The sequence below is a fragment of the Agromyces excoecariae genome, from assembly GCF_051715505.1.
In the GTDB taxonomy this organism is placed as follows: Bacteria; Actinomycetota; Actinomycetes; order Actinomycetales; family Microbacteriaceae; genus Agromyces.
Genome location: NZ_JBPSLA010000001.1, coordinates 1 through 57671 on the forward strand (window position 1 = coordinate 1; position 57671 = coordinate 57671).

Annotated in this window: 49 protein-coding genes; 22 read left to right on the forward strand and 27 right to left on the reverse strand. The window is 72.7% G+C overall.

Translation table 11 applies throughout. From position 1 onward, the window contains the following. Positions 1-55 precede the first annotated feature (55 nt). The 4 genes from ACSJD1_RS00005 to tdh all read right to left on the reverse strand — a co-directional run bounded on the left by ACSJD1_RS00005 (position 56) and on the right by tdh (position 3971). A complete protein-coding gene (locus ACSJD1_RS00005; RefSeq protein ID WP_438853276.1) occupies positions 56-1132 on the reverse strand; it encodes a LacI family DNA-binding transcriptional regulator in 1077 nt (358 codons plus the stop codon). Between the two features lie 79 nt (positions 1133-1211). Then, positions 1212-1646, reverse strand: a complete 435-nt coding sequence (locus tag ACSJD1_RS00010; protein ID WP_438853277.1) for an SRPBCC domain-containing protein — start codon at positions 1644-1646, stop codon at positions 1212-1214. A gap of 85 nt (positions 1647-1731) precedes the next feature. Next, positions 1732-2925, reverse strand: a complete 1194-nt coding sequence (locus tag ACSJD1_RS00015) for a glycine C-acetyltransferase (RefSeq protein WP_438853278.1) — start codon at positions 2923-2925, stop codon at positions 1732-1734. Between the two features lie 2 nt (positions 2926-2927). Beyond that, the gene (gene tdh, locus ACSJD1_RS00020; protein ID WP_438853279.1) at positions 2928-3971 is read right to left on the reverse strand and encodes an L-threonine 3-dehydrogenase; all 1044 of its coding nucleotides are present in this window, start codon (positions 3969-3971) and stop codon (positions 2928-2930) included. A 294-nt stretch (positions 3972-4265) separates the two neighbouring features. Here tdh and ACSJD1_RS00025 point away from each other — a divergent pair, with 294 nt between their 5' ends. The 4 genes from ACSJD1_RS00025 (at position 4266) to ACSJD1_RS00040 (ending at position 10357) form a co-directional block, all read left to right on the forward strand. After that, positions 4266-5573, forward strand: a complete 1308-nt coding sequence (locus ACSJD1_RS00025) for an MFS transporter (RefSeq protein ID WP_438853280.1) — start codon at positions 4266-4268, stop codon at positions 5571-5573. 139 nt (positions 5574-5712) lie between these two features. Continuing rightward, positions 5713-6408 (forward strand): endonuclease NucS, encoded by a 696-nt coding sequence (nucS, locus tag ACSJD1_RS00030; RefSeq protein ID WP_438853281.1) that lies wholly within the window; start codon positions 5713-5715, stop codon positions 6406-6408. 89 nt (positions 6409-6497) lie between these two features. Then, positions 6498-7184 (forward strand): HAD hydrolase-like protein, encoded by a 687-nt coding sequence (locus ACSJD1_RS00035; protein WP_438853282.1) that lies wholly within the window; start codon positions 6498-6500, stop codon positions 7182-7184. 353 nt (positions 7185-7537) lie between these two features. Further along, a complete protein-coding gene (locus tag ACSJD1_RS00040) occupies positions 7538-10357 on the forward strand; it encodes an immune inhibitor A domain-containing protein (protein WP_438853283.1) in 2820 nt (939 codons plus the stop codon). Positions 10358-10467: 110 nt separating this feature from the next. On the opposite strand, the gene ACSJD1_RS00045 is transcribed toward ACSJD1_RS00040, so the two are convergent. Then, positions 10468-11190, reverse strand: a complete 723-nt coding sequence (locus ACSJD1_RS00045; RefSeq protein ID WP_438853284.1) for a TetR/AcrR family transcriptional regulator — start codon at positions 11188-11190, stop codon at positions 10468-10470. Positions 11191-11345: 155 nt separating this feature from the next. Between ACSJD1_RS00045 and ACSJD1_RS00050 the strand changes: the two genes are divergently transcribed. The 4 genes from ACSJD1_RS00050 to ACSJD1_RS00065 all read left to right on the forward strand — a co-directional run bounded on the left by ACSJD1_RS00050 (position 11346) and on the right by ACSJD1_RS00065 (position 16051). After that, positions 11346-12290 carry a carbohydrate kinase family protein gene (locus ACSJD1_RS00050; RefSeq protein ID WP_438853285.1) on the forward strand — a complete coding sequence of 315 codons (945 nt, stop codon included), beginning with the start codon at positions 11346-11348 and terminating at the stop codon, positions 12288-12290. A gap of 233 nt (positions 12291-12523) precedes the next feature. Continuing rightward, positions 12524-14263, forward strand: a complete 1740-nt coding sequence (locus tag ACSJD1_RS00055) for a hypothetical protein (protein WP_438853286.1) — start codon at positions 12524-12526, stop codon at positions 14261-14263. 46 nt (positions 14264-14309) lie between these two features. Then, complete coding sequence (locus tag ACSJD1_RS00060; protein ID WP_438853287.1) at positions 14310-14846, forward strand: hypothetical protein; 537 nt, start codon at positions 14310-14312, stop codon at positions 14844-14846. A 68-nt stretch (positions 14847-14914) separates the two neighbouring features. Continuing rightward, the gene (locus ACSJD1_RS00065) at positions 14915-16051 is read left to right on the forward strand and encodes a DUF998 domain-containing protein (RefSeq protein ID WP_438853288.1); all 1137 of its coding nucleotides are present in this window, start codon (positions 14915-14917) and stop codon (positions 16049-16051) included. On the opposite strand, the gene ACSJD1_RS00070 is transcribed toward ACSJD1_RS00065, so the two are convergent. Further along, positions 16039-16566, reverse strand: a complete 528-nt coding sequence (locus tag ACSJD1_RS00070) for a DedA family protein (RefSeq protein ID WP_438853289.1) — start codon at positions 16564-16566, stop codon at positions 16039-16041. The two genes, ACSJD1_RS00065 and ACSJD1_RS00070, sit on opposite strands and share 13 nt — an antisense overlap. 151 nt (positions 16567-16717) lie before the next feature. Between ACSJD1_RS00070 and ACSJD1_RS00075 the strand changes: the two genes are divergently transcribed. Next, a complete protein-coding gene (locus ACSJD1_RS00075; RefSeq protein WP_438853290.1) occupies positions 16718-18253 on the forward strand; it encodes a leucyl aminopeptidase in 1536 nt (511 codons plus the stop codon). Between the two features lie 21 nt (positions 18254-18274). Here ACSJD1_RS00075 and ACSJD1_RS00080 read toward each other — a convergent pair whose 3' ends face one another. Next, positions 18275-18742 (reverse strand): MarR family winged helix-turn-helix transcriptional regulator, encoded by a 468-nt coding sequence (locus tag ACSJD1_RS00080; RefSeq protein ID WP_438853291.1) that lies wholly within the window; start codon positions 18740-18742, stop codon positions 18275-18277. Between the two features lie 71 nt (positions 18743-18813). Between ACSJD1_RS00080 and ACSJD1_RS00085 the strand changes: the two genes are divergently transcribed. Continuing rightward, the gene (locus tag ACSJD1_RS00085) at positions 18814-20406 is read left to right on the forward strand and encodes a DHA2 family efflux MFS transporter permease subunit (protein WP_438853292.1); all 1593 of its coding nucleotides are present in this window, start codon (positions 18814-18816) and stop codon (positions 20404-20406) included. Between the two features lie 6 nt (positions 20407-20412). Here ACSJD1_RS00085 and ACSJD1_RS00090 read toward each other — a convergent pair whose 3' ends face one another. The 5 genes from ACSJD1_RS00090 to ACSJD1_RS00110 form a co-directional block, all read right to left on the reverse strand. Further along, a complete protein-coding gene (locus ACSJD1_RS00090) occupies positions 20413-21084 on the reverse strand; it encodes a DUF2461 domain-containing protein (protein WP_438853293.1) in 672 nt (223 codons plus the stop codon). 14 nt (positions 21085-21098) lie between these two features. Further along, entirely contained in the window at positions 21099-21635 is a 537-nt protein-coding gene (locus tag ACSJD1_RS00095; RefSeq protein ID WP_438853294.1) for a glutathione peroxidase, read from the reverse strand. Between the two features lie 133 nt (positions 21636-21768). Then, entirely contained in the window at positions 21769-24732 is a 2964-nt protein-coding gene (locus tag ACSJD1_RS00100) for a helix-turn-helix transcriptional regulator (RefSeq protein WP_438853295.1), read from the reverse strand. A 122-nt stretch (positions 24733-24854) separates the two neighbouring features. Next, on the reverse strand, positions 24855-25037 hold the full coding sequence (locus ACSJD1_RS00105; RefSeq protein WP_438853296.1) for a hypothetical protein: 183 nt from the start codon (positions 25035-25037) through the stop codon (positions 24855-24857). Positions 25038-25452: 415 nt separating this feature from the next. Beyond that, entirely contained in the window at positions 25453-26175 is a 723-nt protein-coding gene (locus tag ACSJD1_RS00110; RefSeq protein ID WP_438853297.1) for a pyridoxamine 5'-phosphate oxidase family protein, read from the reverse strand. A 76-nt stretch (positions 26176-26251) separates the two neighbouring features. Here ACSJD1_RS00110 and pdxR point away from each other — a divergent pair, with 76 nt between their 5' ends. Further along, positions 26252-27772 carry a MocR-like pyridoxine biosynthesis transcription factor PdxR gene (gene pdxR, locus ACSJD1_RS00115; RefSeq protein ID WP_438853298.1) on the forward strand — a complete coding sequence of 507 codons (1521 nt, stop codon included), beginning with the start codon at positions 26252-26254 and terminating at the stop codon, positions 27770-27772. Between the two features lie 76 nt (positions 27773-27848). Here the strand turns inward: pdxR and efeB are convergent, their stop codons facing one another. The 3 genes from efeB to efeU all read right to left on the reverse strand — a co-directional run bounded on the left by efeB (position 27849) and on the right by efeU (position 31367). Further along, positions 27849-29195 (reverse strand): iron uptake transporter deferrochelatase/peroxidase subunit, encoded by a 1347-nt coding sequence (gene efeB / locus ACSJD1_RS00120; RefSeq protein ID WP_438853299.1) that lies wholly within the window; start codon positions 29193-29195, stop codon positions 27849-27851. After that, complete coding sequence (efeO, locus tag ACSJD1_RS00125; RefSeq protein WP_438853300.1) at positions 29195-30397, reverse strand: iron uptake system protein EfeO; 1203 nt, start codon at positions 30395-30397, stop codon at positions 29195-29197. Before efeO ends, efeB begins: the two co-directional genes overlap by 1 nt. A gap of 61 nt (positions 30398-30458) precedes the next feature. Beyond that, positions 30459-31367, reverse strand: coding sequence for an iron uptake transporter permease EfeU (efeU, locus tag ACSJD1_RS00130; RefSeq protein WP_438853301.1), 909 nt, complete (start codon positions 31365-31367; stop codon positions 30459-30461). 135 nt (positions 31368-31502) lie between these two features. Here efeU and ACSJD1_RS00135 point away from each other — a divergent pair, with 135 nt between their 5' ends. Beyond that, a complete protein-coding gene (locus ACSJD1_RS00135; protein ID WP_438853302.1) occupies positions 31503-33641 on the forward strand; it encodes a S9 family peptidase in 2139 nt (712 codons plus the stop codon). Positions 33642-33738: 97 nt separating this feature from the next. Beyond that, positions 33739-35052 (forward strand): FAD-binding oxidoreductase, encoded by a 1314-nt coding sequence (locus ACSJD1_RS00140; RefSeq protein ID WP_438853303.1) that lies wholly within the window; start codon positions 33739-33741, stop codon positions 35050-35052. Here the strand turns inward: ACSJD1_RS00140 and ACSJD1_RS00145 are convergent. The 3 genes from ACSJD1_RS00145 to ACSJD1_RS00155 form a co-directional block, all read right to left on the reverse strand. After that, positions 35042-37756, reverse strand: coding sequence for a cation-translocating P-type ATPase (locus ACSJD1_RS00145; RefSeq protein ID WP_438853304.1), 2715 nt, complete (start codon positions 37754-37756; stop codon positions 35042-35044). The genes ACSJD1_RS00140 and ACSJD1_RS00145 overlap by 11 nt on opposite strands. A gap of 105 nt (positions 37757-37861) precedes the next feature. After that, the gene (locus tag ACSJD1_RS00150; protein WP_438853305.1) at positions 37862-38491 is read right to left on the reverse strand and encodes a DUF1349 domain-containing protein; all 630 of its coding nucleotides are present in this window, start codon (positions 38489-38491) and stop codon (positions 37862-37864) included. 26 nt (positions 38492-38517) lie between these two features. After that, positions 38518-39327, reverse strand: coding sequence for an oxidoreductase (locus ACSJD1_RS00155; protein WP_438853306.1), 810 nt, complete (start codon positions 39325-39327; stop codon positions 38518-38520). A gap of 139 nt (positions 39328-39466) precedes the next feature. Between ACSJD1_RS00155 and ACSJD1_RS00160 the strand changes: the two genes are divergently transcribed. Continuing rightward, positions 39467-40042, forward strand: coding sequence for a TetR family transcriptional regulator (locus ACSJD1_RS00160; protein ID WP_438853307.1), 576 nt, complete (start codon positions 39467-39469; stop codon positions 40040-40042). A 55-nt stretch (positions 40043-40097) separates the two neighbouring features. Here ACSJD1_RS00160 and ACSJD1_RS00165 read toward each other — a convergent pair whose 3' ends face one another. From ACSJD1_RS00165 to ACSJD1_RS00180, 4 genes are all read right to left on the reverse strand, one after another. Continuing rightward, positions 40098-40469, reverse strand: coding sequence for a DUF2834 domain-containing protein (locus tag ACSJD1_RS00165; RefSeq protein ID WP_438853308.1), 372 nt, complete (start codon positions 40467-40469; stop codon positions 40098-40100). Between the two features lie 30 nt (positions 40470-40499). Continuing rightward, on the reverse strand, positions 40500-41150 hold the full coding sequence (locus tag ACSJD1_RS00170; RefSeq protein ID WP_438853309.1) for a hypothetical protein: 651 nt from the start codon (positions 41148-41150) through the stop codon (positions 40500-40502). Positions 41151-41222: 72 nt separating this feature from the next. Beyond that, positions 41223-42152 carry an NAD(P)-dependent oxidoreductase gene (locus ACSJD1_RS00175; protein ID WP_438853310.1) on the reverse strand — a complete coding sequence of 310 codons (930 nt, stop codon included), beginning with the start codon at positions 42150-42152 and terminating at the stop codon, positions 41223-41225. A gap of 81 nt (positions 42153-42233) precedes the next feature. Continuing rightward, complete coding sequence (locus ACSJD1_RS00180; RefSeq protein ID WP_438853311.1) at positions 42234-43211, reverse strand: EamA family transporter; 978 nt, start codon at positions 43209-43211, stop codon at positions 42234-42236. An 87-nt stretch (positions 43212-43298) separates the two neighbouring features. Between ACSJD1_RS00180 and ACSJD1_RS00185 the strand changes: the two genes are divergently transcribed. Beyond that, complete coding sequence (locus ACSJD1_RS00185; protein WP_155051028.1) at positions 43299-43646, forward strand: hypothetical protein; 348 nt, start codon at positions 43299-43301, stop codon at positions 43644-43646. Between the two features lie 69 nt (positions 43647-43715). Here ACSJD1_RS00185 and ACSJD1_RS00190 read toward each other — a convergent pair whose 3' ends face one another. After that, positions 43716-45260, reverse strand: coding sequence for an FAD-dependent monooxygenase (locus tag ACSJD1_RS00190; protein ID WP_438853312.1), 1545 nt, complete (start codon positions 45258-45260; stop codon positions 43716-43718). 76 nt (positions 45261-45336) lie between these two features. On the opposite strand from ACSJD1_RS00190, the gene ACSJD1_RS00195 reads away from it, so the two are divergent. Next, positions 45337-45912 carry an RBBP9/YdeN family alpha/beta hydrolase gene (locus ACSJD1_RS00195; protein WP_438853313.1) on the forward strand — a complete coding sequence of 192 codons (576 nt, stop codon included), beginning with the start codon at positions 45337-45339 and terminating at the stop codon, positions 45910-45912. On the opposite strand, the gene ACSJD1_RS00200 is transcribed toward ACSJD1_RS00195, so the two are convergent. Then, the gene (locus tag ACSJD1_RS00200; protein ID WP_438853314.1) at positions 45875-46726 is read right to left on the reverse strand and encodes a DNA/RNA non-specific endonuclease; all 852 of its coding nucleotides are present in this window, start codon (positions 46724-46726) and stop codon (positions 45875-45877) included. The genes ACSJD1_RS00195 and ACSJD1_RS00200 overlap by 38 nt on opposite strands. A gap of 131 nt (positions 46727-46857) precedes the next feature. On the opposite strand from ACSJD1_RS00200, the gene ACSJD1_RS00205 reads away from it, so the two are divergent. The 4 genes from ACSJD1_RS00205 (at position 46858) to ACSJD1_RS00220 (ending at position 52199) form a co-directional block, all read left to right on the forward strand. Beyond that, the gene (locus tag ACSJD1_RS00205; RefSeq protein WP_438853315.1) at positions 46858-48453 is read left to right on the forward strand and encodes a molybdopterin-dependent oxidoreductase; all 1596 of its coding nucleotides are present in this window, start codon (positions 46858-46860) and stop codon (positions 48451-48453) included. An 80-nt stretch (positions 48454-48533) separates the two neighbouring features. Continuing rightward, a complete protein-coding gene (locus ACSJD1_RS00210; RefSeq protein ID WP_438853316.1) occupies positions 48534-48752 on the forward strand; it encodes a hypothetical protein in 219 nt (72 codons plus the stop codon). 143 nt (positions 48753-48895) lie between these two features. After that, on the forward strand, positions 48896-50959 hold the full coding sequence (locus ACSJD1_RS00215; protein WP_438853317.1) for a gluzincin family metallopeptidase: 2064 nt from the start codon (positions 48896-48898) through the stop codon (positions 50957-50959). Between the two features lie 7 nt (positions 50960-50966). Next, positions 50967-52199, forward strand: a complete 1233-nt coding sequence (locus ACSJD1_RS00220; protein ID WP_438853318.1) for a ComEC/Rec2 family competence protein — start codon at positions 50967-50969, stop codon at positions 52197-52199. A gap of 33 nt (positions 52200-52232) precedes the next feature. Here ACSJD1_RS00220 and ACSJD1_RS00225 read toward each other — a convergent pair whose 3' ends face one another. After that, positions 52233-53219 carry an acetylxylan esterase gene (locus ACSJD1_RS00225; protein ID WP_438853319.1) on the reverse strand — a complete coding sequence of 329 codons (987 nt, stop codon included), beginning with the start codon at positions 53217-53219 and terminating at the stop codon, positions 52233-52235. An 83-nt stretch (positions 53220-53302) separates the two neighbouring features. On the opposite strand from ACSJD1_RS00225, the gene ACSJD1_RS00230 reads away from it, so the two are divergent. Further along, complete coding sequence (locus ACSJD1_RS00230) at positions 53303-53743, forward strand: hypothetical protein (protein WP_438853320.1); 441 nt, start codon at positions 53303-53305, stop codon at positions 53741-53743. On the opposite strand, the gene ACSJD1_RS00235 is transcribed toward ACSJD1_RS00230, so the two are convergent. Then, on the reverse strand, positions 53664-56183 hold the full coding sequence (locus ACSJD1_RS00235; RefSeq protein WP_438853321.1) for an HAD-IC family P-type ATPase: 2520 nt from the start codon (positions 56181-56183) through the stop codon (positions 53664-53666). The genes ACSJD1_RS00230 and ACSJD1_RS00235 overlap by 80 nt on opposite strands. Positions 56184-56297: 114 nt before the next feature. Between ACSJD1_RS00235 and ACSJD1_RS00240 the strand changes: the two genes are divergently transcribed. After that, positions 56298-57170 (forward strand): carbohydrate kinase family protein, encoded by an 873-nt coding sequence (locus tag ACSJD1_RS00240; protein ID WP_438853322.1) that lies wholly within the window; start codon positions 56298-56300, stop codon positions 57168-57170. Positions 57171-57203: 33 nt separating this feature from the next. Here the strand turns inward: ACSJD1_RS00240 and ACSJD1_RS00245 are convergent, their stop codons facing one another. Continuing rightward, positions 57204-57629, reverse strand: coding sequence for a pyridoxamine 5'-phosphate oxidase family protein (locus tag ACSJD1_RS00245; protein ID WP_438853323.1), 426 nt, complete (start codon positions 57627-57629; stop codon positions 57204-57206). Between the last annotated feature and the right edge of the window lie 42 nt (positions 57630-57671).

A 57671-nucleotide genomic window follows, 5' to 3' on the forward strand; every position in this document is an offset into this window, starting at 1 on the left:
CGGCGGGGCGGGGCGGGCCCGGCCCGGCGCGCGCCGGACGGGAGCGCGGGCGGGGTCAGCCGCGCGGCGGCGCCGTCGTGTCGCCGACGTGCAGCGTGCTCGTGAAGTCGGTGCCGGATGCCGCCTCGCCCGAGAGCATGCGCACGACGGCCTCGCCCGCAGCGCGTCCCTTCGCGACCGACGGCTGCACGAGCGTCGTCAGGTCGTGCTGGAGACCGTCGACGCGGATGCCGTCGAACCCGATCACGCTGAGGTCGCGCGGCACGTCGAGGCCGAGCTCCTCGGCGGCCTGGATGACGCCGGCAGCGAGCAGGTCGGACTGCGCGATGATCGCGGTCGGCCGGGTCGCGGCATCCGCCAGCAGCGGCCGCGCCGCCTCGAGGCCCTCCTCGATCGAGCTCGCGCCGGCGACGCTCACCCGGATGCCGGGGAAGACGTCGCACGCTCCGCGCAACCGCTCGACGGCCGTGTCGACGGTCGCGCCGGACTCCATCTCGGCCGTGAGCTCGCCCCGTCGGCGGGTGGGCTCGAACGGCAGCGTCACGGTCGCGACATCCGTGTGCCCGAGGGCCTTCACGTGCTCGGCGCCGAGGCGCGTCGCCGCGCGGTTGTCGATCGTGATCTCGGGGATGTCGCCGCCCGGCGCCCCCTCGATGGCCACGAGCGGGATGCCGCGGCGCTGGAGCGCCTCGACCTGGCGGAAGAACTTCGGGCTGCACCCGATGAGCACGACGGCGTCGACGGGGGCCGTGTCGAGGCTGACGGGCGCGTCGGGGTCGCCCGAGTCGGTGAAGAGCAGGAGTCCGGCGCCGAGCGGGGCGATGCCCTCGGCCAGGCCGTCGAGCGTCTGGATCTTCACGGGGTCGAGGAAGGCGGCGCGCACGCGCTCCTCGAGGACGACGCCGACGATGCCCGAGCGGCCGCGTCGGAGCGACCGTGCTCGCGGGTCGGGGCCGGCGTAGCCGAGTTCGGATGCCGCGGCGAGGACGCGCTCCTTGGTGGCATCCGACACCGGGCCGGAGCCGCTGAAGGCGAGCGACGCGGTCGATGCGGAGACGCCCGCGAGCGCAGCGACGTCGGCGAGCGTCACGCGCGGGATGGCGCCGGTCGTGGCTGCGGGTTCGGGGCTCACCCTTCGATTGTACGGTCGAATCGATTCGAGAGGGCCTGGCGCCATCCACTCCGGCGGATACGCCTTCCGGGCGACGGGCTCACGCCCGCTCGGCGATCTCCTTCACCTTCGCCACGAGCGAGTCCCACATGCCCTTCGCGTGCGCCGCGGACTCGGGCGTCGCGTTGTTGTCCTGCGAGAGCGAGAGCACGATCGGGCCGTCGTCCGGGCCCTCGAGCGTCCAGGTGAGCGTGTGGTGATCGTCGGGCTCGAGCCCGCTCGTGCGTCGCGGACTGAAGTGCGTGTGCACGAGCCGGCGCGGCGGGTCGATCTCGAGCACGGTGCCGTGGTCCTCGTAGGGCCGCCCCTGCCAGTCCCCGCTCCAGCGCAGCGCGCCGCCGACCGTCCAGTCGGCGTCGAGCTCCGTGCCGAACATGTACTCGCGTGCCGCCTCGGGGTCGGTGACGACCGCCCACACCCGCTCGGCGGGCGCGTCGATCTCGACCGTCGAGGTCACGACCAGGTCTTCGAGCATGTCGTGCCTCCTGTCCTCATCGACTGCCGACGGTACGCTGCACGCCCCCGGTCCGCAGCCCCCTTGCGCGAGCCGCCCCGGCGGGTCACGCGGGCGCGCTCACGAGCACCGCGTCGCGCGCCTCGGCGAACGCGACGACGCAGCGGCGGATCTCGTCCTCCGAGTGCGCCGCCGACAGCTGCACGCGGATGCGCGCCTTCCCCTTCGGCACGACCGGGTACGAGAACGCGGTGACGTAGACGCCCCGCTCCTGCAGCGCATCGGCGATGCGCGACGTGAGGGCGGCGTCGCCGAACATGACCGGGACGATCGGGTGCTCGCCGGGGAGCAGCTCGAACCCGGCCTCCTCCATGAGCGATCGGAAGAGCGCGGCGTTCTCGGTGAGGCGGTGCCGGAGCTCGCCCGACTCGCTGACGAGCCGGAGCGCCTCGATCGTGCCCGCGACGATCGCCGGCGCCAGCGTGTTGGAGAAGAGGTACGGCCGGGCACGCTGGCGCAGCAGGTCGACGATCTCCTGCCGGGCCGCGACGTACCCGCCGGATGCCCCGCCGAGCGCCTTGCCGAAGGTGCCGGTCGTGATGTCGACGCGGCCCTCGACGCCGCAGTACTCGGGCGTGCCACGGCCGTGCTCGCCCACGAAGCCGACCGCGTGCGAGTCGTCGACGAAGACGAGCGCGTCGTACCGCTCGGCCAGGTCGCAGATCTCCCGGAGCGGCGCGATGTAGCCGTCCATCGAGAAGACGCCGTCGGTGACGATCACGCGGCGACGGGCGCTCGACGCCGCGACGAGTTGCGCCTCGAGGTCGGCCAGGTCGCGGTTCCGGTAGCGGAACCGCTGCGCCTTCGACAGCCGGATGCCGTCGATGATCGACGCGTGGTTGAGCTCGTCGGAGATGATCGCGTCGTCTGGTCCGAAGAGCACCTCGAAGACGCCGCCGTTGGCGTCGAAGCACGACGAGAACAGGATCGTGTCGTCGTAGCCGAGGAAGTCGGAGACCGCGCGCTCGAGCTCGAGGTGGAGCTCTTGGGTGCCGCAGATGAACCGCACGCTCGCGAGGCCGTAGCCCCATTCGTCGAGGCCGCGGTGCGCGGCGGCGACGATGCGCGGGTCGTCGGCGAGGCCGAGGTAGTTGTTCGCGCAGAAGTTCAGCACCGTGCGCCCGCCGACCTCGATCTCGGAGGACTGCGGGCCGTGGATGCCGCGCTCCCGCTTGGTCAGGCCCGCGGCCTCGATCTCGTCGAGCTCGGCGCGCAGCTGCTCCTTCACCGATCCGTACACGTTCAGACCTCCGTCCAGTCGAGGATGACCTTGCCCACGCCGCCCGAGGCGGCCGCGTCGAACGCGGCGCGCCACTCGGTCGCGGGGTACCGGTCGCTGATGATGGATGCCACGCGCCCGCGCAGCTCGGCGCTGGTCTGCAGCATGGCGCTCATCGAGTTCCAGGTCTCGAACATCTCGCGGCCGTAGATGCCCTTGAGCGTCAGCATGTGGGTGACGACCTTGCCCCAGTCGACCGCGAACGGCTCGCTCGGAAGTCCGAGCAGGGCGATCCGGCCACCGTGGTTCATGTTGTCGATCATCTCGGGCAGGGCCTTCGCCGATCCCGACATCTCGAAGCCGACGTCGAATCCCTCGCGCATGCCCAGGCGGCCCTGCACGTCGCGGATCCGTTCGCGCGACACGTCGACCGTGGCATCCGCGCCCATCTTCATCGCGAGCTCGAGGCGTGCGGGCGAGACGTCGGAGGCGACGATGAAGCGGGCGCCGACGTGGCGGGCCACGGCGATCGACATGAGTCCGATCGGTCCGCAGCCGGTGACGAGCACGTCCTCGCCGACGAGCGAGAACGCGAGCGCGGTGTGCACCGCGTTGCCGAACGGGTCGAAGATCGCCCCGACCTCGGGGTCGACGTCGTCGTGGTGCACCCAGACGTTCTCGCCGGGCAGCACGATGAACTCGGCGAACGCGCCGTCGCGGTGCAGGCCGACGCCCTTGGTGCGGATGCACATCTGGCGTCGGCCGGCCCGGCAGTTGCGGCACATGCCGCACACGATGTGCCCCTCGCCGGAGACGCGGTCGCCGACGGCGATGTCGTGGACGAGCTCGCCGACCTCGACGACTTCGCCGTAGAACTCGTGGCCGGGGATCAGCGGCGTTCGGATCTCGGAGGCGGCCCAGTCGTCCCACTGCTCGATGTGGAGGTCGGTGCCGCAGATGCCCGTGCGGAGCACCCGGATCTTGACGTCGGCCGGACCCGTCTCGGGCTCGGGGCGGTCGACGAGTTCGAGGCCCGCGCCGGGCGCGGACTTGAAGAGGGCCTTCATCGGCGATGTGTCCTGACTTCGTACGGGCGCCTGCGGGGTGTGCGGGTGCCGGGCTCGCCCGCCGAGGGTCACGGCGCGCGTCGAGGTGACCCGATCATCGTAACGACCGGGGCGGGCGGATGACGCGGGGCCGGCGCCGGGGTCGGGGCCGGGGCGGGGTCGACCCGTTCCCCGACCGTCCCCGGCATTGCGCGCGCCGACCCGCGACGGTATCCTCGAATCGATTCGACTCGAATCGATTCGAGCCCGGATTCCGATTCCGGGCGACAGGCCCACCCCGACGACGAGGCAGTAATGTCGCAGCACCGAGACCACGCGGACACCATGAGCGAGCACGACCAGCACGCACCCGGAACCGGCGACGCCGAGCAGCGCGCCGAGGCATCCGCCCGACCCCGGCGCGAGCTCGTCGCCTGGCGGAACGCGATCTTCGCGATCTTCTTCCTCTCCGGCTTCGGGCTGGCCAGCTGGGTCGCGCGCATCCCGGCCATCCGCGACGCGGTCGGGCTCAGCACCCAGGGCGTCGGGCTCGTCATCCTCATGGGCTCGATCGCGTCGATCGTCGGCCTCGTCGCCGCCCCGTGGCACATGGCGCGCTTCGGCGCGCGCCTCGGGATGATCGGGGTCCTGGCGACCGCCGCGGCCGGCCTCGTCTCGGTCGGCATCGGCGGCTCGGCCGTGCCGAGCGTCGCCCTCATCGTGCTCGGCCTCGCGCTCTTCGGCTTCGGCAACGGCGCGGTCGACGTGATGATGAACGTCGAGGGCGCCGAGGCCGAACGCGAACTCGGCAAGACCGTCATGCCGCTCATGCACGCGTTCTTCAGCTTCGGCACGGTCGCGGGGGCCGGGCTCGCGGCCGCGGCATCCGCCCTCGCCCTCCCCACCGCGATCCACCTCGGCGTCATCGCCGGCGTCATCGCCGTCGGCGTCGTCGTCGCGGTCCGGTTCGTCCCGCTGCGCGAGGAGCTCGGCGACGACACCCACGGCGACGCACCCCGTGAGCCCCTCGGCGTCCGCATCCGCCGCAGCCTCTCGGTGTGGACCGACGTGCGGCTCCTCCTCATCGGCGTGGTCATGCTCGGCATGTCGTTCGCCGAGGGCAGCGCCAACGACTGGATCGCCCTCGCGGTCGTCGACGGGCACGGCTTCGACGCGACGACGGGCGCCGCCGTGTTCACGGTGTTCACCATCGCCATCACCGCGGCGCGCGTCGTCGGCGGCCCGTTCATCGACCGCTTCGGTCGCGTGCTCATGCTGCAGGTCATGGCCGGCATCGGCGTCGTCGGCCTCTCGCTCTTCATCTTCGGCACCGAACCGTGGATGCTCGTCGTGGGCACCCTGCTCTGGGGCATCGGCTGCTCGCTCGCCTTCCCCGTCGGCATGTCGGCCGCGGCCGACGTCCCCGATCGAGCGGATGCCGCGGCCCGCGTCTCCGCGGTCGCGATGATCGGCTACTGCGCGTTCCTGGTCGGCCCGCCGCTCATCGGCTTCCTCGGCGAGCACTTCGGGATCCTGAACGGCATGCTCGTGCTGCTCGGCCTCATGGTGATGGCCGGCATCGCCGCACCCGCCGCCCGCGAGCGGAGCCGCCGGATCGGCTGACGCCGACGGGCCGGGCCGCGAGCAGGCGGTCAGCCCCGCGGCCGGTAGCGCAGCCCGACGGACGCGCGCCATGACGCCCCCGTCCGCCGTGGGCCGCGCCCGCGGCGGCCCACGCTCGCCTCCGACGTAGACTCGTCGGGTGCGTCTCGTCATCGCCCGCTGCTCCGTCGACTACGCCGGCCGGCTCTCGGCGCACCTGCCGCTCGCGACCCGCCTGCTCATGGTGAAGGGCGACGGGAGCCTGCTCGTGCACTCCGACGGCGGCAGCTACAAGCCGCTCAACTGGATGAGCCCGCCGTGCACGCTCGCCGCGACCGAACCCGACGACGACCAGCGCGCGGCGGGCGTCACCGAAGTCTGGAAGGTCACGCACGCGAAGACGGCCGACCAGCTCGTCGTGTCGATCCACGAGGTGCTGCACGACTCCGCGCACGATCTCGGCGTCGACCCGGGCCTCGTGAAGGACGGCGTCGAGTCGCACCTGCAGCGGCTGCTCGCCGAGCAGATCGAGCTCCTCGGCGAGGGCTACCGCCTGGTACGTCGCGAGTACATGACGGCGATCGGCCCGGTCGACATCCTGGCGACGGATGCCTCGGGCCGCTCGGTCGCGGTCGAGCTGAAGCGTCGCGGCGACATCGACGGGGTCGAGCAGCTCACGCGCTACCTCGAGCTCATGAACCGCGATCCGCTGCTCGCGCCGGTGGCGGGCGTGTTCGCGGCGCAGGAGATCAAGCCGCAGGCGCGCACGCTCGCGGAGGACCGCGGCATCCGATGCATCGTGCTCGACTACGACGCGATGCGGGGCGTGGAGGGCGGCCACGCGCGGTTGTTCTAGCGAGGCCCGGGCGTCCCGGCCTCCGCTCATTCAGCCCGCACACAGCATTCCCGAGTGTTCCTCGGATTTCGTGCGCCTAGTATGACGCGGTGACTTCCCTCCTCCCCGCCGCGACCGTCGCGCCCCCGCGCGAGTGGTCTGCCGTGCTGTTCGACCTCGACGGCACGATCATCGACTCAGCGAGCGAGATCATGGACTCCCTCGCGCACATGTTCACCGAGATGGGCGTGCCCGTGCCCGACCGCGAGACGCTGCGCTCCTACGTCGGGCCGCCCCTGCTCGACAGCCTCCGCATGACCGCCGGCTTCAGCGACGTCGACGCGTGGGAGGCCCTGAACGTCTACCGCGACCACTACGACGACCACCTCCTGCACTCCCCCGTCTTCCCCGGCGTGGAGGGCGTGCTGCAGGGCCTCCAGGCCGCCGGCCTGCCGATCGCGCTCGCCACCAGCAAGCCCGAGTCGATGGCCCGCCTGGTGCTCGCGCACACCGGCCTCGACCGCTACTTCACGGTCATCGCCGGCGCGAGCGACGACGAGGCCCGCAGCACCAAGGCCGACGTGGTCGCGGAGGCGCTGCGCCGGCTGCACGAGCTCGGCATCGACACGTCGGAGGCCGTGATGGTCGGCGACCGCGGATACGACACCCTCGGCGCGGCCGCGCACGACGTCCCGACGATCCTCGTCGAATGGGGCTACGGCTCCCCGGCCGAGGCGGGCGACGCCATCGCCGTCGTGCACTCGGCCGATCAGCTGCGCGCCCTGCTCATCGGCTGACCGACTCGGCACCGGGGAGCCGGCCTCGACCGCGGCGAGCGGCCCGCATCCGCTCGCCGCTGCTCCGACGTGCATGGGAATCCGCGCGGCAGGTGCTGGAGCGCGGCCGTGGGCCGCATTCCCATGCGCGGCCTCGGCGTGACGGATGCTTCGACCTCATCCGGATCCGCCGAAGCATCCGTCGCCGCGACCCCTTCAACGCGAGGAAACCTCGATAGCAACGATTCGGGTTCCACTCCTTCCGGAGCCTTCCCTCCGCCCCCGCTCGGGGGGCAGGATGCCGGGTACGTCCGCCCACCGGCGGACGACGTCGTGTCCCGCGATCACCGTCGCGGGCACTCGGAGGGAGAAGCATGTCAGGGAAGACCAACCGCGCGCGTCGTCGCGTGGTTGCGACGCTCCCCGTGCTCGCACTCGCGGCCGCCGGCTTGGCGACCGTGGGAACGAGCACGGCGACCGCCGCACCTGCACCGGTCATCGGTGCCGATGAGTACTACATGAACTACGCCGCACCGCGCGCCGAGGCCGCGTTCGAGACCGACGAAGCGCTCGACGCGACCGTCGACGGCGCCGGGGCGAAGACCGGCACCGTCAGCGGAGCGGTCGCCGAGCTGTCGGCCGGGCTCGACAAGAAGTACGCGCAGGGCAACCCGGCCGCGGCTCGCCAGCTGGCCAAGCTCGAGGCGAAGTCGATCAAGACCGGAAAGAGCCCGAAGGCGCTGAAGAAGGCGAAGTCGACGCAGGAGGCGAAGCTCCTGACGATCCTCGTCGAGTTCAACGACCAGGCGAACGACGACTTCAGCGACACGTGGGTGCCCGAGTACTGGGGCGCCTCGACCTGCAAGCCCGGCGACGCCGCGGTGAACGGCCCGCTGCACAACAACATCCCGAACCCGGCCGAGTACGAACTCGAGGACAACAACTCGATGTGGGTCGAGGACTTCTCCCCCGAGCACTTCGACACGATGCTCTACACCGACGAGGGCATCACCGAGCGCGTCCGCCCCGACCTCACCGGCCCCGACGGACAGCCGGGGATCGACATCTCGGGCTACACCATGAAGTCGATGTACGAGGAGATGTCGCGAGGCGCGTACACCGTGACCGGCGAGGCGACCCAGTGGGTCACCCTGCCGCACTCCGAGGGCTGGTACGGCGCCACGCGCTGCTTCAAGAACGACGAGGGCGAGTGGGAGGCCGGCGCCTACCAGGGCATGCAGGGCCACCCCGACAACCCGGCCGGCGCGAACCGCCTGCCGATCGACGCCGTGGCCGCCCTCGCCGAGGCGCAGCCCGACTTCCCCTGGGCCGACTACGACATCGAGGACCAGTCCGACCGCGACGGCGACGGGAACTACTACGAGCCCGACGGCGTGATCGACCACGTCGTGCTCGTCCACGCCGGTGAGGACAAGTCCGGCGGCGGCGGCGCCGAGTCGACCTACGCCATCTGGGCGCACTCGTCGGCGGTCGCCGGCGGCGCCGACATCCCCGGCACCGACCTCAAGCTGTCGAACTACATCGTGCAGCCCGAGGACTCGGGCGTCGGCGTGTTCGCGCACGAGTACGGCCACGACCTGGGCCTGCCCGACCTCTACGACGTCTCCGGCGCCGGAAGCTCCGACGTCGACTTCTGGGACCTCATGTCGTCGGGTTCGCACTCCGGCCCGATCTTCCAGTCGATGCCGACCCACATGGGCCTCTGGGACAAGTGGGTGCTCGGCTGGGCCGACCCGAAGGTCGTGAACCCCGGTGACGACACGCAGACCGTCAAGGTCGGCCAGACCTCGCGCCCCAAGAAGGGCACCCAGGACGGCATCAAGGTCAACCTCCCCGACAAGGTGATCACCCTCGCCGAGCCGCACAGCGGCGAGAACATGTGGTACACCGGCGCCGACCAGGACTGGGCCGACATCCGCATCTCGCGCACCATCGCGGACGTGCCCGCCGACGCCACCCTCTCGATGTGGAACAACTACGTCATCGAGGAGGACTGGGACTACGGCTTCGTCGAGGTCTCGACCGACGGCGGTTCGTCGTGGAGCGAGCTCAAGGTCTACGCGGCCGACGGCTCCGAGGCCTCCACGCCCGACGGCTACGCCGACCCGAACGGCCGCATGAACGACTTCGGTGCCCCGAACGGCGCGAAGAAGTACGGCCTCACGGGCGACTCGCACGGCTGGGTCGAGCAGCACGTCGACCTGTCGGCGTACGCCGGGCAGACCATCCAGGTCCGCCTGCGCCTCGCGACCGACGCGGCCTACCAGGACCGCGGCTGGTTCGTCGACGACTTCGCGCTGACGAGCGGTGGCACCACCGTGTGGAGCGACGACGTCGAGTCGGGCGAGAACGGCTGGACCGCCGAGCAGGGCAGCTTCGTCGACACCACCGGCCCCGGCTGGCGCATCGACACCGGCACCTCGGTCAAGGCGCAGTACTACCTGGTCGAGTGGCGGAACTTCGACGGCTTCGACGAAGGCCTGAAGTACGGCTACAACAGCGTCTACAGCGATGGCGCCTGGAAGGTCGAGAAGGTCGCCTATAACGCGCCCGGTGCCCTCGTCTGGTACCGCGACACGACGTACGGCAACTCGAACCAGATCGTCTCGAACGAGGCTGCGCTGCCGAGTTACGGCGCGAAGGGCGGCCTGCTCATCGTGGACAGCCACTTCGACCCGCTGCAGCGCACCGGGGCGGCGGCCGACGCCGACCCGACGACGCTCAACGTGATGCCCTCGCGTGCGCAGTCGTCGAACGCGGCGTTCGGTCTCACGAAGACGCACCCGTTCACCGAGTGCTTCACGCTCGCCGACCCGGAGACCGAGTACTGCACCGACATCCCCGCCCTGCCCGCGGTGAGCACCTTCACCGACGACCAGGGCTGGGTGCCCGGCTTCGCGGTCGGCCCGACCGGTTCGCTGTACTACCGCGACCGTGACGCCTCGGTGGTCGTCCCGTCGGTCGGCAACGCGAAGTACTCGACGCCGCTCTACCACCTCGACGGCACGCCGGCGACCGAGTACTACGGGTTCGTGCACCCCGCGCTCGGCACCTTCGGCTCGGGCGACCCGGCCGACGACGGCGTGGGCTACGGCACCGTCATCTCGGTGAAGAAGGCGCTGACGGGCAACACCGCGGCGCTGATCGAGGTGACCCCGCCCGCGGCGGGCTGATCCCGAGCGACCCGAACCGGCGAGGCGCCGGCCCCCTCGGGGGTCGGCGCCTCGTCGCGTCCGGACCGTGGTGGTCGGCGCCGGGTCGCAGGCGATCGCGGCCGGACGACTCAGCCGCGCGCGGACGAGACCGTGCCGAGTAGCCCGTCGAGGAGTCGCTCGACGCCCCACGCGAACCTGCCGGCCGGATCGTCGTCGAGCTCACGGGTCCGATCGCCCAGGGGGAACCGCTCGGCGTCGTCCCAGAGCGTGGCGGATGCCACGCCCGCGGACGCCTCGGGGGCCTCGACGCCCTCCGCGGACGCGCGCTCCGCCTCGGCGGCGTCGAACGCGACCGCGCCGAGCACGTGCACGCGCACGGCGTGCGTCGCGCGCCCCGCTGCGACCTCGTCGAGGCCGGCCTCGGAGAAGGCAGCGAGCAGGCGCTCGTCGAATCGGCGCGCGTTGGGTCCGTCGAGCGGCGTTGCGAGCAGCAGCCCGACCGCACCGGGCCGCTGGACGAGGATCGATCGCATCCCCTCGGCGAGCGCGAGCACCCGCGTCCGGGCGTAGGCGGGGTCGGCTCCCGCGGCGGCGCGAGGCGTCTCGTCCGTGGTCGGCGACGTCGCGGCATCCGCCTCGCCCGTGTCGAGTCGGCCGAGGACCTGCTCGACCATGCCCGCGAGCAGCGCGCCCTTGTTCGGGTAGTAGGTGTACATCGCCGTCGGCGTGAGCCCGAGCACGCCCGCGACGCCGCGGACGGAGACCGCCTCGAACCCCTTGGACTCGAGCAGCCCGAAGGCGGCGTCGAGGATCTCTGCGTGCGTGAGGCTGCGTCGGGGTCCGGGTCTCATGTGGCCTTCCGTAGGGGACTCGACACACCGTACAGTGTTGCGGCGACCCCAGCGCGCCCGGCGGGAAGCGTGGACGCGGACGCCGCCGCGTGGCACGCTGGGGACGCATCGCCGGTGACTGCGCGTCCCGGCCGTCGGACGGGGAGGTCGAGCGGATGACGCAGCCGGACGCCGCACGGATCACGGTCGTGGGCGACGCCCTGATCGACGAGTTGCGCGATCCCACGGGGTCCCGCGAGTTCGTCGGCGGCGCGGCCCTCAACGTCGCGGTCGGCCTCGCGCTGCTCGGGGAGCGCGTCACGCTCGTGGCGATGCTCGGCGACGACGAGCCGGCCGCGCGCATCCGCGCCTTCCTCGCCGACTACGGCGTGCAGCTCGTCGAGAGCCCGTCTCCGCTCGGCACCTCGCGGGCCGTCTCCGACCGGAGCGAGGGCGGCGAGCCGCGATACGTGTTCAACGACGCCGCCCGCAACCGGCGACTGTCCTTCGATGCGGCCACGCGCGAGGCGCTCGGCGACGCCGACCTCGTCGTCGTCAGCTGCTACCCGTTCGACGACGGAGAGCAGGTCGACGCACTGCTGGACGCCGTCGCCGACCCGGAGCGGCGGCTCGTCGTCGACGGCAACCCTCGCGCGGGGATGCTCCGCGACCGCGACGCGTTCCTCGCCGCGTTCGAGCGGGTCGCCGCCCGTTCGCTGCTCGTGAAGGCCGGCGACGAGGACGCGGAGCTCCTCGCGAGCGAGCCGCTCGACGCGTTCGTCGCGCGACTCCGCGCGAGCGACGGGGACGGCGGCGACGACGCCCGCGGCGGCCCGGCGGTGCTCGCCACCGCCGGACGGCACGGCGCCGACGTGCACCACGGCGAGCTCGAGGTCCACGCCGACATCGTCGACCTCCCCGGCCGGGTCGTCGACACCATGGGCGCCGGCGACGCGACGCTCGCCGCGATCGTGCACCACATCGCCGCGGACGGGATGCCGACCGGCTCGGAGGCCTGGCGCGAGGCGCTCGGGGAGGCGATGACCATCGCGGCGGCGACCGTGCGTCACGAGGGCGCGCTGCTGCGGACGGCCGCGGGTTCGCCCGAACTCGGGAGCTGACTGGCCGAACGGGGGTATTGCATCCGCCCCGGCACCGGGTCGTAGACTCGGCCCAACCGCTGATGGCCACATCGGCGCGGTGCGCACCCCCGATCGGCGCCCACCCCCGCGGACTCCGATCTCGGCACCACGTCACGCCGGAGGCGAGCCCCAGTTCCCCCGGCGCGCGCCACGAGACGCCCGTCGGACGCCACGCGCCGACCCGCGCGAACGGCGCGACGAGAGGAGTGGCCGTGCCCGATGCCGCCGGCGGCCATCCGGCCACCTCGCCGCTCGCGGTCCCCATCGTCGCCACCCCGACCGACGACCAGCTCGTCGCCTCGGCGCGCGCCGGCGACGGGTTCGCCGGCGCCCGGCTCTGGCACCGCCATGAGGCCGCCGCCTCCGCCGCCGCCGCCGCGACACCGGGTTCCGCCGACGTCGAATTCGTCGTCGAGGCCGCCGCCGCACGGTTCTCCGCCGCGATCCTCTCCGCCGATGCGCCGGTCGGCGCCATGCGCCCCCACGTGCTCGCCGCCGTGCGCGACGCTGCGGCTGCCGCCGACGGTCGCGGCGGGTCGGGCACCGGCCACGCTCCCGCACTCCTCGCCCCCGTCGACTGGTATCGGGCCGACCTCCCAGCGGGCCTCGACGACGGCGAGGCGATCGCGGTCGCCTTCACCTCGCTCGGTGCCGCCGCACAGGAGGCCGTCTGGCTCGCCGAGATCGACGGCCTCGCCATGGTCGACCTCGCGGCCGGACTCGGCCTCACCCCGACCGAGACCGAAGGGCTCCTCGCGACGGCCCACGAGGGCATCCGCAACTCCTGGATCCGCCAGGTCGCGGCCACCGTACCGGCGGGCAGCGACTGCGACGGCGTGCTCGCAGAGCTCGGCGCTCCGGGTACCGGTGGGCGCCGGGTCCCCGGTCGACTGCGTGCCCACGTCGATGCCTGCGACGGATGCCGCGCCGCGGCGCTCCCCGCCGCGATCCTCGCGCACCGCCTCGTCGGGCTCGTCCCGCTGCTCGTCCTCGGCGGCCGGTCAGGCATCGCGTTCCTCGAGGCGACGCGCGTCGGCTCGTCTGCCGAGGTGCTGGGCCCGATCCCGTCGATCCCGAGCGACCGCACGGCCTTCGCGGCGGTCGTCCTCGGCGCATCGGTCGGCGTGGGGGGTGTCGCGGCCAAGGCGTCGGCGGCGGCGCGGGCGACCGGCACGACGAACGCCGCGGCGAGCGGTGTCGGAGCCGCTGCCGTGAACCTCGCCCGGAGGATGGGTCGGATCCCCCGGGCAGCACTCATCGCGACGTCGGCGACGCTCGCCGCCGCCGCCACGGCGGCGGTGATCGTCGCAGCGGTCACTAGCGGCGTTCCGGGGCTGGGCCAGCTCGAGTCATCCGTCACCGCCGACGCCGGCTCGGCCGACCTCTCGGGCCCCGCACCGGGAGCCGTTCCCCCGGAGATCGTCTCGACCGAACTGCCCGCCGAGCCGGGTCCGACGCCCGACGGCGACGACGCCACCGCTCCCCCCACGACCGCCGCACCTGATGCGTCGGCACCGCCCGCGGGTGGGGAGTCACCGGGAACGACCGAACCCGGGGCGGACCCCGACGGCGCCCCTCGACCCGAACCCGGCAGTCCGCCGGCTCCGACCCCCGACGACGGTGCGAGCACGCCGATCGCCGGGCCGGCCGAGCCCGGCACCGAACTCTCGTTCACCGTCGGCGCCCCGGGCGACGCCGGATGGCGCCCGCTCACGGTCACCGGTTCGCCGGGCGCATCGTTCACGATCTTCGACGACGGCAGCGTGCTGGTCCAGGGCGTGCTCGACGCGACGGGCACGGCGAGCTTCGCCATCCGCGGGTCGATCCACGGCCTCACGATCGGGTCCTCCTCGACGTCGCTCGCCGCGGGCGACGCCTCGATCGGCACCCCCGGTGCGAAGTCCTCCGGCCCGGCGGCGCACTCCCAGCAGGGGCGCATCGCGACCGATTGAGCAACCGCTTCCTTCCCGTCACGTCCGTGGGCTAGGCTGACCGCTCATGCTCAGCATCGAACGGGGGACGAACGTGGGAGACCTGGACATCGAGACGACGGGCGCCGGGCCCGGAATCAGCCGGCGGACGGTCGCGAAGGCGGCCGCGTGGAGCGTCCCCGCGATCCTCGTCGCCGCGCCCGTGCCGGCGTACGCCGCGAGCGCGGGCACGTCGACGGCAGCCGTCGTCGGCAGCTGCGCCGGCTCGGGATCGACCGGCACCATCAGCGTGTCCCTCCCGGACCTGCCGCTGGGTTCGACCGTCGAGATCACGCTGTCGCACTCCGGGCAGGGCGGGTTCACGGCCACGCCGAACTTCGTTCCGACGAGCCAAGTCGGCAACACCTACACGATCACGGGTGGCGGCGCGACCTTCACGGGCCAGTTCGCCATCAACTTCAGCCTCAGCAACAACCAGCAGGGCACCGTCACGGCGACCGTCTCAGCGATCTCGGGCGTCGTCATCGACGGCGACACGACGGGCTTCGTGACGAAGCGGCGTGACGGCGGAAGCCAGAACTACAACCAGTGCTCGGCCGGCTGACGGTCCGCTGACCGCGGCGACGGCGGCGACACTTCCCTCTGCGCGCCCGGCGTCCCTAGCATGACGACATGACCGCGTCATCGCCCGCTGCGCCCGACACGGATCCGACGCCCGGCGCCGCCGTCGCCGTCGAGGCGCCCGTCGGGCGTCGCGTCGCCGTCGAGACCGAAGCGGTCGTCGGCGGACTCATCGCCGCGGCCGTGACGGGGCTGGTTGCCGCGGTGTACTTCGCGGGCGACGTCTGGCCGCTCTGGGGCGGCTGGTCGGTCGGCGCGATCGCCGCGATCGGCGTGCTCGCGAGCGGGATCCTGCTCGGTGCGATCGGGTACTGGCGCTCGCGCGGCCTCCCCGGGCAGGAGTGGCGCCATGGGCTGCGACCGTGGAAGTTCTCGGTCGACGTCGCGACGGTCTCGACGGTGCACGGCATCATCGGGGCGATCCTCACCGTCGTGACGTACACGATGCTGCAGCGCAGCTTCGAGGGGCTCGTGGTCGACGCCCTCACAGGAACCGGCGCGGTCGCGGCATCCGCCGGCCTCGCCGGGTACTGGATCTACCTGTCGGTGTCGTCGATCACGACGAACCGGCTCGCATCGCTCCTGGTCTTCTTCATGGCCTCCGCCACGCTCGCGAGCATGGCGACCGCGCAGGACCCGCAGTGGTGGGAGTACCACTTCAGCAAGCTCGGCACGGCGAACGACTTCTCGAGCGGCCTGTTCAACATCGCGCTCATCGTCGCCGGCGCCTTCGTCACGACCTTCGCGCTGTACGTGGATCGCGACCTCGGGACCCTCGTCCGGCAGGGCGTGCTGCGGCACGAGTGGGCGCCGCGATTCATCTCCGTCGCGTTCGTCATCATGGGCGTCCTGCTCGCGGGGGTCGGGGTGTTCCCCTTCGACGTGAACCTCGCGCTGCACAACACGTGCGCGATCGGCATGTCGCTGTCGTTCCTGACGCTGCTCCTCACGGCGCCGCTCACCCTCGCCGGCATGCCGGGCCGGTTCTTCTGGTTCTGCGGCGGCGGAGCCGTGCTGCTGCTCGGAGGTGCGATCCTGTTCGAGCCGGTCGGGTACTACAACCTGACCGCGTTCGAGCTGCTCGCCTTCGCGACGATCTTCGGCTGGATCTCGGTGTTCATCCGCTTCGTGAACGCGCTCGCGCGCCACGACAACGCCGCGTCGTACGACGGCGGCTACTCGGTCTGACCGGCCTCGTCGGGCAGGATCGGGTCGACCGCGTCGGCGTGCCGTGCGGAGATCGCGCGGGCCTTGCGCGTCGCGAACTCGATCAGCACGAGGAGGACGGCGACCGCGAGCACGCTGAGGATCGCCGCCACCGGGTCGCGCTGCGCCGCCTGGATGATCGCGTTCACCGTCGCGAGCCCGAGCACGCCGTAGAGGGTCGCCCACATGGCGCCCCCGACGAGGAGCGCGGGGATGTACTTCACGAGGGGCATGCGCAGCACGCCGGCCGCGAGGTTGACCGCGGTCTGGAATCCGACCGTGAGGAAGGACACCGCCACGACCGGGGCGCCGAACCGGTCGATCACGGCCTCCGCGCGGGCGAGCTGCGGAGCCATCCGCCCCCGCCGTTCGAGCAGCCGCTTGACGCCGGCACGCGAGCCTCGACCGAGTGCGTACGTGCCGCCGGCACGCAGGAGCACGATGACGAACAGGGCGCCGATCGCCGCCGGAAGGGGCCAGCCCTCGAAGATCTCCACCGCACCGCCTGTCGCCGTCGTCGACCGCCGGGGGCGGCGACGGCCGCCCGGACGTCGCGGTCGTGGGTACGCCCCGAGTCTATCGTCGCGGTCCCTTCCGGGCCGGGCCCGGCACCGATAACGTCGGTCCCGAACCGCTGGAGGGAACATCATGACTCGGAACCCGGTCAATCTCATCTCCGAGGCCTTCTCGCCCGTCCCGTCGCTCGAGGCGTACGACGCGGTGCGGGTCTCGGTCGTCGACGAGTTCGGCGGCGGCACCGGCGGCGCCGATCTCGACGCGATCGGCGTGCTGGTCTTCGACGAGGGACCGCTGCCGGAGGGCATCGGGCTCGACCGCGACGCGCTCGCCCGGGCCGGATTCGAGGCCAAGCCCGGCCAGGCGCTCATGCTGCCCCAGCCGGGGCGCAGCCTGATCATCGTCGTCGGCGGCGGTCCCGAGCCCGAAGCGACGGACGCCACGCTCCGCGATGCAGCGGCCGCGTTCGTGCGCGCCGTGAAGAAGGCGACCACGGTCGGCCTGCGCGTGCCCTCGATCGGCTCGACGGATGCCGCGGATGCCGCGCGTGCGCTCACCGAGGGCGTGCTGCTCGGCCGCTACCGCTACGACGCGCTCAAGGCCGAGGCCCGCGAGCCGGCGCTCGAACGCGTCGAGTTCCGCCTCGACGGCGTGGACCGGGCGGTCGCCTCAGCCGGGATCGCCGAGGGGGTCGTCACCGCTCGGGCCACGGCGATCGCGCGCGACCTGGCGAACACGCCGCCGAGCCATCTCACCGCGATCGACATGGCCGAGGCGGCCGAACTGCTCGGCGGTCGCTTCGGGTTCGACGTCGAGGTCTTCGACAAGGAGCAGCTCATCGAGCTCGGCTGCGGCGGCATCCTCGGCGTCAACGCGGCGAGTGCCGAGGAGCCGCGAATGGTCGTCCTGGACTTCATGCCCGAGGGCACGGCCACGGGGCACCTCGGCCTCGTCGGCAAGGGCATCATGTACGACTCGGGCGGCATCAGCCTGAAGCCGAGCGATCCCATGCACCTGCTGATGAAGATGGACATGGGGGGCGCGGCCGCCGTGCTCGGCGCGTTCACCGCACTCCGCGACCTCGGCGCGACCGCCCGGGTGACGGGCTGGCTGATGTGCACCGACAACATGCCGTCGGGTTCGGCATACAAGCTCGGCGACGTGCTCACGGCACGCGGCGGCACGACGGTCGAGGTGAAGAACACCGACGCCGAGGGGCGCCTCGTCATGATGGACGGCCTCGTGCTCGCGACCGAGGCGGGCGTCGACGCGATCGTCGACATCGCCACGCTCACGGGCAGCGCGCTCCGCGCGCTCGGCGAGACGCACTCGGTCGTGCTCGGCACGAGCCAGCCGCTCGTCGACCGGCTGGTCGACGCGGGCGACGCGACCGACGAGGCGACGTGGCAGTTCCCGCTCGTGCGCAAGTACCGCAAGCTGATGGACTCGGATGTCGCCGACATCGCGAACCTGGGCGGCGTGAACGCGGGCGCGACGACGGCGGCCCTCTTCCTGGCCGAGTTCGTCGGCGACGTCCCCTGGGCGCACCTCGACATCGCCGGCACGATGAACGCCGACAGCGACGACTCCTGGCGGTCCAAGGGCGCGACGGGCTACGGCACGCGGCTGCTCGTCGAGGTCGCGCGCGGGTTCGCCCCGGTGGAGTGACGTCGTCCCGCGCGCGACGACTCATTCCTCGAGTCGGTCTGCGTGCGCTTCCATCTCGGCGGTCATGCGTCGGAGGTAGCGCAGGATCACCGTTCGCTCGGTGTCGTCGAACTCGGCCTCCACGGCGCGGGCGAGCTCGCCGAGCGGAGCGAAGAAGTGGGTCGCGACCGCTCGGGCACGCGGGCTGTAGTGGAGCGTGACGGACCGGCGGTCGGCGGTTCCGCGCCGGCGTTCGAGGTGACCGGCGGATTCGAGTCGGTCGATGAGCGACGTCGTCGCCGCCGGGCTCACGCGGACCGCACGCCCGAGCCCCCCTGCCGTCAGCGGGGTACCCTCCTGCTCGGCGAGCATCACGGCGACGAGCGCCTCGAGTTCTCGCTCGGACAGCTGCTCCGAGCGTGCGAAGGCGCCGGCGATGCGTCGGTTCTGGGTCGCGAGCCGCTGGTGCAGGATCGAGAGCTCGTCGTATCCGCGTTGCGGGAGGGACATGGGCACCATCCTTGCAAGTCGCTCGCACGTATGCTTCGCTGGCAGCGAATTTACTTCGAAAGGTGAAACATATGAAGCGCGAACGATGGATCGGGCTCGTCGTGATCAGCGTCGCCGTGGCACTGATCATCGTCGACAGCACCATCGTGAACGTCGCGATCCCCGCGATCGTCGACGACATCGGGATCTCCTCCACCGAGGTGCAATGGGTCCAGGAGAGCTACACCCTCGTCTTCGCCGCGTTCCTCCTGCTGTTCGGCGCGCTCGCCGACCGTTACGGTCGCCGTCTCGTCCTGGTGCTCGGCATCGCCGTGTTCGCGGCGTCATCGATCGCCGCAGCCCTCGCCGACTCCGGCAGCGCGCTGATCCTCGCGCGACTCGTGCAGGGTCTCGGCGGCGCCGCCATCCTGCCGACCACGCTCTCGCTCATCAATGCGAACTTCCAGGGCCGCGAACGAGGCATCGCCTTCGCCGTCTGGGGCTCGACGATCGGCGGCATGGCGGCCGTGGGCCCGCTCCTCGGGGGCTGGCTCACCACCGAGTTCTCATGGCGATGGGCGTTCGGGATCAACATCCCGCTGGGCGTCGTCATCATCATCGGGGTCCTGCTCTTCGTGCCGGAGTCGCGCGCCGAGCACGACCGCCCCATCGACTGGGTGGGCGCGCTCATCTCGGTCGTGGCATCCGGATCGATCGTCTTCGGGCTGATCGAAGGACGTACCTACGGCTGGTGGAACGTCGATCAGCCGCCGACCATCGGCGACTGGACGTGGCCGTGGGAGCTCTCGCCCATCCCCGTCGCCTTCGCCGTCGGAATCCTGTTCGTGGCGATCTTCATCGCCCGGTCGAGGATCCGCCACCGAGCCGGCAAGCCCGTCCTCCTGACTCCCGACCTCTTCGGCATCCGCTCGTTCCGCAACGGCAACGTCGCGGCCGGCATCGTCTCCCTCGGCGAGTTCGGCATCATCCTCGCCCTGCCGCTCTGGCTGCAGAACGCGCTCGGCTACACCGCGCTGCAGACGGGATGGGTGCTCGTCGCCCTCGCCGGCGGATCGTTCCTCGCGAGCGGCCTCGCCAGCGCCCTGATCGCTCGGTTCTCCGCGCTCATCTCGGTGCGCGCGGGCATCATCGCCGAGATCCTCGGGCTCGTGCTCATCGGCCTGGTCATCTCGGTGGACACCCCGTGGTGGGCCATCTGCGGTGGTCTCTTCGTCTACGGATTCGGCGTCGGGCTGGCGACCGCGCAGCTGACGAACGTCGTGCTCCAGGACGTGCCCGTCGCACGCTCGGGCGAGGCAGCGGGAACCCAGAGCACCTCGAGGCAACTCGGCTCTGCCCTCGGCGTCGCGATCCTCGGGACGCTCCTGTTCACCTCGCTCGAGCTCGACCTGCAGTCGCGCCTCGACGGGGCGCCGGGCGCCGAACAGGTCGTCGCCGCCGTCGTCGACTCGGCCGGCGCCGCCATTCCGGGCATCGAGTCGCAGAGTGCCGCCGCAGCCGACGCCGCCCGCGCGTCGCTGAGCGCCGCGACCTCGTACGTGGCCTACGCCGCAGCCGGCTTCCTCGGGATCGGGCTGCTCGCGACGCTCGGTCTCGGCGCCGGCGGGCGTCGCACCTCCGCCGAGCCCGTGGATTCCCGGCCGACCTCGGCCGCAACCGAGTGAGGATCGTCAGACGGCGGGCTCGGCGTGCGCAGCGACCCAGTCGAGCAACGGCTCGACCGCGAGCCACACGCGATCGAGGTCGGCCATCGTCGCGCCCGGCGGAAGGGTGGCGAGTCCGGCGAAGTGCGTCAACCGCAGCAGGCGGATGCGCGGGTGGTCGCGATCGAACCCGCGCGGAGCGGTCTTGAGGAACGGCCCGGCGAGCTCGAGCCCGGACTCCTCGAGCGAGTGCACGATCTCGTCGAGCGCGGCGGCCGCCGGTCCGTCGGCAGCGATAGCCTCGCGGGCGCGCTGCAACTGGTCGCGCGAGGGTTCGTAGAGGCCGCCGCCGGCGTGCAGGCCCTCGACCGAGATCGAGACGTAGACGCCGCCCACGCGGCCCGCGGTCATCGCACCGTTGAGCTTGTACGGCGACTTGTCGGCGCTGAAGCGGACGTCGCGGTTGGGTCGGAACACCTTCGCACGGCCGTAGCGGGCCTCGGCGACGGTCGCGAGGCGTTCCAACGGCATCCGCACGAATCGCTCGTAGTCCGCCCGGTGCGCCTGCCACCAGTCGCGCGAGTTGTCGGCTTCGAGGGCGGCGTAGAACGCGAACGCCTCCGGCTCGAACAGGCGCTCGCCGGGCGCGAACCCGTCGCCGGGGCTCCGCGGCCCCGCCGCTGCGCGATCGGCGGTCACGATGAGTGCTCCGCTCAGTCGGCCGCAGCCCGTGCGGACCCGGCGTCGCGCGCGCCGCGACCGGCCTCGCCGGGCAGGGCCGCCTCGATCGCCGTGATGATCGACGGGTCGTCGGGCTCGACCGTCGGACGGAACCGGCGCACCTCGCCGTCGGGGAGGACGAGGAACTTCTCGAAGTTCCAGGTGACCCGGCCGGCCTTGCCGGAGGCATCCGCCGCCTGCTTCAGCTCACTGTAGAGCGGGGCCTCGTTGCGGCCGTTCACCTTCACGCGATCGAGGATCGGGAAGGTGATGCCCCACGTCGTCGAGCAGTACTCGCTGATCGCCTCGTTCGACGAGAGCTCCTGGAGGAACTGGTTGCTCGGGAACCCGAGGACGGTGAAGCCGCGGTCGCCGTAGGTGCGCTGCAGCTTCTCGAGCTGCTCGTACTGCGGGGAGAGGCCGCAGCGGGATGCGACGTTCACGACGAGCCTGACCTGCCCGGCCCAGTCGCCGAGGGTGCGGGTCTCGCCGGACATCGTGCGGAACGGGATCGTCTCGAGCTCGGTCATGCGTCGCTGCTCCTCGGGTCGGGGTGCGCCCACGCTACCGCGGTGCGCTGGGAGCCGGCTCGCAGTTCCGGGGCCCCGGCTCCGGTTGCGCGGCCCTCCTCCGCGCGCCGGTCGGACGTGATCGCGGGACGCCTCACCGGGTCGCGCGCGCGAGGTACACCGCCTCGGTGCGGCTCGACGCGCCGAGCTTGCGGAGGATCGCCGACACGTGCACGCTCGCCGTCTTGCCGCTGATGTAGAGCCGCTCGCCGATCTGCCGGTTGCTGAGGCCCTCGGCGATCAGGTCGAGCACCTGACGCTCGCGCGCCGTGAGTTCGGCGACCGCATCGGCCGGGTCGTCGGCTCCGGCGACACCGGTTGCACCCTGCTCGGTGTCGCGGTGCGTCGCGCCGTCGAGCGCGAGACCCGCCTGCATGGCGACGCGCGCGGTGCGCGTCTGGACGGCCGTCACGCCGCCCTCGACGGCGCCGTCGAACGCCTCCTGCAGCGCATCGCGCGCCGCCTGGCGTTCACCGCCCTCGAGGAGCGCCTCGCCGAGTCGCAGGAGGGCGTACGGGCGGAGGAACCGCGGCGCGGTGTCGGCCGTCGCACGCTCGACGGCGACCCGCCACGCGGCATCCGTCGGGGTGAGCTCGGCTTCGACGAACGCCCGCCAGAGCGGATGCGTCGGCCAGAACGAGAGCCGGTCGATGAGCGCCCGTACCTCGGGCTCGGCCGCGAGGATCTCGGCGGCCTCGGGCTCGGAGACCCGCGCCGGGTCGGCACGGACCGCGGCGATGACCCGCGCGAGCGCCCAGAGCAGCGGTTCGGCGTAGCCGGCCAGGGGCAGGACCCCTTCGCGCAGCACGCCCCGGCCATCGCGCCAGGCCTGCGAGACATCGCCGACGGCGAGGGCGATCTCGACGGCCACGCGCCCGACCGCGAGCCTGGTCTGCATCTCGACCTGCATGACCGGAACCATCGCAGGCCGGACCTGGCGGAACAGCTCGGCGGCGTGCTCGGCGTCGCCCCGCCAGACGAGCGCCCAGAGCTTCGCTCGCTCGAGGTAGGTGCGGACCGGGCCGGGCGGATCGAGCGCCAGCGCGCGCTCGATGAGCGCGTCCGCGCGCTCCCACTCCCCCAGGGCGAACAACGGGTCGACCGCGTTCGAGGCGAGGATCACGCCCGAGCTGCGTTCGACGCCCTGCGCCCTGGCACGTGCGAGGCCCTCCTCGGCGAGCCGGACCGCCTCGGGGAAGTCGCCGACCAGGTGGCGGAGGTCGGACGCGTTCACCCAGTAGCGCAGCAGCGCGGCGCCGTCGCCGTGGGCGAGCTCGCGCGCCCGCTCCATGTCGGCGAGTGCCCGTTCGACCTCGCCCCGCGAGGCTCGACTGACCGCGCTGATGTTCATCGCCACCGACGCGTAGCGGTCGAACTCGAGGGTGCTCGCGAGCTCGTAGGCGGCATCGGCCATCTCGACGGCCTCGTCGATGCGCGCCTCGATCATGAGGCGCCCGGCGAGCCCGGTCATGATCGTCGCCCGGAGGTCGTCGGAATCGTCGTCGGTGATCGCGGCGAGCGCCTCCTCGAGGATCTCGATCGAGCCGCCCCGCCCGACGTTGGCGAGGTACAGCGCCTTGTCGCGCAGCAGTCGCGCGTACTGCGGGTCGGTGCGGGGGCATTCGGCGAGCGCGAGCTTGACCATCGCGAGGCTGCGTTCGCCCTCCCCGGCGTGGCGCAGCTGCGACGCGGTCCGCCCCATGAGCTCGAGCTTGGTCATGCCGGCGATCTGCTCGGCGTCGGGCACCGTCTCCCACAGTTCGAGCGCGCGTTCGCCGAGTTGCGAGGACGTCGCATAGGCGACGGCCGCGCGTGCCTCGCGCATCGCCTGGATCGTCGCGGGGAACGCGCGAACCGGATCGCGCGCGCCGAGCCAGTGGTACGAGATCTCGGCCGCGAGTCGGCGCCCACCCGCTGCCGCCGCGGCCTGCGCCTCGTACGCCTCGGCGTATCGGGCGTGGAACCTCGCGCGTTCGCCCGGCAGCAGGTCGGCCAGTATCGCCTCGCGCACGAGCGCATGCCGGAACGCGTAGTCGTCGCCGTCGATGACGAGCACGCCGTAGTACACCGCTTCACGGGCCGCGGTCTCGAGCTCCTCATCGCTCCGGCGGTACACCGCCGCGAGCAGGGCGTGCGGCACGCGAACGCCGCCCGTGGAGAGCAGGCGCAGCAGTTCCTGCGCCTCGTCGGAGAGGCGCTCGTACCTGGCGAGCAGCAGGTCGCGCAGCGTCGTGGGCACGAACCCCTCGTCGCGGCACTCGTCGATGCCGACCAGCTCCTCCACGAAGAACGGCACGCCGTCGCTGCGACGGTACACGGCCTCGAGCACCCGATCGCTCGGCGCCTCGTCGTCGATCAGGGTGCCGACCAGGGCGCGCACCTCGGTCTCGTTCAAGCGTGCGAGTTCGCGCCGCTCGACCCAGCGGTCGCGCTCGGCCTCGGAGAGGAACCCGCGGAGCGGGTGGCCGCGGGTGACGTCGTCGGTGCGGTAGGTCAGCAGCATGAGGAGACGGCTGGAGCCGAGCGAGCGCAGCAGGAAGCGCAGCAGCGCGAGGGTCGCCGCATCGGCCCAGTGCAGGTCCTCGATCACGAGCACGATCGGCAGTTCCCGCGAGAGCGTCTCGAGCACCACCGCGACGGCTTCGTGCAGCTGACCGCTGCCGGCGCCGCCGGGCGTGACGACGATCTCGCCGGCGGTGAGCGCGTCGGATGCCGCGAGCTCGGGCAGCAGTGCGATGAGCGCCGCCCTGCCCGGGCCGACGGCCTCGAGCACGCGCTCCACGCCGACCTGCGCCACGAGTTGGCGGAGCGCGCCCTTCACGGGTGCGTAGGGTGCCGCGACGTCGCCGAGGTCGACGCACTGGCCGAGGATCAGACGCACGTCGGGGCCGAGGCCCGCGATGAACTCGGACACCAGCCGCGACTTGCCGATGCCGGCCTCGCCGCCGACGACGGCGGTCGCGGGCGTGCCCGCGCGCACGCCGTCGAGCAGGCTGTTGAGCCACTCGAGTTCGGCGTCGCGGGCGATCATCGTGGGGCTCGACGAAGAGCTGGTCACGTCCCCATCGTCCCACGCACCGACGACAGCGGCGCCGGCCCCCTCGGGCCGACGCCGCGCCGTGGTTCGTGCGGTTCCGTCTGCTGCGGCGGCCGCCTGCGCACCGCCGCGCGGGCTCGCGCTCACCGCGCGAACTGCGGCAGGTGGAAGCGACGGTGCGGTGCTCGGACGCGGCGGCCTCGCCCGGTGGCGGGCGCCTCGGCCTCGCGTTCGGCGGCGGCCTGCGCGTGCGCGATCCGCTGTTCCGCGCCGAGCAGGTTCACCTCGTGCACCTGGCGTGCGACGAATCCTGCTGAGTAGTCCATGGTCTCCTCCTGGTCTGGATGATGATCCGAGACTCCTCCCTGAGGTGCCGGCGGTTCATCGGGAGATGTCCCTATTTCCGTGGTGCGGGGCCCTGAGGTGGTCCTCAGGGCCCCGTGCGGTCGGATGCGGATGTCCGGGTCGATCCGACCTCAGTGCGACAGGGTGGGCATGCGGTGGTAGCCGTCCTTGCGGAACTGGATCACCGACGCGACCACGGCCCCCGCCGTGACGAGCCCGAGCACGATCATCGCTGCGAACATCACGCACCTCCTTCCGTTCTGGTTCTCGTTGATTCCTTGTGGCTTCCCCGGCCCGGCACGTGGTCCGGGCGATGACACGATGGTGCGCCCTGAGGTGGCGGGCGTTCATCGGGAGTTCGGCGTATCTCCTCCGGCCGACTCGCCCTGAGGCACCTCAGGCCGCCGGATCCGACGCCTCGTCGAGCGTGGCCCGGGGCGAGGAGCGAGTCGCCAGCGCGAGCACCGATTCCGGCACGGGCGTCCCCTCAGGGGTCAGCCCGGAGGCGATCGGCGCGCCCCAGCGCCGTTCGAGCGGCACCACGCCCGCCCAGGTCCGGTGGTCCTCCCCGTCGTCGGCCTCCTCCGACGGGCCGCCCGAGCGCTGCTTCATCACGACGTCGTCGAGCGCGAGTCGGAGCACCCGCGTCGCCGCGACCTCCTTGCGGCGCGTGCCGCGCACCTCGGCGGGCCGGCCCGGCATGAGCCGCTCGGAGAGCGCGAGCAGCGCGGCATCCGCTTCGTCGTCGGGGACCGGCTCGAGCACGCCCTGGACGGTCGCGCTGCGGTAGTTCATCGAGCTGTCGAACAGCGAGCGCGCGTAGACGAGGCCGTCGAGCGAGGTCACCGCGAAGGCGACGGGCGTGCGGGCGGATGCCGCGCGCAGCGCGAATCCGCCTCCGGTCGAGCCGTGCAGCACGAGGTGCTCGCCGACGCGAGCGTAGCCCATCGGGACGACGACCGGCAGGCCGCCGGCGACGACCGCGAGGTGCCCGACGAGCTCTGCGTCGAGGAGCTCGTGGAGGGCGAAGCGGTCGACCGTCTCCCGGTCGGGCAGCCGGCGGATGCGTCGGGCGGGGGCGGCGGGGCCGGCATTCGAGCTCGGAGCGGTGGTGGTCATGCGACCAGTGTGCGCGCGTCGCTGGTATGGTGAGCAGACCAGTTCTCGTACAACCGAGCAGTCCAGTAGGGAAGCCATGGACGGACCGCTGCTCACCATCGACCGCGATGACGACCGCCCGCTCGGCGCGCAGCTCGTCGACGGCCTGCGCCGCGGCATCCTCTCGGGGATGCTGCGGACGGGCGACCCGCTGCCGTCGACCCGGGCGCTCGCGGCGGAGCTCGGCGTCGCCCGCAGCTCGGTCGTCGCCGCGTACGACCAGCTGGCCGGCGAGGGCTACCTCGACGTGCGCCAGGGCGCGCCGACGCGTGTCGCGCCGCTCGCGACGCCTCCGTCAGCGTCGGGACCCGCCCCATCGCCCGCCGGCACGACCCGGGCGCCGACCCCGGGCCCGGCCTCGACCCCGGATCCGCACTCCGGGCGTCGCCCGTCGACGGTGAATGCGGGTCCGGAGCGCGCAGGAGCTGCCGCGACCGTTCTCGCGGAGGGCGCTCCGCGGCTCGACCTGCGGCCCGGGCGACCGTCGACGGCCCGCCTCGACGAACGCGCGTGGCGTGCGGCGTGGCGCACCGCGGCCCGCGAGGCCGTGCCCGACGACACCTCGCCCGACTTCGGCGCTCCGCGCCTGCGCGCCGAGATCGCCGAGCACCTGCGGCACGCCAGGGGCGTGACCTGCTCGCCCGACGACGTCGTCGTCACGGCGGGGACGAGCGACGCGATCGCGCTCCTCGCCTCGGCGCTCCGCAGCATCGTCGGCGGAACGCCCCGCGTCGCCGTGGAGCACCCCGGCTACCCGTCGGCGCGGCGCGTGCTCGAACGCCGCGGCGCGCTCGAGACCGTGGCCGTCCCCGTTGACGGCGACGGCATCGAGGTCGCCGCGCTCCGCGGCATCCGCCCCGCCCCGCACTCCGTGCTCGTGACGCCGAGCCACCAGTACCCGCTCGGCGGCCGGCTGCCGGTGGCCACGCGGCTCGCACTGCTCGACTGGGCCGACGCGGCCGGGGCGCTCGTGCTCGAGGACGACTACGACAGCGAGTTCCGCCACGTCGGACCGCCGCTGCCGGCGCTCGCCTCGCTCGACGGGTCGGGCCGTGCGGTGCTCATCGGCAGCTTCTCGAAGGTGCTGACGCCGTGGCTGCGGCTCGGATACCTCGTCCTCCCCGCGAACCCCGCGCTCCGGGCCGCGGTCGCGGCCGTGCGCGACGACGAGACCTGCCCCGTGCCGGGCATCGCGCAGGCCGCGATGACCGAACTGCTCGCGACCGGCGCCGTGAGGCGGCACATCGCGGCCGCCCGCCGCGACTACGCCCATCGGCGCACGCTCGTCATCGAGGCGCTCGACGGCCTCGACGGCGCGCCGCTCTCGGGCCTCGACGGCGGGTTGCACGCCGTCGTCGGGCTTCCGTCGAGCGGGATCGAGGGACGCGCCGTCGCCCGCCTCGCCGACGACGGGATCCTCGTCGCGCCCCTCTCGGAGTACTGGGCGCTGCCGGACGAGGGCCCGTCGGGGATCGTGCTCGGCTACGCGTCGCCGCCCGACTCGCAGCTCGCGGGCGCGCTCGCGCGGGTGCGCGCCGCCGTCGAGGCGTTCGCCTGACCGCCGTCCGGCGCGGCGGCCGATCTCCCGGGTGCGCCATCGGCCGATACCGCGGCGGCCGCTGCGCGGGGGCGGCTCAGTCGAAGAGCGCCTGCCCCACGTGCTCCCCGGGTCGGATGCCGCCGGGCACCGCGAAGATCGCCGAGCCGACGTGCTTCAGGTACTCGTTCAGCCCGTCGGCCGCCAAGCTCCGCTGGACCGTGACGAACTGGTCGGGAGACCGCTGGAAGGACAGGAAGAACAGGCCGGCGTCGAGGCGGCCGAGCTCGTCGTTGCCGTCGACGAAGTTGTAGCCGCGGCGGAGCATCCGCACACCGCCGTTCGCCGCCGCATGCGCCAGGCGGACATGCGAGGTCGCGCCCACGAGGGGCTCGCCGGCGGCGCCGGTCGCCTCGAAGTCGGGCTCCGAGAACTCGGTGCCGCCCGAGAGCGGGGCGCCCTCGCCCTTGGACCGGCCCACGAGCTGCTCCTGCTCGCCGAGCTGCACGCGATCCCAGTTCTCGATGACCATGCGGATCTTGCGCGCGACCAGGTACGACCCGCCGGCGAGCCAGGCGGGCTCATCGGCGGCGTCGACCCAGACGTGCTCGTCGAGCGCGGCGGCATCCTCGGCCTTCACGTTGGCGGTGCCGTCCTTGAAGCCGAAGAGGTTCCGCGGCGTCGACTGCGAGGTGGACGTCGACGACGTGCGTCCGAACCCGAGCTGCGACCAGCGCAGGCTCGCGCGCCCGAAGGCGATGCGGCTGAGGTTGCGGATCGCGTGCACGGCGACCTGCGGGTCGTCGGCGCACGCCTGGATGCAGAGGTCGCCGCCGGTCCACTCCGCCTTCAGCGCGTCGCCCTGGAACCGCGGCAGCGCCTCGAGCCGCGGCGGACGGCGGGCGGCGATGCCGAAGCGGTCGACCCCGGCGGCATCCGTGAACAGCGTCGGGCCGAAGCCGAACGTGATCGTGAGGCCGGCCGCAGGCAGGCCGAGCGCCTCGCCCGTGTCGGCCGGGGGCGCGACGTCGCTGCCGCCGACCGCGCCGCCCTCCTCGACCTCGAGGCCCTGCGTGAGCCGCGCGGCCGCGTTCGTCCAGTCGGCGAGCAGTTCGACGAGGCCCGCCCGATCCAGGCCCTCGCTCACGTCGAAGGCGGCGAAGTGCAGGCGGTCCTGCGCGGGCGTCGTGATGCCGGCCTGGTGGGCGCCGTGGAAGTCGTAGGCGGTTCCGGATGCGTCGGCTCCGCCCAGCGCGCCCGTGGCGGCCAACGCGCCCCCGGCCCCGCCCGCGGCCCCGACGACCGCACCGGCCGCGCCCGCTCCGAACAGGCCGAGCAGGCCGCGGCGGCTGATGCCCTCGCTCGTCGCAGGCGACGCGGGCTCGGCCGGCACGGCCCCGTCCGCTCCGTGCCGGGGATCCCCGGTCGCCTCCGGCCCGGCCATCAGGAGCCGAGCACCGTCGCGGTCAGCTGCGAGAGCGGTTCGGCGAGCGCGTTGACCGCGTCGCTGAGCTGCTTCTTCTGCGCGTCGGTGAGCGTGGCGTAGTCGACGAACCCGTCGTCGAGCGAGCCGTACGCCGAGAGCGCCGACTCGAGGTCGTCGAAGCGCGCGTCGATCTCGGCCGCCAGTCCGGCGCCGTCGTCGGTCGTCTCGGCGAGCGCGCGCACCGCGCCGAAGGCGACGCCCGCGCCCTGGACGTTCGCGGCGAAGTCCGACAGGTCGGTCCCCGACCACCAGTCCTCCTCGCCCGTGATCTTGCCCGCGGCGACCTCGTCGAGCAGGGCGATCGCGCCGTTCGAGATCGCGTCGAGCGACACCGTGAAGTCGTCGGCGGTGACGAGGTCGTGCAGCTCCGTGACATCCGCCACGAGCTGGTCGGCGAACGCCTGCCGCTCCGCGGGCGTCGACGGCGCCCAGTCGGCGAGCGCGTCCTGGCCGTCGGAGTTCAGGTCGCCCGCGGCCGGCGGCCACAGGTCCTTCTCGATGCGGTGGAAGCCAGTCCACTCGATCCCGTCGGCCACGGCGTCGACCTCGCGGAAGTCGATGCGCGGGTCGAGGTCGCCGAACGCCTCCGCGGTCGGCTCGATGCGCTCGTACGGCACGCGGGTGGCCGCGTAGAGCGAGCGCGCGGTCTCGTCGTCGCCCGACGCGTACGCCTCGGCGAACGCCTCGACGGCGGGGACCAGTTCGGCGACCTGCGACCGCACGTAGTCGAGGTACTCGTCGACTGCCCGGTCGGCGAGCTCCTGCCGACCCGCCGAGACCCCGGTCGCCTCGCCCGTGACCGTGAACTCCGCCAGGCCGACGGGTGCTCCGACCTGCTGGAACTTGCACGCCGTGTAGTAGGTGCCGGGCTCCAGGTGCGCGGTGAAGTCGACGGTCTGGCCCGGCGCCACATTCTCCTTCTCGCCGACGATGCGGAGCCTGTCGTCGGCGAGCACCTCGAACTCGTTCACGTCGCTGCCGTCGTTGGTGAGGCGGAAGGTCACGGCGCCCGCGGTCGCGGTCGGCGTCTCGACCGCGCACGCGTCGTCGACGATCGCGACGGGGATCGCCTCGGCGAGGTCGGCCTTGGCGACGCACCCGGTCAGGGCGAGCGCGGCGACGGCGGTGATGGCGGATGCCGCAAGGGCGCGGGGGAGCATTCGACCTCCTGGTCGTGGTGGTGGTGGTTCGGGTCCGGCCGCGGTGGCGGGCCGGAGCGGATCAGGACGCCGGGACCGCGCGTGCGGGGGCGGACGGGCGCACGGCGTGCGGGGCCGGCGGCGCGGCATCCGTCGCCGCGGCATCCGTCGCCCCGACCGGCTTCGGGGTCGGGCGGTGCCGCATGACGCGGAGGTAGAGCGGGAGCACGATGGCTACGTAGAGCACCCAGCCGACGACCTGCGCCCAGGTCGGCTCGGGCGAGAAGTTGAAGATGCCGGTCAGGAGCGCGCCGTACCAGGAGCCCGGGGGCACGAGCCCGACGAGGTCGTAGGCGGGCGCGCCGCCCGGGATCACGCCGGCCTCCTGCAGGTCGCCGATGCCGTAGGCGAGCACGCCGGCGGCGACGATCACGAGGAAGACGCCGGTCCAGGTGAAGAAGCGCGAGAGGTTGATGCGCACGAGGCCGCGCGCGATGCCCCACGAGATGCCCACGGCGGTCAGGATGCCGAGCACGGCGCCGAGGGTGCCGAGCACGGGGTCGCTGCCGCCGGCCACGTTCGCCCACACGAACAGGGCCGTCTCCACGCCCTCGCGGCCGACCGCGAGCGCCCCGATGAGGACGAAGGCGAACCACGACCGGTCCATCGCGGCGTCGACCTGGCCGCGCAGCTCCTTCGAGAGGCCCGCGCCGTGCGTGGCCATCCAGAAGATCATCCAGGTGACCATCGCGACCGCGACGATCGAGAGCGCGCCGCCGAGGATCTCCTGCGCCTCGAACGTGAGGGCGTAGGGGCCCCAGGTGAGTACCGCGCCGACCGCCAGCGCCACGGCGACCGCGACGCCGACCCCGACCCACGTGCGGCCGAGGAGGTCGCGGCGGCCGAGCTTGCCGAGGTACGCGACGAGGATGCCGACGATGAGTCCGGCCTCGAGGCCTTCGCGGATTCCGATCAGGTAGGTGGCGAGCACGGCGGTCCTCTGGTTGGCGGTCAGTGGGTGTGAGCTTAGGCTAACCTCACTTCGCCGCTCCGCCAAGACGGACGTCATGCTCCGCGTGCCGACGACGGATGCCGCGGCGCGGCCGGTCGGCGTAGCGTTGACCCCGTGCTGACTCCTCCGGTGACCGAGAAGCGACCGACCGAACGCACCCACCACGGCGACGTGGTGATCGACCACTACGAGTGGTTGCGCGACAAGGACGACCCGGCGGTCATCGCCCACCTCGAGGAGGAGAACGCCTACACGAAGGCGAAGACGCGCCACCTGTCGCTCCTGCAGGAGCAGGTGTTCGAGGAGATCAAGGGCCGCACCAAGGAGACCGACCTCAGCGTGCCGACGCGCGAGGGCGACTGGTGGTACTACTCGCGCACGGTCGAGGGACTGCAGTACGGCATCCACTGCCGCGTCGCGGCGAGCGCGGCCGACGACTGGGAGCCGCCCGCGATCCCGGAGGACGGCTCGCCGCTGCCCGGCGAGCAGGTGCTCCTCGACGACAACGTCGAGGCCGATGGCCACGAGTTCTTCTCACTCGGCAGCTTCGACGTCACCGGCGACGGCGCGACGCTGCTCTTCGGCGTCGACGTCGAGGGCGACGAGCGGTACACGATCCGCCTGCGCTCGCTCGACGGATCCGGCAGGGAGTTCGACGACGAGATCCCCGGCACGGCCGCCGGCGCGCTCTTCGACCCGAGCGGCCGATACGTCTTCTACACGACCGTCGACGACGCCTGGCGGCCCGACACCGTCTGGCGGCACGAGGTGGGCACGCCCGCGTCGGCCGACGTGCAGGTCTTCCGAGAGCCCGACGAGCGCTTCTGGCTCGGCGTCGGCCTCACGCGAAGCCGGCGCTACCTCGTGCTCGAGGCCGGATCGCACGTCACGAGCGAGACGTGGCTGCTCGACGCCGACGACCCGACCGGGGAGTTCCGCGTGGTCTGGCCCCGTCGCGACGGCGTCGAGTACGACATCGAGCACGTCGTCGCGGGCGGCCGCGACCGCCTGCTGATCATCCACAACGAGGGCGACGCGGTGAACTTCGAGCTCGTGAGCGTGTCGGCCGACGACCCGCAGGGCGACCGGCGGATGCTGCTCCCCCACGATCCGCGAATGCGCATCGAGGCCGCGCACGGGTTCCGCGACTTCGTGGCGCTCGAGTACCGGCGCGACGGCCTGCCCCGCGTCGCGATCGCGAAGGTCCCGCCGCAGGGGATCCCCGCCGACGCGACCGTGGACGACACCCTGCACGAGCTCGCCTTCGACGAGGAGCTCTTCTCGACGGGCGTCGGCGCGAACCCCGACTGGGCGCAGCCGTCGCTGCGGATCGGCTACGGCAGCTTCGTCACGCCGTCGATGGTGATCGACGTCGACGTGGCATCCGGCGCCCGGAAGGTTCGCAAGCAGCAGCCGGTGCTCGGCGACTACCACCCCGAGCGGTACGCGCAGAAGCGCGAATGGGCGACCGCACCGGATGGCACGCAGGTGCCGATATCGCTCGTCTACCGGCACGACCTGGTCACCCTCGGCGAGCCCGCACCGACGCTGCTCTACGGCTACGGTTCGTACGAGCATGCGATCGACCCGGGCTTCGGGATCCCCCGGCTCTCGCTCCTGGACCGCGGCATGGTGTTCGCGATCGCGCACGTGCGCGGCGGCGGCGAGATGGGCCGGCTCTGGTACGAGCACGGCAAGAAGCTGCACAAGAAGCACACGTTCACCGACTTCATCGCCGCGGCCGAGCACCTCATCGACCGCGACGTCACGACGCCCGATCACCTCGTCGCGCAGGGCGGATCGGCCGGCGGGCTCCTGATGGGCGCGGTCGCGAACCTCGCGCCGCGCCTGTTCGCCGGCATCGTGGCCGAGGTGCCCTTCGTCGACCCGCTGACCTCGATCCTCGACCCGTCGCTGCCGCTCACGGTCATCGAGTGGGACGAGTGGGGCAACCCGCTCGACGACCCCGAGGTGTACGCCTACATGAAGTCGTACGCGCCGGTCGAGAACGTGCACGCCGTCGGCTACCCGCGGATCCTCGCGATCACCTCGCTGAACGACACGCGCGTGCTCTACGTCGAGCCGGCGAAGTGGGTGGCTCGCCTTCGGGAAGTCGGCGCCGATCCGCTGCTGAAGGTCGAGATGGCGGCCGGGCACGGCGGCGTCTCGGGGCGGTACGCGGCCTGGCGCGAGCGCGCGTTCGCGAACGCGTGGATCATCGACGCGGCCGGGGCGCACCCGAGCGGCGAGTAGTCGCGGCATCCGCTCGCGCCGACTTCGGCAGGATCTCGACGGCGCGGCGCCTGAACTGGGGTCGCGGATGTCGGCGGCGCGACCCAGACTGACCGTCATGTCGTTCGTCACCGAACTGAGTGAGCGGATGCCGCAGCGCGTGCACGTGCCCGGCACCCCCGAGTACGAGGCCGGCGCCCACGTCTTCGCCGGCCAGGGCACGCCCGACGCGGTCGTGCGCCCGATCTCCGCCGCAGAGGTCGCCGAGGCCGTCCGCTCCGCCGTCGCCGCGGGCGTCCCCATCACGGTCCGCTCGGGCGGGCACGGTTCCGATCCCGCCACGGGCGGCCTGGTCATCGACCTCTCCGGGCTCGCGGCGATCGAGCTCGCCGAGGGCGGGCTCGTCCACGTCGGCGCCGGCGCCCAGTGGGGCGACGTCGCCGCGACCCTCGCCCCGCACGGCCTGGGCGTCACCTCGGGCGACACCCGCGACGTCGGCGTCGGCGGGCTGGCGCTCGGCGGCGGCATCGGCTGGCTGGTCCGCGCGCACGGGCTCACCGTCGACATCATGCGCGAGGTCGAGTTCGTCACCGCGGCGGGCGACGTGATCACCCTCCACGTAGAGTCGCATCCCGACCTGTTCTGGGCGGTGCGCGGCGGCGGCGGCAACTTCGGCATCGCCACGCGCTTCACCTTCCAGGCGGCTCCGGTCGACGGTCTCGTCGGTGGACACGTCATGTTCGACCAGTCCGACCAGCGGGCGGTGCTCGGGGCGTGGCGCGACGTCATGCGCGACGGGCCCGACGAATTGAACTCGACGCTCCTCGTGATGCCGCAGCTCATGCCCGAGATGCCCGCGGGTCCGCAGCTCCTGGTCGCCCTGCAGGGCTCCGAGGATGGGCTGCGGCGTCTCCTCGAGCCCCTGCTCTCACTCCCCTCGGTCACCGAGGTCTCGCTCGCGCCGGTCGGCTACCCCGACCTCCTGGAGGACGGCCCGCCCGGCGCACCGCCGTTCGAGATGGTCGGCGGCAACGGCTTCGTGCCCGACCTCTCCGACGCCGCGCTCGACGCCATCGTGGCCACGCTCGACCACGAGCTGCCGACGATGCTCCTGCTGCGCGGGCTCGGGGGCGCGTTCGGCCGTGTCGCGGCCGATGCCACCGCGGTGACGCAGCGCGACGGCGAGGCGCTGCTCGCCGTGAACCGGATCGTCCCCGCCGATGCGCCGCCCGAGGTGTTCGCGACCGCCCACGACGGCGTCGACGCGGCGATGAGGTTCACGAACGGCCGATACTCGAACTTCACGCCGGAGTTCGGCGACGACATCGTGACCGAGATCTACCCGGCGGCCACCCTCGCGCGCCTGCGCGCCATCAAGCGCGAGATCGACCCCGCCGACGTGTTCCGGCCCAGCCACCACATCACGCCGTAGCGGTCGCGGCGCCACGGCTCGACGGCGGCGTGCCGCCGGTGCCGGCGGCCGCATGCGGATGCACGTGCCGGGCGCGCAGGCGCTTGTCCGCGGCGTCCACGGCGATGAGGATCGGCATCGAGGCGAGCGCGACCGCCCAGCCGGCGAGCGGCGGCGCCGCCTGCCCGAGGATCCCGGCGACCGTGGGCTCGAGCAGCACCACGAGCGAGAACGCCAGCTCGACGAGCACGCCGACGACGAGCAGGCGGTTGCTGAACCATCCGAGCGCCCCGGGCCACTTCGTCGACGACCGGCACGCGAAGGCGTTCGCGGTCTGGGCGAGCACGACCGTCATGAACGCCGCGCCCGAGGCCGCCATCAGGTCCGCGCCGGTCGGGAACGCCTCGCCCGGGCGCCAACCGAGCGCGACGAGCGACACCACGAACGCGGTCATGGTGAGCAGCGCCTCGAGCGGGCCGAGGACGCCGAAGGCCCGGCGCAGCACGGTGGCGTTCATGAGCCGGCCGCCCACGGGCGCGCCCTCGAGCAGGTGCTTCGCGGGCTTCTCGGCGCCGAGCGCGACCGCCGACAGGGTGTCGGTGCCGAGGTCGAGCGCGATGATCTGGAGCACGCCGAGCGCGAGCGGGAACTGGCCGCCCGAGAGCGCCCACACGACGAACGGCGTCAGCTCGGCGACGTTGTCGGTGAGGTGGTAGGTCAGGAACCGTCGGATGTTCACGTAGGTCGCGCGACCCTGCTCGATGCCCGCGACGATGCCGGCGAACGAGTCGTCGAGCAGCACGAGGTCGGCGGCCTCGCGCGCGACGTCCGTGCCTCCCCGGCCCATCGCCACGCCGATGTCGGCCTCGTGCAGGGCCGGCGCGTCGTTCACGCCGTCGCCGGTCATAGCGACCACGTGCCCGCGGGCTCGCAGGGCGCGGGCGATGCGCAGCTTGTCCTCGGGCGAGACCCGGGCGACCACGACGCCGTCGTGATCGAGCACGGCGCCGAGATGCTGGTCGTCGGCGGGCAGGTCCTCGCCCGAGAGGACCGGGGCCTCGGGCCCGCGCAGTCCGACCTCGTCGGCGATCGCGCGGGCGGTGGCCGGGTGGTCGCCGGTGATCATCGCGACGCGGACCCCCGCCTGCCGGCACGCGCGAAGCGAGTCCGCGATGCCCTCGCGAGGCGGGTCCTGCAGGGCCAGCAGGCCGAGGAGTCGCAGCCCCTGCTCGGCCTCGAGCTGCGTCGACGGCGTCCGGCCGGCACGGGATGCGGCGGCGACCGCGATGACCCGCAGCCCGCGCCCGGTGAGGTCGTCGACGACGGATGCCGCCGCCGCGAGGTCCGCGGCCGGGTCCGCCCCACCGCCGACCGCGTCGCCCGGCATCGTGCCCGACGCAGCGCCCGAGACCTCCGCACACCGCGGCAGGACGGTGTCGGGCGCACCCTTGACCAGGACCTCGTCGGCGAGCACGACCGCCATCCGGCGCAGCTGCGAGTCGAACGGGAACCGCGACTCGGGCGGCATCGCGCGACGGTCCGCATCGGTGTCGATCCCGAGTCGACGGGCGAGCGCATCGAAGGCGGCCTCCATCGGGTCGCCGTGCGGGTGCCACGCGCCCCCGACCTCCTCGGCGTACCCGGTCGAGCACCGCACTGCGGCGAGGGCGAGTCCGCGGATCGCGGGCTCCGCGTCGGCCGCGTCCCAGTGGAGGTCGGCGTCCGGTCCGTACCCGCCGCCGTCGACGGCGAGCCCGCCCTCCGGCGTCCACGCCTGCACGACCGTCATCTCGTTGCGCGTCAGCGTGCCCGTCTTGTCGGTGCAGATGAAGGTCGTCGACCCGAGCGTCTCGACCGCCTCGAGGTTCCGGACCAGGATCGAGCGCCGCGCCATCCGCTCGGAACCGAGCGCGAGCGAGAGCGTGACGGTCGGCAGCAGCGCCTCGGGGACGAGCGCGACGGTGACCCCGATCGCGAAGATGAAGGCGTCCTGCAGCGGATTGCCGACGAGCATCGAGATGAGGAGGAAGAGCAGGCCGGCGCCGATCGCGATCGACGCGGTCAGGCGAACGACCCCGCGGAGCCCCCGCGTCAGCGGCGTGTCAGGGGTCGCCGTGGTGGTCATCCGGGCGATGCCGGCGAGGCGGGTCCGCGCTCCGGTCGCGGTCACGACGGCCTGCGCGTCGCCCTCCACGACGAAGGTGCCCGCGAAGAGCGTGCCGCCGAGGTCCACGCCCGCCGCGACGCTCTCGCCGGTCAGCATCGACGTGTCGACGAGCAGGCGGTTCGCCTCGACCACCTCGGCGTCGGCGGGCACGCGATCGCCGCTCTCGACGAGCAGCAGGTCGCCCTCCACCACGTCGACCGCGTCGACCTGCCGCCGGCGGCCGTCGCGGCGGACCGTGACGCGGGCGGGGAGCATCTCCTGGAGCCGATCGGCGGCGCGGTCGGCTCGCGCCTGCTGCACGACGGCGAAGATCGCGTTCACCACGATCACCGCGATGATCGCGATCGCGAGCTCGGGCAGGCCGGCGAGGAAGGCGAGCACCGCGGCGCCCCACAGGAGCAGGGCGAAGAAGTGCGTGAGCTCGCCGACGAGGCGGCGGAGGACGGACGGGCGCTTCGCGCCGGGGAGCGCGTTCGCGCCGTCGCGGGCGCGCCGGGCCGCGGCATCCGCGCTGGTCAGCCCCGACGCCGCCGGCTCCGTGACGCGCGGCTCGTCCATGCGCGGCCAGCGTAGGTCCCTCCGACGCCGCGCCATGGGACCGTGGTCCCGTTCGATGGCGAGACCGCCCCCAGCGGTGCGGCCTCCGGCGGCGGGGTCGGCCGGTCAGGGCGTCGGCGGGTCCTCGTGCAGGTCGACGTCGGCGGGCACCAGCGCCCAACCCGTGAAGCGCACGGCGAGCCCGGCCCGGGTCGGTGCGCAGACCATCGGACCGGCCGTCGCGGCATCGGCATCGAACGGCGCGACCCGGATGGTGCGCCACGGCCCGTCGCCCGCGCGCGCCCGCAGCGTGACCGCGTCGCCGTCGACGCCCGAACGACTCGCCCGCACGGTGACGACCTCGCCCGCCCATTCGGGGACGGGCGCGAGCGACCAGTCGGACACGCGGTTCGTCACGACCGCCCCGACGTGGAGCACGCCGTCGTTCACCTCGAGCCCGGCCTTCACCCAGAGCTCGTCGCCGCCGTGGAGGAAGACCCCGGCCTGGTCGTAGAGCCCGTTGAGCGTCGACGTGTCGACGGCGACCTCCACCGCGACATCCGCCGGCCACGGAGCGAGGAGCGCATGGCCGTCGTCGTGGACGAATCCGTATTGCGTGGTTCGCCAGAAGTCGCTGCCCTCCGCGGCCTCGACGACGAGTCCGTCGTCGTCCGCGGTGACGGCGACGGGCTCTCGGGTCCAGATCCCGGCGTCCCAGGGGGCGGCGGGCGCGGTGGCGGAATCGGCGTCGGTCATGCGACCAACGCTAGCCCCCTGCCGCATCAGCGCGCGGCGGCCGCCAGCAGCCGGTCGAACCCGCGGTCGGTGAGCACGCGCCGGGCCGCGATGAGCGGCTTGGCCAGTCGGCCGGCTGCGTAGCGCGTGCGCGGACGTCGGGCGGCCACGGCCCTCGCGACGGTGTCGGCGATCACGCTCGGCGAGGAGCCGCCGTACTGTCCGCCGCTCCGCGAGACGACCGCATGGGCGAGCGGCGCGTAGGCGCCGTTCCCGCTGCGCTCGAGCACGGGCGCCGACATGATGGCGGACCATTCCGTGTCGATGAGGCCCGGCTGGACGATGACGACGTCGATGCCGAACTGCGCGACCTCGTAGCGGAGCGCGTCGGACCACGCCTCCAGCGCGTGCTTGGTGGCGTGGTAGTAGGCGCCGAGCGGCGTGTAGATCTCACCGCCGACCGAGGAGATGTTGACGATCCGGCCCGACTCCTGCGCCCGCATGTGCGGGAGCACGAGTTGGGTGAGGCGCGCGACGCCGAAGAAGTTGACGTCGAACTGGTAGCGGACGTCCTCCATCGAGGTGTCCTCGACCGCGCCGTAGAGGCCGAAGCCGGCGTTGTTCACGAGCACGTCGATCCTGCCCGTCTCGGCGACGATGCGGTCGACGGCGGCGACGACCTGCTCGTCGACCGTGACATCCAGGCCGATGACGCGCACGCCCGACTCCTCCAGGTCGCGCATGCGCTCGACGCGGCGCGCGGCGCCGTACACCGTGTAGCCGTCGGCGGCGAGCCGCAGCGCGATCTCGCGGCCCATGCCCGACGAGGCGCCGGTGACGAGTGCGGTCTTGGCCATGATGGACCCTCCATGTAAGTAACTGGTTGCTTACTCACAATAGGCACGCGTCGGCTAGGATGTCAACAAGTACTTACTTACTTTCAGGGAACGACTGACCGGACCCCGTGCCCGGGACCGCAGCCGTGAAGGGGGACCCATGGCCAGGGACGCCGCGCAGACCCGCCGCCGCATCCTCGACGCCGCGCTGGCGGAGTTCGCCGAGGGCGGCTTCGCCGGCGCGCGCATCGCCGGCATCGCCGATGCCGCCGCGGCGAACCAGCGCATGATCTACGCGTACTTCGGCAGCAAGGAGGGCCTGTACGACGCGGTCGCCGACGAGGTCATCGAGCGCGTGCACGCCGAGGTCCCCTTCACGCCCGACGATCTGCCCGGGTACGCCGTCGCCCTCTTCGACTACGCGCTGGCCCACCCCGAGGTCGTGCGGTTCCAGGCGCGACGCACCCTCGAGGCGCACGAGGCCACCGCGCGCGAACTCGAGCTCTACGGCGAGAAGCTCGACGCGGTCCGCGACGCGCAGGCCTCCGGCCGGCTCACGATCGAGGGCCCGCCCGCCGAGCTCCTCGTCCGCGTGACGGGGGCCGTGGCGGCATGGATCCAGGCACCGACCGGCCTTCGTCCCTCGCTCGTCGGCACCGACCTGCGCGCCCGCGTGCGCGCCGACGTCGAGGCGCTCGTGGCCGACGCCGCGGTCGCATCCGGAGCGGCGGGATGAGCACCCGTACGCACGCGGTGGCCGGGGCGACGCGTCACGGGGAGGCGAGCCGGGCTCAGGACTCGCCCGCGGCATCGGTCCCGTCGACCGCGTCCGCCGCGCGCAGCGCGGCGAGCCTCCGCTCGCGCATCGCGAGCCAGAGCGGGAAGGTGAAGGCGAAGGCCGTGAGCCCGGCGCCGACGAGGTAGAGCCAGGCGAACCGCATGCCGAGCCGCCGGGATTCGACGACGATGAGGATGCCGCCCGCCACGGCGACCACGAGCAGGTCGGTCGTGATCGACGAGACCGCCGGCCCGCTCGTGATGAGGTCGCCGACGAAGTCGCGGCGCTCGGCGATGGCGATCGCGTTGAAGGTCCAGGTGCCGACGAGGCCGGCGACGGCAGCGACGAGGTAGACGACGGCGAGCGGAGTCCAGTTGCGGGTCATGCGCCCAGTGTGCCCGGCTCGGCGGGCCGCTCAGTACTCCGGGATCGCCTCGACGGCCCGTGCCGCCTCGAGACGCGCGAGGTCGCGCTTGAGGTCGTCGCCCACGACCGACATGCGCTCGGCGCGGTGCTCGGCGTAGTCGGGCTCCTCGTCGTACCTCGGCCAACGTCGGTCGAGTTCGTGCTCGATCGCGGTGCCGAGCTCCTGCCAGGCGTCGTCCCGGGCGCGCTCGACGAAGTGCGCGACGTACGCGTCGTCGGAGCGCTTGGTCCAGAGCTCCTTCGCGACCGAGGCGTAGACCTTCTCGCGGCGACGCAGGTTCAGCAGGTCGTCGCGGTGGTAGTCGTGCTGGTGCTGGGAGCGACCCTCGCGCTTGCCCGCGGCGGCGCGCTCGTCGGCCACGTGCTCGGCGGCCTCATCGGCCTCCTGGACGAGCTCGTAGAGCACCGCACGCGCCTCGGTTGCGGCGTGCTCGTCGGAGAACGGCTCGTCGGTGCGGAGGGCGTGCACGATGAGCCGGTTCTTGAGCGCCATCCGCCCGGCCGACTCGGCCATGAGCATGCCCTCTTCGAGCATCTCCTCGAAGGAGGCCGTGCGCGCTTCGGGCAGCCGTGAACGGTCGAACGGCGCCATCTTGACCCGGCGACGCCCACGCCGCCACGGCCATTGGAACGCCCCCATCCGCACCTCCTCGCGTCGCCCCTTCGAGGGTACCGAGATCGAGGTGAACGGATGCCGCGAGCTCGACGGGATTCAGTCGTTCGGTGCGAACCCCGGGGTGCGGCCGTCGCGCCCGACGTACTTCACGACGAGGCTGCAGTCCAGGTCGCCGTACCCCTCGTCGATCAGCCGCGTGAACCGCTCCATGGCCAATCGGCCGGCAGCCAGGTCGAGCCCGGCGGCCTCGCCCGCCTCGAGCGCGTACGACAGGTCCTTCTCGGCGAGCCGCGTCGTGAAGGTGGCCTCGAAGTTGCGGTTCGCCGGGCTCGTCGGCACGACGCCCGGCACCGGGTACCAGGTGCGCAGCGGCCACGAGTCGCCCGACGAGACCGTCGCGATGTCGTGGAAGACCGTCGGGTCGAGTCCGAGCGCCTCCGCGAGCCGCGCGCCCTCCGACGACGCCTGGAGCGTGATGAAGAGCATGAGGTTGTTCGCGAGCTTCGCGGCGATGCCCGCGGTGGGCCCGCCGACGACGAACACATGGCCCGCCATCGGTGCCACGAGCCCCGCCGCTTCGCCCGTCGCGGCCTCCTCCCCGCCGAGCATGAAGGTCAGCGTCCCCGCGTGCGCACCCGCGATCCCGCCCGAGACGGGCGCGTCGACGAAGCGGATGCCGCGTGCCTCCGCCGCGTCGTGGCAGGCGCGCGACGTGGCGACGTCCACCGTCGACGTGTCGAGCACGAGGGCGTCGTGCCGAACCACGTCGAAGACGCCCACCCGCCCACCGGTTCCCCCGATGAGCACCTCGCGCGAGTGCTCGGACCTCGGCAGCGAGGTGAACACGGCGTCGGCGTCGCGCGCCGCGGTCGCGGCATCCGCCACCACTCGCACGCCCGACGCGGCCGCCCGCTCGGCCATGCCGGCGTCGACGTCGAAGCCGACGACCTCGTGCCCCGCCTCGACCAGGTGCGCGGCCATCGGCCCGCCCATGTGCCCGAGTCCGATCCACCCGATCACGGCCATCGCGCCCTCCTCGACGTCGCGCACGGCCCCGTCGCCGCACCCGCTCCCACGCTACGACGCCGCGCGCCCGGTCGCACGGGTTCAGGGGATCGTCTGCGCCGTGGCCTCGAGGTCGGAGACCGGGCGTTCGCGCTGCGTCGCGAGCGCGATCGCCGCCGCGCCGCACACGACGACGATGGCGATCGCCTCGACGACCGTGAACGACTCGCCGAGCACGAGCACGCCGAAGACCGCGGCGATGACCGGGCCGAAGCTCGTGATGATCGCGTAGAGGCGCGGCGTGATGCGGCGCAGGATGTACGTGTCGAGGCTGTACGGCAACGCCGAGCTGAGCACGCCCACCCCGAGCAGCAGCCCCGCGATGCGCCAGTCGACGACGGATGCGTCGAACGTCCAGATCGCGATGGGCAGGAGCAGGACGAGGCTCACGAGGCTCGCCACCGTCAGGCCCTCGAGCCCCGGCAGGCGGGTCGCCACGCGGCGCGTGAGCAGGATGTACGCGGCCCAGCTCGCCGCAGCGGCGAGCGCCAGCAGCACGCCGACCGGGTCCACCCCGGTCGCTGCCGAACCCGCCGCGGCCGCGGCATCCGCCCCGCCCTCGCCGATGCCCGGCGCGATCAGCAGGTACACGCCCGCGCCCGCCGCGATCGCGCACGCCACGTCGAGCGGGCGCCGCGAGGTGAACAGGGCGATCGAGAGCGGTCCGAGGAACTCGATCGTCGCCGCGATGCCGAGGCCGAGCCGGTCGATCGACATGTAGAACGTGATGTTCATGACGGCCAGCACGATGCCGAGGGCGATCGCCGGGCGCAGTCGGTGCCAGGTGAGCCCGGCCCGCTTCGGGCGGTAGAACGGGAGCACGGCGGCGGCCATGACGAGCTGGCGGACCGCGACGACGACGAACGTGCCGACGACCGGGATGACGAGGCCGGCGAGCGACGAGCCGAAGTTGATCGACACCTCGGTGCCCAGCTGGGTCGCGGCTCCGGCGAACCGGCGGCGTCGGAGTGCGGCGTCGGCGTGGAGGGGAAGCGACCCGGGATCGGTCTCGTGCGGCACGGAACGACGATACGCGCTGCGCGACTCGCCCCCGAACCTGTCGCCGAGCCGGCGCGCGCTGCGGTTGGCTGTGATCAGGGGTGCGCGATGACGAAGCCATTCGGAAGCCTGACCGACGACGAGGTGCAGCACGCGGGGCGAGTGGAATTGCGCCGGGTCGTGGTGACCGACGATGTCGAGTCGTGGGACCTGCTGCTGTTCACGGCCGGGAGCATCGAGCCGGTCGCGGTCGACGCGTTCAGCCTCGACGAGCTGAACCGCATCAATCCGCCGTCGTCGCGCGACCTCGCCGACGGCGTCGCGAAGGTCGTGCTCGGATGCCACGGCCTGCGCCGCACGGAACCGTGGACGATGTCGCGCGACGCGACGACCTGGTCGGCTCGCGTCGCACCGGTGCCCGTCGCCGCGTCCGAGGAGGCGCCCACCGGGGGCTGACACCCGAGTCGCGACGTTGGTCGCGGCGCGGGTCGGGCGGGCGTCGGCTTCCGGCGCCCGTCCGAGCGTTCACCCGTCGAGCTGCTCGACGAAGCTCGCGGGCACCGTGCCCCGCGGTGCGCGACGTCCGGCGGCGACGCTCGCCTCGGCGGCCACGAACCCGTCCGGGCGCACGAGGTAGAGGCGGTCGGATCGCAGCCGTCCCGCCGCGGGCGGGAACACGTGGTGTTCGAGGCCGAGCGACTCGGCGACGCCCCGCACGAGTTCCGGGGGCGCCCCGTACCCGTGCACCTGCCACCGGAAGGAGCGCAGCGCGTCGAAGTTCGAAGCGTCGCCGCCGGCGTACGGCAGCCGCTTGCCGACGATGTCGTCCCGCACCTGGGAGCGCGACGGGCGGCGCGGCGACATCCGGTACCTGATCCGGATCTGCGAGATCAGGCCGAAGATCCGTTCTGCACCGAGGATCCGCGGGAGCATCGGCGCGATCACCGGTCCAAGGGTCGGGATCATCCGGCCGCGTATGGCGTGCGCGCGGTGCGACTCCGACGTCACGTTCGAGAAGAGCCGATCCGTCGTCGCGACGAGCTTCAGTGCGACCGGGCGTCGCTCCGCCTCGTAGCGGTCGAGCCGTGCCGGCGGCATGCCGTCGACCAGCACGTCGGCGAGCGCGTTCGCGAGGTTGTGGGCGTCCTGGAGGCCCGTGTTCATGCCCTGGCCGCCGACCGGCGAGTGGATGTGCGCCGCATCGCCGACGACGAAGCAGCGCCCGTCGCGGAACCGGGCCGCCACCCGGTGGTGCAGCCGGTAGGTCGCGAACCAGGTCGATGCGCGGTAGCCCACGGTGAACCCGCGCGCGAGTCGCGAGCGGAGGAGCTTCTCGGAGAGCTCGTCGGCGCCCTCGAGCTCGGTGTCGCGCACGACGCCGAGGATGCGATGGTGCCCCTCGCCGCCCATCGGGAACGACAGCAGCAGGTCGTCGGGGGCGAAGCGCACGTTGACCCAGCCCTCGACGAGCCCGCTGACCCCGACCGCATCGGCGACGAAGAACGTGTGCTGGTTGGTCACGCCCTCGAACGGGATGCCGTGCAGCTCGCGGACGGCCGAGTGCGCGCCGTCGGCGCCGATGACGTGGCGCGCCTCGATGACGAGGCGTCCGTCCGGATGCTCCAGCGTCGCCGAGACGAGCGACGTCTGCGACCGCAACCCCACGAGGCGGTGACGCCACCGGACCTCGCGCCCGGATTCGCCGAGCGCGTCGACGAGCAGGCGCTCGTTGAGGCTCTGCTCGAAGATCGTGAGGTCGGGGAACGGGGTGAGCCCCTCGCCGAACCGGCGCAACGGGATGCGGCCGAGCTCGCGGTGCCGGAAGCACAGCACCGCACCCTGGGCGTCGGCACGACCCGCGAGCACCCGATCGGCGAGCCCGAGCTGGTCGTACAGCTCCATCGAGCGCGCCTGCACGAGCAGTGCGCGCGACTCGTGCGTCGGGCCGTCCTTGGCATCGACCACGATGGCGTCGACGCCCCGTCGGGCGAGCACCACCGCGGCCATGAGCCCGCTCGGGCCCGCGCCCACGACGAGCACGTCGGTGCGGAGGATCCCGGGTTCCGCCATGCCCCCAGCCTGTCACCGGGCGACGGATGACGGAATGCGTCGCCGCGGCGCGGCACGGGATGCGATGCTGGGCGCCGTGACCCACCCCCTCGTCATCGTGCCCGGCATCGGCGGCTCGGGCCCCGAGCACTGGCAGTCGCGCTGGGAGGCCGCGCTCACCGGCACGACCCGCATCGCGCCGGCGTCGTGGGACGAGCCGGAGCTCGCCGACTGGGTCGCCGCGATCGAACGCTCGGTCGCCGCGACCCCGGCCCCGCCGGTGATCGTCGCCCACAGCCTCGGCTGCCTCGCCGTCGCGCAGTGGGCGTTCAAGGCGGATGCCGCGTCCGCGCGCATCGCGGGCGCCATCCTCGTCGCGCCGCCCGACCCCGCCGGCCCGGTGTTCCCCTCGGCGGCGACGGCCGGCGGCTTCACCCTCCCGGCCGGGCCGCTCGGCATCCACGTCACCGTGCTGGCCTCGTCGGACGACCCCTACGCGGAGCTCTCGTGGAGCGCGGCCACCGCTGCGGCGTGGGGCGCCGGCTTCGTCGACCTCGGCGCCCGAGGCCACGTGAACGCCGCGAGCGGACTCGGCGAATGGCCGGAAGGGCTGCAGTTGCTCGAGGACGCCGCGGCTAGCGTGCGCCGAGCCGCAGGTCCTCCGGCCGCGTGACCTCGCGTGGGCCGGCGGCGACGAGCCCGGGCGGCATCCGGTCGGCGGCGGTGAGCGCGGGCATCTCGAGCCCGGTGATCGCGGCGATATCGGCCACGGCCACCTGGAAGGTGCGGAACGGCCCGAGGTCGGGCACCTCGGTCGCGCCGGCGGCGACCCGGGCGCGCTCGCGCGCGGCGATGCCCGCCCGGCTGCGGAGCGGGTCGTCGAGGTCGACGACGGGCGCCTGGTCGAGGAGGAAGCCCGCGGTCGCGAGCGCGTCGCCCGATCGCCACGCGACGACCTTGACGAACCGGAGGGGCACCCGGATGCCGCGGTACGGCGGATCGTCGGGCGCGAGCACGGGCGCGGTGAACACGCTGAGGCGCTGCGCGTGCACGCGCGCGAACTCGAGCACGTGGTCCTCCAGCCCGTTCCAGAGCTCGAGCGACTGGTTGAACTCGGCCTGCTGGGGCGCCGCGTTCGGGTAGCGGAACGTCTCGGCGTTCGCGCGCACCGCGACCTCGGGCGGACCCCACACGGGATCGCGGCGCCTGACGAGGTGCCCGCGGTCGAGGTCGTTGCGGGCGTAGACCTCGGGCCCGGCCTGCCAGTCCTCCGGGATGCGCGCGTCGTACCGCCAGTCGTCGCCCCGCTCGACCTCGACGAGCGCCCCGCCGTCGACGTTCACGCCCGTGATGCGCGCGAACCGCCTGCCGGTGTCGAGCACGATCGCGAAGTGCAGGTAGTCGAGCGCGACGGATGCCGCGGCATCCGTCGCGGGCACCGCCGGCATCGGCGCCTCGACGCCCAGGAACCACGCATCGAACCCCATGCGCCCAGCCCACCACGCGCCGCCGACACCGAGGGGGCGCGACTCGGCTCGTCCCCCGGACCGAACCGGATCGGCGACCGCGACGAACCACTCGCAGCGGGCATCCGACGCCCCGCGGCTGCGGAGGGACCATGGCGCGCACGAGCCGACCGGCGCGAGGGCCTCGCCTGCGATTCCTCGCCTGGGCCGCAGTCGCCGGCGTCGTCGCCGGCGCGGCCTTCATCGCGGTCGCCGAGCTCCTCGCGCTGCTCGTCGCCGGCGACGCGAGCCCCGTGCTCGCGGTCGGCGGATTCGTGATCGACGTCGTGCCACGACCGTTGAAGGAGTTCGCGATCGCCACCTTCGGCGAAGCCGACAAGCCGGTCCTGCTCGGCGGACTCGGTCTCGCCGTGGTCGTCGCGAGCGCGGCATCCGGGATCCTGCAGCTCGTCCGGCCGCCGCTCGGCCTGTTCGCGCTGGGGCTCGCGGGAGCCGCCGCCGTCGCCGCGGGCGTCACGCGGGCGGGCGCGTCGGGCTGGTCGTGGCTGCCGGCCGTCGCCGGCACGGTCGCCGCCGTCCTGGTCCTCCGAGAGGCCGTCGTCCGGCTCCGCGCCTGGCACGACGGCGTGCGCGAGGCCGACGGCACCGGCACCGGCACCGGCCCCGGCACCGACCCCCGGCTCGACCGCCGGCGGTTCCTCGCGCTGACCGGCGTCGCCGCGGCATCCGCCGTCGTCGTCGGCCTCGGCGCACGGTTCGCGAAGGCCGCGACCTCGTCCATCGAGGCGATCCGCGCAGCGCTGCGGCTCCCGGCGCCGCGATCGCTCGTGACGGTGCCCGCCGGCGCCGAACTCGACGTCCCCGGTCTCAGCCCGCTGATCACGCCGAACGCCGAGTTCTATCGCGTCGACACGGCGCTCACCGTCCCCGAGGTGGACCCCGCGACGTGGCGACTGGTCGTCGACGGGATGGTGGACCGACGCATCGAACTGGGCTTCGACGACCTCGTCGCGATGGGGCTCGACGAGTTCGGCGTGACGCTCACGTGCGTGTCGAACGAGGTCGGCGGCGACCTCGTCGGCAACGCGATCTGGGTCGGCGTGCCCGTCCGCGACATCCTCGCCCTCGCCGGCCCGCGGCACGGCGCCGACATGGTGCTCTCGCGGAGCGTCGACGGCTTCACGGCGTCGACCCCGCTCGAGGCGCTGACCGACGACGGGCGCGATGCGATCCTCGCCGTCGGCATGAACGGCGAGCCGCTGCCCCTCGAGCACGGGTTCCCCGTGCGGATGGTCGTGCCGGGGCTGTACGGCTACGTCTCGGCGACGAAGTGGCTCGTCGGCCTGACGGTCACGACCTTCGCCGACGACGAGGCGTACTGGACGCCCCGCGGCTACAGCGCCGAGGCGCCGATCAAGCTGTCGTCCCGCATCGACACGCCGAAGCCGGGCCGCCCCGTGCCGGCGGGGCCCGTCGTGATCGCGGGGGTCGCCTGGGCGCAGACGGTCGGCATCGAACGCGTCGAGGTGCGCATCGACGACGGCGACTGGCGCCCCGCGACGCTGTCGACGCCGATCAACGCCGACACCTGGGTGCAGTGGATGCTCGAGTGGGATGCCACGCCCGGCACGCACTACGCCACGGTGCGGGCCGTCGACCGCGACGGGCGAGTGCAGGTCGAGGAACGCGCCCCGATCGCGCCCGACGGATCGACGGGCTGGCAGCGCACCCTCATCACCGTCACGTGAGCTGTCAATGCCTCGACGGATGCCGCGCCCGGCGGCGAGCATCGGAGGAGGCGGCCCGCACGCCGCCGGAGGGAGGGACCATGGCCGAGACCCCTGACACCCAGGACGAGCCGATCGAGGAGGGCGCAGCCGACGCGAGTCGGGCCGACCGCGTCGCCGGGATCCTCGAGCAGGTGCGCAGCGACCTGCGCCTGGGCCACGCGCGCGACGAGGAGGCCGAACTGCGACGGCGGTTGGCCGACGCCGGGATCGCCGCCTCCGACGAGGAGATCGAGCGGTACGTCGCCCGCGAGCTCTGACCCGCGCGGACGACGACCGCGGGTGGTTGGCCGCGGCGTAGACCGTCGACGGCGGGCACACCGGATCCATGAGCGACGGAGCGGATCACTGGCCCATTCCGTTCCGAATCCGTACCCTCGGGGGTAGGGGGAAGGAGCCGACCATGCGGTCCGCCTCGAAGTTCTCATCGGTCCCGACGGAGCAGTACGGATCACCGGAGATCGCCCGTGACCTCCGTCCCACCCGGCCGACGGCCCGCGGGCACGGCACGCTCGCCTCCCGTCAACTCCAGATCTACGCCTTCGACCCCCAACTCGGCAGACGACGCAGGTTCCGGATCTCGCTTGAGATCCCCTACGAGGCGCTCCAGGTCGAGCGCCACCCGGACGTGAACGCGCAGCCACCGGACGTGAACGCGCCACCGGACGTGAACGCGCAGCCACCGGACGTGAACGCGCCACCGGACGTGAACGTGCGGCTCCGCGGCCGCCTGTTCGACGTCGTCGACTACGACGCCGGCTCGGAGCGATTCTACGAGGTGGTCGACCTGGAGGACCCGCGGCTCGTCGCCGGCGGCGGGCTCCCGCCGACCGTCGACGACCCGAAGTTCCACCAGCAGATGGTCTACGCCGTGGCGATGAAGGTGGTCGCGAACTTCGAGCGGGCGCTCGGACGCCGCGTGCAGTTCGAGCATCCCGTCGTCCTCGTCCCCCATGCGTTCCGCGGACGCAACGCGTTCTTCGACCCGACGACGAACGCCGTCTACTTCGGGTACTTCCGCGCGGACCCCGACGACCCTGGCGGCAACCTGCCCAACCAGTGGATCTTCACGTGCCTGTCGCACGACATCATCGCCCACGAGGTTACGCACGCGATCGTCCACAACCTGCGGCCGCTGTTCCGCGAGGCCACCAACAAAGACGTGTTCGCGTTCCACGAGGCGATCGCCGACATCGTCGCCATCTTCCAGCACTTCGGATTCCCCGGAGTGCTCGCCGACGCCGTCCAGGCGGGTCGCACCGACCTGTCCAGACCCGGTCCGTTGCTCGAGCTCGCAGCGCAGTTCGGCCACTCCACCGGCGCGGGCCGGGCGCTGCGCAGCGCGCGCGATCGCAGCGACGAAATGGCGACCTACGAGGATACGTTCGAGCCGCACGATCGCGGTGCGGTCCTCGTCCGGGCGGTCTTCGACGCATTCTTCGCGACGTATTCCGCGCGCGTGGAGGACTTGATCCGGATCGCGACGGGCGGAACGGGGTTGCTCGGCGAGGGATTCCTCGGAGCCGAGTTGGTCGATCGGATCACGGACGAGGCGAGCGACACCGCGCAGCGCGTGCTCGACCTCTGCATCCGGGCGTTCGACTACCTACCGCCGCTCGACATCACGTTCAGCGACTTCCTGCGGGCGCTCGTCACCGCCGACCGGGAGCTCAACCCCAGCGACCCCTTCGACCTCCGCGCCAACCTCGTCGACGCGTTCCTGTCCCGCGGCATCCATCCGAAGGGAGTGTTTTCGCCGAACGAGGAATCGCTGCTGTGGCCCGGCCTGGCCGGGAACGGAGGTGCGGCGCCGGAACCGCTCGCCCAGACGGTGCTCGACCGGCTCGCGGCGTACGAGGTCGCCGAGTGGGGGGCGGCCTCGGCCGACGAGACCGACGACGACACCTCGTCTCGCGTCCAGCAACGTCTTGACCGGCGCATCAGCGAACGTGACGACCTCAAGCAGCATGTGCTCAAGTACGGGCAGAACCACCATCAGCTCCTCGGGCTCTCGCCCGACTCGACCGACCGTCCGATCGAGGTCCGCGGCCTCGACCTCGTCTTCAGGGTCGGCGTGGACGGCCTGCCGCTGACCGAGGCGATCGCGCAGTTCGTCCAGGGCGACACCGGCGCTCCGGCCGATCCGGTCGGCGGGCTCGACGTGCGTGCCGGGACGACCGTCGTATTCTCGGGTGACGGGTCCCCGCGTTATGTGATCCGCAAGCCCCTCGAGCTCGGCGTGGACGACCGGGGCAGACCAAGAGGCCGGTTGGCGGACGTCGCGGCGTTCGTGGACCAATGCGACCAGCGCGACCCGCGCTCGCCATGGTTCGGAAACGATCCCGGGTTCGCGAAGCGGATGCAGCAGCGGTTCGATTTCGCCCTCGTCCACCAGATGTCGCCGGTGCGCCGCACCGACCGGTCCGGGTCGGCCGGTCGATCCGGTGAGCGGTCCATCGAGGAGTGATCCGATCATGGACGACGTCACGATCTCGATGTACAACGTGGGCTTCGGCGACTGCTTCCTCCTCCGAATTCCGACCGTCGCCGGCGAACGGAAGATCCTCATCGACTGCGGGTCGATCAAGCGCGGGTCCGCGGGCGACATCGACTCGGTGGTCCGCAGGCTCGTCACCGACCTCGACAGCGGATCCGGTCCGTCGGTCGACGTCGTCGCGATGACGCACCGGCACCGCGATCACGTGTCCGGCTTCGCGAGCGAACTCTGGAACGGGGTCGCCGTGTCCGAGGTATGGATGCCGTGGACGGAGGATCCGAACGATCCCACCGCCCGCGAGTTGCTCGAGACGATGGCGTCCTTCGCCGATTCGCTGCGGACGGATCGCGACGCGGGACGTTTCGCCGCGATGTCGGCCGTCGAGATCGAACTCGTCGACCACGTCCTGGAGAACACTCTCGCGCTGTCGAACGAGACCGCCATGGCGACGCTCCATCGCGGTTTCGGCCGCGGATCGGGCGGCACCAAGCGGCGGTTCCTCGACCGACGGCCGGGCACGCTCGATACCCGGGAGCTCCTGCCCGGGGTGAAGGTGCACGTGCTCGGTCCGTCGCGCGACGAGGACGTGATCCGGGAGATGAACCCGCCGTCCGGCGAGAGCTTCCTCCGGCTCGCCGACGACCTGCCTCTATCCGACCGATCCGACGACCTGCCGTTCGATCCGATCGTCCCAGGCGACGGCCTGCTCCCGCCCCTGCTCGAGGAGCGCCTCCGGGACATCGCCCGGCGATCGCGCCTGATGGGCGCCGTCGCGCTCGAGAGCGCCGTCAACAACACGAGCCTGATGCTCGTGTTCGAGATCGGCGAGGCGGTGCTGCTCTTCCCGGGCGATTCGCAATGGGGGACCTGGGAGGTCAACCTCGACGACGACCTCCGCCGGGACCTCATGGCGCGGACGACGTTCTACAAGGTCGGTCACCACGGAAGCCACAACGCGACCCCCGTGCGGTTTGTCGAGGACGTCCTCACGACCGACGCGCAGCGCGACGTGTGGGCGGCGGTCTCGGTCGTCGAGCACGGATCGTTCACGAAGATCCCGAGGACGGAACTGCTCACCGAGCTCACGGGCCGGCTCGGGGTTGCCGCGCATCTCGTCCGGAGCGACCGACCCAACGCGACCGTACCTCCGCTGAAGGTGGTGCGGGAGGGGAACCGAGCCGTCCGCTATGACTTCACGGTGCCGACCTGACCGTGCTCCCGGATCACCGGCTGCGGCTCCCGCTCAGCCCGCATCGGCGACCGCCCCCAGCCGCTCGGCGAGCCACGCCGCCTGGCGCTGCCAGTGCACGCCCTGCCCGCCCTCGTGCTCGTTGAACGCGTACTCGACGACCTCGGCGCCGACCGCGTGGTGGTTGGCCGCGGCGTAGACCGTCGACGGCGGGCACACCGGGTCCATGAGCGCGACGGAGACGAGTGCGGGCGCGCTCGCGCGCTTGGCGAAGTTCACGCCGTCGAAGTACGAGAGCGTGCGGAAGACGGTCGGCGCGGCGTCGCGGTGGATCGCGAGGTACCGGACGATCTCGTTGTAGGGGTCGCGGTCGGTCAGCCCGACCGACCGCTCGAAGCAGCAGAGGAACGGAACGTCCGGCATCGCGCCGACGAGGCCCTCCGTCAGGCCCGCTGCGGCGAGCGCGATTCCGCCGCCCTGCGATCCGCCCGTCACGGCGACCCGGTCGGCGTCGATGGCCTCGAGTGAGCGCACCGTGTCGATCGCGAGCACCGCGTCGGCGAACACCCGCCGGTAGTAGTACTCGCCCGGGTCGTGGATGCCGCGCGTCATGAACCCCGGGAACGAAGGTCCCGTGCCGTGCGGGTCGGGCGTGCCGCCTCCAGTGCCCCACGCGCTGCCCTGGCCGCGGGTGTCCATGAAGAAGTGCGCGTAGCCGGATGCCGCCCACTGCAGCCGCTCGTGCGGGAGCCCGCGGCCGCCGCCGTAGCCGTTGTACTCGATCACCGCGGGCAGCGGCCCCGCGGCATCCGCCGGCACCAGGAACCAGCCCTTCACCGGATCGCCCGCGTACCCGGAGAACTCGACGTCGTAGACCTCGACGAGCGAGAGCGGCGAGTCGACGCGGGTCAGCCGCGGCGGCTCGGCGACCGCGCGCGAGGCGGCCAGCGTCTCGGCCCAGAACGCGTCGAAGTCGTTCGGCTCGGCCACCTCGGGACGGAACGTGCGGAGCTCGGCTGCGGGCAGGTCGAAGAAGGGCATGCGGGACTCCTCGCGGGTGGCGGCCGGGGTGGTCGCCAGCGTACTCGTAGGCTGGGCCGCATCACGGCACGCCGGGAGGGCTCATGAGCGACGAGACGCGCGCGGCGCGGCGGCCACCCAAGCGGATCATCGCCGTGGTCGTGCTGACCTACCTGGCCGGATTCGTCGACATCGCGCTCGGAGTGCTGCTCGTGCTCGCGCGCTACGACGCCGAGGTCCGGCGCGACGGGGAGCAACTGCCCGTCACGCTCCTCGGCGCGGCGCTCATCCTCATCGGCCTGCTCACCATCGCGATGGCCTCGGGGCTCACGCGAGCGCGGAACTCGGCCCGGATCTTCGTCACCGCGCTCATGGGCCTGTCGCTCACGACCTCGGTGCTCGACCTCGTGCGCGACGCCGACTCGATCTGGTCGACCCTCATCGGCGCGGTCGTGCCGATCGCCGTCATCCTCGTGCTGTGGACCGGTCGGGGCGCTCGGTACTTCCGCGAGGGTCGCTCGTCACGCCCGGAGCCGTCTGCCTGACCGCGGCCACGAGCGCCGCGGGAACGGTCGGGGTCATGCGTGCGACCGCCCTGCGGTGCACGAACCGAACGACCTCGACGCCCCCGATCGCGACGATCGATGCGGCGAGCGCGAGCACCGCCGCGGTCTCGCCCAACTCGACGAGCTCGAGGAAGTCAGCGATGAACGGGATCGCGTAGATCCCGATCAGCCCGATCGCCATGCCGCCGATGATGACGATCTTCCACCCGTCGATCGGACGCGAGAGCACGATGAGCACCCAGAGGCCGACGATGCCGAGGATGAGTGTCGAACCGCTCCGGAGCTCCTCCTCGGGGATCCCCGCGTCGGTCGCCATGCGGCTGTAGAGCGCGAGCACCAGGGCGATGACCGCGCCGGCCGGGATGGCGAAGCTCAGCGATCGTCGCAGGAAGCCGGGCACGTAGCGCCGGGCGTTCGGCATCAGGGCGAGGAAGAACGCCGGCAGTCCGATCGTCAGTCCGTCCGTGACGGAGAGCTGTCGAGGCAGGAACGGGAACGGCAACAGCATGACCCCGAACAGGACGGCGAGGCCGGTCGCATACGCGGTCTTGGTCAGGAACAGCATCGAGACCCGCTCGATGTTCGCCGCGACACGGCGACCCTCGGCCACGACCCCGGGCAGGTGCGAGAATCGCCCGTCGAGCAGTACGAGGCGCGCGACCGCCTTGGTCGCCGACGAGCCCGACTCCATCGCGATGCCGATGTCGGCCTCCTTGATCGCGAGCGCGTCGTTCACGCCGTCGCCGGTCATGGCCACGGTGTGACCGCGGCGGCGCAGCGCGGTCACGATGTCGCGCTTCTGCGTGGGCGTCACCCGCCCGAAGACGACTTCGCGCTCGAGCAGGTCACCGAGCTCGTCGAGATCGTCGGGCAGCGTGCGCGCGTCGATCCCGTGCGGGGCGTCGACTCCCACCTCCCGCGCGATCGCGGCGACCGTCTGCGGGTTGTCGCCCGAGATGATCCGAACCGCGACGCCCTGCTCCGCGAAGTACTCGAGGGTCTCACGCGCATCGCCCCGCACGTTCTCGCGGAACGTGAGGAGCACGACCGGGGTCAGCGAACGCGGCAACCGCTCGGCCTCGGCGCGCTCCGGGGTCAGCTCCTCCGGGCTGTGCGCGAGCACGAGCGTCCGGCGCCCGGTGGCGGCGAGCTCGGCGGCCCGATCCCGGAGTCCGGCCGTGTCGGTCGCCCTCGTGGCATCCGTCGCGGGGAACACCATCTCGGGCCCTCCGAGCACCCAGGTGCCGGCGCCCGTGAAGCCGACTGCGCTCCACTTGCGCGACGACGCGAAGGCCACACGCGCCCGCGGTTCGAGCGCCTGCCGAACCGGGTACGGCTCGACGAGGCACCGCGCGGTCGCGTTCGCCTCGGGATCGGCGCCGTACCAGGCGAGCACGTCGGTCCAGCCGTCCGGCGGTTCGAGCGAGACCGGGTGCGCCGCATCGAACACGATGTCGCCCTCGGTGAGGGTGCCGGTCTTGTCGAGGCAGATGAGGTCGACACGCGCGAGGCCCTCGACGGCCGGCAGTTCCTGCACGAGGACCTTCCGGCTCGCGAGACGCACCGCGCCGACCGCGAACGCGATGCTCGTCATGAGCACGAGCCCGAGCGGGATCATCGCGACGATCGCGGCGACGGTCGCGACGATCGCATCGTCCCACGTTCCATCCTCGATCGCCTCGGCCCAGCCGCCCTGCGCGACCATCTGCGCGTTGAGCACGAGGAGGCTGACGGGCCCGATGATCCAGGCCACCCAGCCGAGCAGCCGGTTCAGCGACGATCGCAGCTCGGAGGCGACGAGCGAGAACTGCTTGGCCTCGCTCGAGAGCTTGTTCGCGAACGCGTCGGCGCCGACGCGGTCGACCACCGCGGCACCGGCGCCGCCGATGACGATCGAGCCCGACAGCACCTCGTCGCCGGGCTGCTTGTCGACGGGATCCGACTCCCCCGTCAGCATCGACTCGTCGAGCTGCAGGCGCTCGGATGCCACGACCTTCGCATCGGCCGGAACCTGGTCGCCCGCGCGCAGCACGAGGCGGTCCTCGAGGACCACGTCGGCGAGCGGCACGTCCTCCTCCCGCCCGTCGCGCCGGACGCGCGCACTCGGCGCGTGGAGCAGCGCGAGCCGGTCGAGCGCGCGCTTGGCGCTGAACTCCTGCCAGGAGCCGATGACGGTGTTCCCGATCGCGCTGAAGCCGAAGAGCGCGTCCTGCCATCGGCCGATGAGGAGCAGCACGATGAAGCAGGCCGCGATGATGCCGTTGAAGAGGGTGAAGACGTTCGCCTTGACGATGCTCCACGCGCTCCGGCTCGTCGGACTCTCGAACGCGTTCGTGTCACCGCGCGCGACACGCTCGGCGACCTCGCCGGCGCTCAAGCCGTCGGGACGCGCGTCGACGGCCGCCTGACCGGTGTCCACCCGGTCATCCCACCACAGGCTGGCCACGCGACGCACGCTTCAGGCGGGCGCGGCGCCGCGGGCCACGGCAGGATGGGACGGGGCTGCGACCGGCGCGGCGGACGGGAGCAGCGCGTGAGCGGCAGGGTCGTGATCTCGGGGCCGGCGTCGTGGAACCGGATGGTGCAGGTCGAACGGCTGCCCGAACCGGTGCCGCACATGCAGTTCGCGCTGGGCGACCACGAGAGCGTCGGCGGCACGTCGGCGGGCAAGGCGCTGGGGCTCGCGGCGTTCGGCCGGCCGGTGACGCTGTTCACGGTCGTCGGGCCGGATGCCGACGGCGAGCGCCTGCGCGGCATCCTCGAGCGGGTCGACGGACTCGACCTCGACATCGTCGACGGCGGACGCACCGAACGGCACCTCAACCTCATGACGCCACTCGGCGAGCGCGTCTCGATCTACCTCTCGACGCCCGACGACCGCGCCGCGAAGGCCGACGGCCGGCTGACCGCTGCGATGGAGGATGCCGCGGCGATCGTGCTCGACCTCTCCGAGCGCTCGCGGCGGTTGATCCCCGACGCCCGCGCATCGGGCCGGCCGATCTGGACCGACCTGCACGACTACGACGGCGAGGCCGAGTTCCACCGCCCGTTCCTCGACGCCGCCGACGCGGTCTTCCTCAACGCCGATCGGCTGGGCGGCGATCCGATGCCGTTCCTGCGCCGCGTGGTCGACGAGGGGGCGCGTCTCGCGGTCTGCACGCTCGGCGCCGCCGGCGCCGTCGCGCTCTCGACCGAGGCGGGCCGCGTCACCGAGCACCGGGTCGAGGCGGTGCCCGTCGAGGTGCTCGACGCGAACGGCGCGGGCGACGCGTTCATGTCCGGAATGCTGCATGCGATGCTCGACGGGGCCGACGTCGACTCGGCGCTCGAGGTCGGCGCCCAGCACGCGGCATCCGTCCTGGTCAGCCGGCACCTGCACCCGACGCTCGACGCGCTCGTCGACTGACGCGGCGGCGCGGCCGCGTCACGTGTCGCCGTCTCAGCGCTGGAACTCGCGCCCGCGCACGTCGGTCGGCTGGATCCGCACCCAGCGGTCCTTCTCCTCCGGCGCCCACGGGTGCACGCCGAGCGTCTCGGCGTGCTCGATCTCGCTCTCCCGCTCGAGCTGGCGCGCCTCGCCCTTCACGACCACGCTGAAGGCATCGGCGTCGGTGTAGCCGTCGACCTCGAACGCGACGTGCGAGTGGATGGTCAGCTCGAGCAGCTTCGTGCCGGCGGCCGTGCGGAAGACGAGCGCGGGCGCATCGGGGCCGTCGTGGTCGACCATGTGGTTGACGGGGAAGATGTCGACCTCGCCCGCGGCGAAGACCGCGATTCGGCCGAACGCCGCCGCCTCGATGCGCTGCCAACACTCCTCCACGCCGAGATGCCGTGTGGGGGGTCGCCCGTCGTCCTGTCCGTCCATCGCGATTCCTTTCTCCGTGCTTCGAGCTTGTCAGTGAGCGGA

Bases quoted from the DNA above. Each gene is read 5' to 3' on its own strand.
- ACSJD1_RS00205 (WP_438853315.1), top strand. From the start codon at position 46,858: ATGGCGCGCACGAGCCGACCGGCGCGAGGGCCTCGCCTGCGATTCCTC.
- ACSJD1_RS00245 (WP_438853323.1), bottom strand. From the start codon at position 57,629: ATGGACGGACAGGACGACGGGCGACCCCCCACACGGCATCTCGGCGTG.
- ACSJD1_RS00230 (WP_438853320.1), top strand. From the start codon at position 53,303: ATGAGCGACGAGACGCGCGCGGCGCGGCGGCCACCCAAGCGGATCATC.
- ACSJD1_RS00175 (WP_438853310.1), bottom strand. From the start codon at position 42,152: ATGGCCGTGATCGGGTGGATCGGACTCGGGCACATGGGCGGGCCGATG.
- ACSJD1_RS00190 (WP_438853312.1), bottom strand. From the start codon at position 45,260: ATGGCGGAACCCGGGATCCTCCGCACCGACGTGCTCGTCGTGGGCGCG.
- tdh (WP_438853279.1), bottom strand. From the start codon at position 3,971: ATGAAGGCCCTCTTCAAGTCCGCGCCCGGCGCGGGCCTCGAACTCGTC.
- ACSJD1_RS00160 (WP_438853307.1), top strand. From the start codon at position 39,467: ATGGCCAGGGACGCCGCGCAGACCCGCCGCCGCATCCTCGACGCCGCG.
- ACSJD1_RS00085 (WP_438853292.1), top strand. From the start codon at position 18,814: ATGAAGCGCGAACGATGGATCGGGCTCGTCGTGATCAGCGTCGCCGTG.
- ACSJD1_RS00185 (WP_155051028.1), top strand. From the start codon at position 43,299: ATGACGAAGCCATTCGGAAGCCTGACCGACGACGAGGTGCAGCACGCG.
- pdxR (WP_438853298.1), top strand. From the start codon at position 26,252: ATGGACGGACCGCTGCTCACCATCGACCGCGATGACGACCGCCCGCTC.
- ACSJD1_RS00140 (WP_438853303.1), top strand. From the start codon at position 33,739: ATGTCGTTCGTCACCGAACTGAGTGAGCGGATGCCGCAGCGCGTGCAC.
- ACSJD1_RS00225 (WP_438853319.1), bottom strand. From the start codon at position 53,219: ATGCCCTTCTTCGACCTGCCCGCAGCCGAGCTCCGCACGTTCCGTCCC.
- ACSJD1_RS00050 (WP_438853285.1), top strand. From the start codon at position 11,346: ATGACGCAGCCGGACGCCGCACGGATCACGGTCGTGGGCGACGCCCTG.
- ACSJD1_RS00215 (WP_438853317.1), top strand. From the start codon at position 48,896: ATGCGGTCCGCCTCGAAGTTCTCATCGGTCCCGACGGAGCAGTACGGA.
- ACSJD1_RS00110 (WP_438853297.1), bottom strand. From the start codon at position 26,175: ATGACCACCACCGCTCCGAGCTCGAATGCCGGCCCCGCCGCCCCCGCC.
- ACSJD1_RS00040 (WP_438853283.1), top strand. From the start codon at position 7,538: ATGTCAGGGAAGACCAACCGCGCGCGTCGTCGCGTGGTTGCGACGCTC.
- ACSJD1_RS00165 (WP_438853308.1), bottom strand. From the start codon at position 40,469: ATGACCCGCAACTGGACTCCGCTCGCCGTCGTCTACCTCGTCGCTGCC.
- ACSJD1_RS00065 (WP_438853288.1), top strand. From the start codon at position 14,915: ATGACCGCGTCATCGCCCGCTGCGCCCGACACGGATCCGACGCCCGGC.
- ACSJD1_RS00045 (WP_438853284.1), bottom strand. From the start codon at position 11,190: ATGAGACCCGGACCCCGACGCAGCCTCACGCACGCAGAGATCCTCGAC.
- ACSJD1_RS00220 (WP_438853318.1), top strand. From the start codon at position 50,967: ATGGACGACGTCACGATCTCGATGTACAACGTGGGCTTCGGCGACTGC.
- ACSJD1_RS00025 (WP_438853280.1), top strand. From the start codon at position 4,266: ATGTCGCAGCACCGAGACCACGCGGACACCATGAGCGAGCACGACCAG.
- ACSJD1_RS00080 (WP_438853291.1), bottom strand. From the start codon at position 18,742: ATGTCCCTCCCGCAACGCGGATACGACGAGCTCTCGATCCTGCACCAG.
- ACSJD1_RS00200 (WP_438853314.1), bottom strand. From the start codon at position 46,726: ATGGGGTTCGATGCGTGGTTCCTGGGCGTCGAGGCGCCGATGCCGGCG.
- ACSJD1_RS00010 (WP_438853277.1), bottom strand. From the start codon at position 1,646: ATGCTCGAAGACCTGGTCGTGACCTCGACGGTCGAGATCGACGCGCCC.
- ACSJD1_RS00105 (WP_438853296.1), bottom strand. From the start codon at position 25,037: ATGGACTACTCAGCAGGATTCGTCGCACGCCAGGTGCACGAGGTGAAC.
- efeO (WP_438853300.1), bottom strand. From the start codon at position 30,397: ATGCTCCCCCGCGCCCTTGCGGCATCCGCCATCACCGCCGTCGCCGCG.
- ACSJD1_RS00150 (WP_438853305.1), bottom strand. From the start codon at position 38,491: ATGACCGACGCCGATTCCGCCACCGCGCCCGCCGCCCCCTGGGACGCC.
- ACSJD1_RS00095 (WP_438853294.1), bottom strand. From the start codon at position 21,635: ATGACCGAGCTCGAGACGATCCCGTTCCGCACGATGTCCGGCGAGACC.
- ACSJD1_RS00145 (WP_438853304.1), bottom strand. From the start codon at position 37,756: ATGGACGAGCCGCGCGTCACGGAGCCGGCGGCGTCGGGGCTGACCAGC.
- ACSJD1_RS00155 (WP_438853306.1), bottom strand. From the start codon at position 39,327: ATGGCCAAGACCGCACTCGTCACCGGCGCCTCGTCGGGCATGGGCCGC.
- ACSJD1_RS00060 (WP_438853287.1), top strand. From the start codon at position 14,310: ATGCTCAGCATCGAACGGGGGACGAACGTGGGAGACCTGGACATCGAG.
- ACSJD1_RS00170 (WP_438853309.1), bottom strand. From the start codon at position 41,150: ATGGGGGCGTTCCAATGGCCGTGGCGGCGTGGGCGTCGCCGGGTCAAG.
- ACSJD1_RS00210 (WP_438853316.1), top strand. From the start codon at position 48,534: ATGGCCGAGACCCCTGACACCCAGGACGAGCCGATCGAGGAGGGCGCA.
- efeB (WP_438853299.1), bottom strand. From the start codon at position 29,195: ATGGCCGGGCCGGAGGCGACCGGGGATCCCCGGCACGGAGCGGACGGG.
- ACSJD1_RS00075 (WP_438853290.1), top strand. From the start codon at position 16,718: ATGACTCGGAACCCGGTCAATCTCATCTCCGAGGCCTTCTCGCCCGTC.